This is a genomic window from Pantoea pleuroti (genome assembly GCF_014156615.1).
GTDB classification, from domain to species: domain Bacteria; phylum Pseudomonadota; class Gammaproteobacteria; order Enterobacterales; family Enterobacteriaceae; genus Pantoea; species Pantoea agglomerans.
Window position 1 is genome coordinate 52,093 of sequence record NZ_SBFD01000001.1, and the last position, 57,671, is coordinate 109,763.

Consider the following 57,671-nt stretch of genomic DNA (forward strand, 5'->3'; position numbering starts at 1 on the left):
CCGGTTGTTCCTCAGCGCTTCGGACGCCTCTCACAAACCCCCGCCTGTGATTTCTTTATGTTTTCTTTGGTGCAGAGTTGGCTGGTGACCCGAAAGCCAGCTCAATTCCGGAAGCTTACCGCAACAATCTCAATGACATGAAAACGAGATAACAGCGGGTGGGGTGAATAACATTCTGTCTGCTGAGCAAAAATTCAGAGGCAATCCCAAAAAACCACAGCGATAAAGTACCCGACATAACAATAAGAGATAACAGCGGGTGGGTTGAATAACATTCGGTCTGCTGAGCAAAAAGTCAGAGGCAATCCCAAACTCACAGCGACAGCGAACACAACATAAGAAGAAAAGATAACAGCGAGGGGGTGGGGAGGCCGTCAGAACCGCTGAGCGGATGAGGGATTTCAGGACGAGCGACAGGGATGTCGCGAAGAGGCGGGTTCGCGCCATGGATGGCGCGTCCCGCTGGTCCGTGAGAAATCCTGAAGAGGCGAAGGAACCGCGAAGCGGCGGTGAAGCAGGCCGGAGCCCGGGGTCAAGGGGGCGCGGCGACTGGCGCCCCCTTGTCGGTCGCCCGCAGAGGCGAATCTGAAACTGCCTGGCTTACCAGGCGAACGAAACCTTCTCATAGCCCGTTCGCGCAGCGAACAACTCCAGCTTCAGCGCTACCCTATGGTCATCAGGCTCGCATTACCGCCTGCCGCAGCGGTATTCACACTCAGCGAACGCTCAATCAGAAGACGCTCCAGCAGCAGATTGGTCTCGCCGCGGGCAAAGCCCTGCACCGAGACAATCGCGCCTTCACGTGCGGCAATCTGTTCACACAGGGTACGCAGCTGATCGGCATCACCGTGATAGATCACCGCATCAAACTCTGCCGCTAACGGATCACGCGCCAGCGTGATGCGCGCTTTCACTGCGTCCGGCAGCGAGGACAGCAGGGTGCGATGCAGCTCATCATCCTGCCACAGTGCTTTACTGCCGACGCTGGTCACCGCGGCCAGCTGGATTAACGCATCCTGCTCGTTATCAGCCAGACAGAGCACCTGATCACGCGGCAACAGCGAGAAGGTATTGCGCTCGCCTGTCGGGCCTGGCAGCAGACGGACAACGCCCGCCTGGGCCAGATCACCATAGTGCTGGCAGAGTTCAGCCAGTTCAGGCTTATCCTTAGCCCAGTTGCTGAGTGCCTGATGCGGTGCCAGCAGTGACTGACGCAGCGTGCTGTCCGCCGGGCGTTCTGCATCCTGACGATCAAAAGTCAGACGCAGCGCACTATCCGGACGATGTGCCAGCAAGCGGTAAAGATAAAGCGGACCGCCCGCTTTCGGACCGGTGCCGGATAAGCCCTCGCCACCAAACGGCTGTACGCCGACCACCGCGCCCACCATATTGCGGTTGACATAGAGATTGCCGACTCGGGCGTTCGCCGTAACCTGTGCAATCGTTTCGTCGATGCGGGTATGTACGCCCAGCGTCAGGCCATAGCCGGATGCATTGATCTGCTCAACCAGCTGCGGCAGGTTAGTACGGGTGAAACGCACCACATGCAGTACCGGCCCAAAGATCTCTTTATCCAGATCGCTGACCTGACCCAGCTCAATCAGTGTCGGTTTAACAAAAGTGCCGCTATTCCACTCTTTGCTGTCCTGCGGGTTATCCTGCAACGCCTGATAGACCGTGAAGCCTTTATTACGCATCGCCTGAATATGGCGATCGATATTGGCTTTCGCTTCGGCATCAATGACCGGGCCGATGTCGGTCGAGAAGCGTTCCGGATTGCCCATGCGGCACTCCGCCATCGCGCCACGCAGCATCTTCAGGGTATGGTCGGCGACATCCTCCTGAATGCAGAGCAGGCGCAGGGCAGAACAGCGCTGTCCGGCACTGTCGAAGGCAGAGGCGACGATATCGATCACCACCTGCTCAGTCAGCGCAGAAGAGTCGACGATCATCGCATTCATCCCGCCGGTCTCAGCAATCAGCGGTACAGGACGACCGTGCTGGTCAAGGCGACCCGCCAGATTACGCTGCAGCAGTGTCGCCACCGCAGTTGAACCGGTAAACATCACGCCACGTACCCGAACGTCACCGGTCAGCTGTGCACCAACGGTTTCACCCTGACCTGGCAGCAGTTGCAGCACGCCAGGCGGCACACCCGCATCCAGCAGGATCTGAACCGCCTGTGCGGCAATCAGCGGTGTCTGCTCGGCCGGTTTGGCCAGCACGCTGTTGCCCGCTGCCAGTGCAGCCGCAATCTGACCGGTAAAGATTGCCAGCGGGAAGTTCCATGGACTGATGCAGACCACCGGGCCCAGCGGACGATGGGTTTCGTTGTCGAAATCGTCACGCACCATTCCGGCGTAGTAATAGAGGAAATCAACCGCTTCGCGCACTTCCGCGATGGCGTTGTTGTAGGTTTTGCCCGCTTCACGCACCAGGATGCCGAGCAGCTGCTGCATCTGGCCTTCCATGATCTGTGCGGCGCGTTCCAGAATGGCGGCACGCTCCTGCGGCGGTGTTGCAAACCAAATCGGCCCACTGTTCACCGCGGCATCCAGCGCCAGAGAAACTTCCTGCTCTGTGGCTTCACGGACCTGACCTACACGGTCGCCAGGCGCTGCCGGGTTCAGAATGTCGCGCAACTCGCCAGCACCCGCTTCACCGTCGATCATCGGCTCGGCCAGGCAGGGCTGTACGGCGCTGCTCAGCAGGGCGCTGGAGAGTGAGGCAAGACGGTGTTCGTTGGCCATATCCAGACCCGCAGAGTTGACGCGGTTATCGCCATACAGATCGCGCGGCAGGGGGATTTTCGGATGTGGCAGACCAATGGCACCTTCGCTGGCACCCAGCTTCTCCACCGCGCTCACCGGATCGGCCACCAGTTCATCAATCGGCAGCGAGGTATCGGCAATGCGGTTAACAAAGGAGGTGTTGGCCCCGTTTTCTAACAGGCGGCGCACCAGATAGGCCAGCAGGGTTTCATGGGTACCGACCGGCGCATAGATACGGCAGGGGCGGTTAAGTTTGCCGTCCGCCACTTTGCCCACCACCTGCTCATAGAGCGGTTCGCCCATGCCGTGCAGGCACTGGAACTCATACTGACCGGGATAGTAGTTGTTGCCCGCCAGCTGATAAATCGCCGCCAGGGTGTGGGCGTTGTGGGTGGCGAACTGCGGATAGATCAGGCTTGGCACGGCCAGCAGTTTGCGGGCACAGGCCAGATAAGAGATATCGGTGTAAACCTTGCGGGTGTAGACCGGATAGCCTTCCAGACCTTCCATCTGGGCGCGCTTGATTTCGCTGTCCCAGTACGCGCCTTTCACCAGACGAATCATCAGGCGACGGCGGCTGCGCTGCGCCAGATCGATCAGCTCATCAATCACAAACGGACAGCGTTTCATGTAGGCCTGAATAACGAAACCGATGCCGTTCCAGCCTTCCAGCTCTGGCTCGAAACAGAGTTTCTCCAGTAAATCCAGCGACAGTTCCAGCCGGTCCGCCTCTTCTGCATCGATGTTGATGCCGATGTCATAGGAGCGGGCCAGCAGCGTCAGCGATTTCAGAATAGGGTAGAGCTCTTCCATCACGCGCTCATACTGCGCGCGGCTGTAGCGGGGATGCAGTGCTGAGAGCTTGATAGAGATGCCGGGACCTTCATAGATGCCGCGACCATTCGACGCTTTACCAATGGCATGGATCGCCTGCTGATAAGAGAGCAGATAGGCTTTGGCATCGCCTGCCGTCAGGGCCGCTTCGCCCAGCATGTCATAGGAGTAGCGGAAGCCTTTCTCTTCCAGCTTGCGGGCGTTAGCCAGCGCTTCGGCAATGGTTTCACCGGTGACGAACTGCTCGCCCATCAGACGCATCGCCATATCCACGCCTTTGCGGATCAGCGGTTCGCCACCCTTGCCGATAATGCGGTTAAGCGAGCTTGAGAGATTCGACTCGTTGTGGGTCGAGACCAGACGGCCGGTAAACAGCAGGCCCCAGGTCGCCGCGTTGACAAACAGTGACGGGCTGCGTCCCAGATGTGACTGCCAGTTGCCGTTGCTGATCTTGTCGCGGATCAGCGCATCGCGCGTTGGCTTATCGGGAATACGCAGTAGCGCTTCAGCCAGACACATCAGCGCCACACCTTCATGGGAGGAGAGAGAGAACTCCTGCAGCAGGCTCTGCACCATGCCAGCGCGTCCGGTTGCCCCTTTCTGGTGCCGCAGCTTGTCGGCGAGCTGGTAAGCCAGCTGATGGGTTTTCTCTGCCAGTGCCGCCGGTAAACGTGCCTGTTCCAGCATCATTGGTACCGCATCGGTCTCCGGACGACGCCATGCGGCGGTCACCGCTGAACGAGTCACGGACTGAGGTAAAATCTGCTCTGCAAAATCAAGGAATGGCTGGTGCGTCTCCTCTGGCTGGGTGTCGTCGGACTCCGCGGCCGCCTGGGTAGAAAGCGGGATCTCCGGCACGGTATCGCCGGTTTCCAGCTGGCCCAGATAGTTAAAGATCGCCTGTTTAATCAGCCAGTGTGGCGTGCGATCGATGCGCTGCGCAGCCAGTTTGATGCGCTCGCGTGTTGCGTCATCCAGTTTTACACCCATGGTGGTTGTAGCCATGACTCCAGAGCTCCTTGATAGTGGTTCGATACGGCGTTGGCTGCACTATCACTTAAGTTGCAACTTTGTGCAACCGTGTTAAATGTGAGCCAGTTAACACCCTTTTAACGTCGACGATTGTTAAATCCCGCAATGCGGCACGGATATTGCTGCAAGATCCTCGCCAGTCTGGCAGACCCGATGAAAAGCGGGTTTCAGGCAGGTAATACGATGGTGCAACCGGATAACTGTGAGCGAGTGCAACCTATGAGCACGTTTTCACAAACGGTTAGTGAAATCACTGTAACGCCTGTGTTAAATCCATTGTGCGCACAACGCCTTTCCGGCAGGATACCGCGCCGCTGGGAAATGAGTGACGCCCTGACGAAGAAAATCGGCCCGCTTTGCCCCGTTCCGGCAGGCGGGTAGCTGGCGATTTCTCTGGGATATCAAATAATAAGTGGAGAGACAGATGAGTGTAAGTACACCTTTGCTGGTGACCTTTTTGGTTTATATTCTTGGGATGGTATTAATCGGGTTTGTGGCTTATCGCTCAACCAAAAACTTTGATGATTATATCCTCGGTGGCCGCAGTCTGGGTAGCGTGGTTACGGCACTCTCTGCCGGTGCATCCGATATGAGCGGCTGGCTGCTGATGGGCTTACCGGGTGCGATCTTCATCTCCGGTATCTCTGAAAGCTGGATTGCGATTGGCCTGATTATTGGTGCCTGGCTCAACTGGAAAATTGTGGCAGGACGTCTGCGGGTTCAGACCGAGCATCACAACAACGCGCTGACGCTGCCGGACTTCTTCACCAGCCGTTTTGAAGATCACAGTAAAATCCTGCGCGTGATCTCCGCCATTGTCATCCTTGTGTTCTTTACCATCTATTGCGCCTCGGGCGTGGTGGCCGGTGCGCGTCTGTTTGAAAGCACCTTTGGTATGAGTTACCAGACCGCTCTGTGGGCGGGCGCAGCGGCGACCATTCTCTATACGCTGGTGGGTGGTTTCCTGGCGGTGAGCTGGACCGATACCGTTCAGGCGAGCCTGATGTTTTTTGCGCTGATTCTGACGCCGGTGTTTGTGATTATCGCGGTCGGCGGCTGGTCTGATTCGCTGGCGGTGATTGAAGCGAAGAGCCTGGAAAACCTCGACATGCTGAAGGGACTGAACTTTGTCGCGGTGATCTCCCTGCTCGGCTGGGGCCTGGGCTACTTCGGGCAGCCCCATATTCTGGCGCGCTTTATGGCGGCAGATTCGCATCGTTCAATCCGTACCGCTCGCCGTATCGGTATGACCTGGATGGTGCTCTGTCTGGCCGGTGCCGTGGCGGTGGGCTTCTTCGGTATCGCCTACTTCCAGAACAACCCGACGCTGGCGGTTGGCGTTAACGCCAATGCGGAGCGGGTCTTTATTGAGCTGGCGCGTATCCTGTTCAACCCATGGATTGCCGGTATTCTGCTGTCAGCGATCCTGGCAGCCGTGATGTCAACGCTGAGCTGTCAGCTACTGGTCTGCTCCAGCGCCCTGACCGAAGATCTCTACAAAGGCTTACTGCGCAAAAATGCCAGCCAGAAAGAGCTGGTATGGGTAGGGCGTCTGATGGTGCTGCTGGTGGCGCTGATTGCCATCGCGCTGGCGGCTAACCCGGAAAACCGCGTGCTGGGCCTCGTGAGCTACGCCTGGGCGGGCTTCGGTGCGGCGTTTGGTCCGGTGGTACTGTTTGGTGTCTGCTGGAAGCGGATGAACCGCAACGGTGCGCTGGCGGGCATGATCGTCGGTGCGCTGACCGTGCTGGTGTGGAAACAGTATGGCTGGCTGGGACTGTATGAAATCATCCCGGGCTTCATTTTCGCAAGCATCGCCATTGTGGTTTTCACGCTGATGGGACGTGAGCCTTCAGCGGAAGCGCAGCAGCGCTTTGCCGCTGCAGAGGCGGAGTTCCAGACAAAATAAGCGAGGCGTTAATCGCCTGGCCCGTCCCGAAAGGGGCGGGCTTTTTTGTTACAAAGATAAACCACTCAAAGATGAAATTATCTCCACCGGCAACTTGTTTTTTTCTCAGCGATAATGATAATCGGTATCGTTTACACTTTACCTGATTTTACTGTTTATTGACGCTGCTTAACATTCAAGAGGTTGGCGATGTTTGTTCCTTTTCTCATCATGCTGCGCGAAGGGCTTGAAGCCGCGCTGATAGTCAGCCTGATAGCCAGCTATCTCAAACGCACCCAGCGCACCCAATGGTTTCCCGCGATGTGGGCAGGCGTGTTTATTGCCGCCGGGCTCTGTCTGGGCCTGGGTCTGTTCATCAATGCCACCACCGGTGAGTTTCCGCAGAAAGAGCAGGAGCTGTTTGAGGGCATCGTGGCGCTGATTGCGGTGGTGATCCTCACCTCAATGGTCTTCTGGATGCGCAAAGTCGCCCGCAACATCAGGGTCGAGCTTGAACAGGCGGTCGATCAGGCGCTGCAACGCTCAGGTCGTGGCGGTCTGGCGCTGGTGCTGATGGTGTTTCTTGCCGTGGCGCGCGAAGGGCTGGAGTCGGTGTTCTTCCTGCTGGCGGCGTTTACCCAGGATGTCGGTTATGCGCCGCCGATTGGCGCGATGCTGGGTCTGGCAACCGCGGTCGTGCTGGGCATGCTGCTCTACTGGGGCGGAATCCGTCTTAACATGGCCCATTTCTTCCGCTGGACCAGCGTATTCATCCTGTTTGTCGCCGCGGGTCTGGCAGCGGGCGCTATCCGCGCCTTCCACGAAGCGGGTTTGTGGAATCGCTTTCAGGACGTTGCCTTCGATCTCAGCAATACCTTATCGACCCACTCGCTGTTCGGCACCCTGCTGGAAGGGGTGCTGGGTTATCAGGAGACCCCAAGCGTCAGTGAAGTGACCGTTTACTTCGCCTACCTGATCCCGGCGCTGATTCTGTTCTTTATGCCTGCGCGTTCTGCTGCGTCGGCCACTGTGTAATTTGACATTTAACGGGCGCATCTTACGCCTGCAACATGATAGGGAAAGAGAGATGACAATGCGTTTCCGCCGCAAGGCACTGCTGCTTCCTCTGCTGGCGATCTCCGCAACGGCGGCCGCGGCGGTTCCTCAGGTTACCGTAAGCGTCACCGACAAGCAGTGCGAGCCGATGAGCTTAACGGTCAAGGCCGGTAAGACCCAGTTCCTGATTAAAAACAACAGCCAGAAAGCGCTGGAGTGGGAGATCCTCAAAGGGGTGCTGGTGGTTGAGGAGCGTGAGAATATCGCGCCGGGCTTTAGTCAGAAACTGACCGCCAATCTGGAGGCGGGCGAATATGAGATGACCTGTGGCCTGCTGAGCAATCCAAAAGGCAAGCTGATCGTGCAGGCCGGTGAGGGCGCAGAGAAAAGTGGCACCTCAGCACGCCTGCAGCTGGAAGGCCCGATCACCGAATATAAAGCCTATGTGACCGACCAGGTGAAACAGCTGGTGAGCAACACCCAGGCCTTTACTGATGCCGTCAAAGCGGGTGATGTTGAAAAAGCCAAAGCGCTGTTTGCTCCGACCCGTCAGTATTATGAGCGCATTGAGCCGATTGCGGAGCTCTTCTCCGATCTCGACGGCAGCATTGACGCCCGTGAAGATGACTATGAGAAGAAAGCGGCCGATCCTAAGTTCACCGGTTTCCACCGTCTGGAGAAAGCGCTGTTTGCTGATAACAGCACGAAAGGCATGGCGGACTACGCTGAGCAGCTGAATAAAGATGTGCAAGATTTGCAGGTGCGCATCAGCGAACTGGCCTTCCCGCCAGCCAAAGTGGTCGGCGGCGCAGCCGGTCTGATTGAAGAGGTCGCTTCCAGCAAAATTTCCGGTGAAGAAGATCGCTACAGCCGGACTGACCTGTGGGACTTCCAGGCGAACATTGATGGCGCGCAGAAAATCGTTGAGCTGCTGCGACCCATGGTAAGCAAAGCAAATCCGCAGTTGCTGGCTAAAGTTGACGCCAACTTCAAAAAAGTGGATGCGATCCTGAGTAAATACCGCACCAAAACCGGTTTTGAATCCTATGAGAAACTGACCAGCGCCGACCGTAACGCGCTGAAAGGACCGATCACCGCACTGGCGGAAGATCTTTCATTACTTCGTGGCACCCTGGGTCTGGATTAATCATGAGTCGTAAGGAAGATGGCGCGCAGCCTGCGCGTCGTCGTTTACTAAAAGGGCTGGGGCTGCTGGGTGGCGCGGCAGCGCTGGGCGGCGGCTGTCCGTTCCATGCCGCCGCCGCCGACAGCTTTTCGCCGGGGACGGTTACGCCGCAGGCCCGACAGCAGCTGCAGCCGTTTTATGGTCAGCATCAGGCGGGTATCACGACGCCACAGCAGGCATCGATGATGCTGGTGGCGTTTGATCTGCTCAGCAGCGATAAAGCGGAGCTGGTGCGTCTGTTCCGGTTGCTGACCCAGCGTATCGCCTTCCTGACCACGGGCGGTCCGGCACCGGTAGTTACCAATCCGCAGCTGCCGCCAATGGATTCCGGCATTCTTGGGGCAACTATCGCGCCTGATAACCTGACGATTACCGTGTCGGTCGGCAATTCACTGTTTGATGAACGCTTTGGTCTGGCGCCGCACAAACCGAAAAAATTGCAGCCGATGACTCGCTTTCCCAATGATTCGCTGGATGCCAGTCAGTGTCATGGCGATCTGCTGTTGCAGCTCTGTGCCAACACTCAGGATACGGTGATTCATGCCCTGCGGGATATCATCAAGCATACGCCTGACCTGCTTGGCGTACGCTGGCGGCGTGAAGGCTTTATCTCCGATCACGCCGCGCGCAGTCAGGGGCAGGAGACCCCGATCAACCTGCTGGGTTTCAAAGATGGCACCGCCAATCCCGATACCCACAATCCTGCTCTGATGAATCAGCTGCTGTGGGTGACAGACGATCAGGACGAACCGGTCTGGGCGCGCAATGGCAGCTATCAGGCTGTACGGTTAATCCGCTTTCACGTCGAAATGTGGGATCGCACGCCGCTGGGCGAGCAACAGACTATCTTTGGTCGCGAGAAATTAAGTGGCGCGCCGCTGGGGATGCAGCATGAACGCGACGTTCCGGATTACGCCCGTGATCCGGACGGGGAAGTGATTGCGCTGGATGCGCATATACGTCTTGCCAATCCCCGCACACCAGAGACGGCAAGCAGCCTGATGCTGCGGCGCGGCTACAGTTACTCCGCGGGTATCTCTGCATCGGGACAGCTGGAGATGGGATTGCTGTTCGTCTGCTATCAGCACGATCTGGAACGCGGCTTTCTTACGGTGCAGCGGCGCCTGAACGGCGAAGCACTGGAAGAATATATCCGGCCTTTTGGCGGCGGTTACTTTTTTGTTTTGCCCGGTGTGCCAGACGCCAGCCATTATTTAGGGCAGTCGTTGCTGGAGGCCTGATTAAAATTCAACCATTGTGGGCGAATCTGTTCTGGTCGCCCACGTTTTACGGTTTTCGTGCTTTGCTGGCTGAGGTTAAACTGAGTTTTAGCGGTTGTCTGGCATATATAAAATAAGCTAATCCGCTGTAATTAAACGCTTTTACATTTTGCCTTAAAAGAAATACATACACGTGATTAGCAATTCTTTTGCCAGCAGGTAAAATTACTATTGCAAAGGCCCAACAAAATGGTGCACTTTATTAAACAGGCGTAATCGGATGTGTTGATGTATCACACTGGAGTTCGCGCATGGGTCGAGTCTTTAATGGAAAGTCACTGTCAGTAAATAGATTGCGCCTGACCGCGAGGGCAATTCTGCCTCGTTATTTCTTCCTTCCTTCAACCATCTCTTTTGTCTTATCGCATCCTGTTTTATCCGGTGTTCAGCTACGCTATTGCGCTGCTGCATACCCACTATCCTGTCCTGTCATGGCTCAAAAGGAAGCCAACTGAAACCTCTAAAGCGTTCACGTTATCGCAACGGGCCACCGGCCTGACGCAGGAAATGAAACCAACTGAAAGGTGCCACTATGGGAAGACAGAAAGCAGTGATCAAAGCGCGTCGTGAAGCAAGAAGAGTGCTTCGTAGTGACTCAAGAAGTCATCGTCAGCGTGAAGAAGAGTCGGTCACTTCGCTGGTGCATATGAGTGGACTGGATGCCATTGGCATGGCGCGCGATACGCGTGACCGGTTGCCGATTGAAGCCCGTAATGAAGCTCAGGCGCACTATCTTAACGCCATAGAGAGAAAACAGCTGATCTTCGCAACCGGTGAAGCCGGGTGCGGTAAAACCTGGATCAGTGCCGCAAAAGCGGCTGAGGCCCTGATTAATAAGGATATCGACAGGATTATCGTTACGCGCCCGGTACTGCAGGCAGATGAGGATCTGGGATTCCTTCCCGGCGATATTTCTGAGAAATTCGCGCCTTATTTCCGCCCGGTTTATGACATTCTGGTTAAACGTCTTGGCGCATCCTTTATGCAATATTGTCTGCGTCCTGAAATTGCCAAGGTAGAGATTGCACCGTTCGCCTATATGCGTGGTCGCACCTTCGAAAATGCTGTGGTAATTCTGGACGAGGCGCAGAACGTCACCGCCGCGCAGATGAAAATGTTCCTGACCCGACTGGGCGAAAACGTCACGGTCATTGTTAACGGCGATATTACCCAGTGCGACTTGCCCGCTGGGGTGCCTTCTGGTCTCGCTGACGCGCTGGCGCGTTTCGAAGAGGACGAGATGGTTGGCATTGTACGCTTCGGCAAAGAAGATTGTGTGCGTTCTGCGCTGTGTCAGCGCACCCTGCACGCGTATAGCTAGCGTTTGATTGAGTAGAAGTGTAGCGCCCAAACCCGGCTCCGGCCGGGTTTTCTTATTGTGGGGCAGGGCTGCGCCCGTGGTCGTTCCCCGGCGGGGGTTATCACACCCTCTCAGAGTGCAATATGCAAAAAAAAAAGAGCCTGAACAAAAGTTCAGGCTCTTTTTTGAAGATGGCGGTGAGAGAGGGGTTCGAACCCTCGATACGTTGCCGTATACACACTTTCCAGGCGTGCTCCTTCAGCCACTCGGACACCTCACCAGATTTACTTCGCTGACCGCGATGGGTCAACGGGGCGGTACTATAGGGAGTCGGTTGAAAACGGTCAAGTACTATTTTTCTCTTTTGATCTATTCGCTTAAGCTCTGAACGAATCGATTTACTGCGGCATAAAACCCGCCGTTTTACCGGCCACATCCCGCCATATTGATGAGCCCGGTCAGGTGAGTTTTATGGCAGCAAATAAACCGGGGCGGCGTTCTCAACCTTGTTACTGGTCAGACGCTGCCCCGACTGATGCCGGAATCAGCTCTTCACTCTGTTAGCGAAACTTTTCCGCAGCTTCTGCAGTTTCGGTGGAATGACCGCCATGCAGTAGCCGTTGCGCTGGCCCGCGCCTTCCCAGTAATCCTGATGATAAGCTTCAGCGGGATACCACTCTTTCAGCGGCTCAATGGTGGTCACCACCGGCACATCATGGTCAGCCTGAGCGCGGGCAATGGCGGCGCGTGCCTCCGCTTCCTGCTCTGTATTGGCCGGGAAAATGGCGGAACGATACTGGGTGCCAATATCATTACCCTGACGGTTAAGCTGGGTCGGATCATGCGTCACAAAGCTGATATCCAGCAGATCGCCAAAGCTGACTTTCTCCGGGTCGAAGCCAATGCGGATCGCTTCTGCATGACCGGTCGCACCGCTGCAGACCTGCTCATAAGTCGGATTAGGACGGGCACCACCGGTATAACCGCTTTCCACCGACTCAACGCCGATCACATCCTTAAATACCGCTTCGGTACACCAGAAACAGCCGCCAGCGATAACTGCGTATTCGATTGCCATAATAATTTACTCCTGTCAGGTCGAAAGAGGTGAATGGGGGCGCGGCAGACCGCTTTCAACTAGATCAGCATCTCCGGTTTAAAATCGCCGCTCTTATCCAGTATTTTGTCGCTCATCACGCTGAACCGGCCTTCGCCAGTGTAGTGCAGGGTAGTGGGATATTCCGGCTGCTCGGCAACGTGCGCTTTAACAATCTCAAAAATAAACAGGTTGTAGTTGGCGACCATCGAATCGTCATAAAGCTGACACTCAAAGCTGGCAAAACATTCGGCAATCATCGGCGCGCCAACCACCTGAGCGGGTTCCGGCGTCAGGCCAAATGCCTCAAACTTATCAATGCTGTCGCCGTGGCTGTTGCCGATTGCCACAACTTCATCAATCAGCGAGGCAGAAGGAATGTTCAGCACGCACTGACCGCTGTTGCGGATCAGCTCATGGCTGTGGTTCATACCGGCAATCATACAGCCGACCAGTGACGGAGAAAACTCCAGCACCGTGTGCCAGCCGAGCGTCATGATGTCATGTTGATCTCCGTACTGCGAACTGAGCAGCAGCACCGGTCCGGGTTCAAGATATTTGCGGGCTTTGCTGACCGGAAAAGCATATTTGTGCATGCGTTGGCTCATGGCGTAACTCCTGTAACGGAACGTAGCCATTAAGTGTAGAGCACCGGGCGGATGCAGCAGGGGTGTCAGCGGGCAGAAACGCGAGGTTGATGGCGGCGTGCGGCAGCGCAGACATTTTTAGCGGCAGTATCGCGAGCTTAAGGTTTCCTTAATATGCAATCGCGATACTGCCTGCTTTAACTGAGGATGATGCTATGAAAACTGCTCCTGTTGCTCTGCCTGTGACTGCTCCGCGTCCGATGAGTGAATATGCTGCACTGCTGATTGCCGCAGCCACGGTCGTTCTGTTCCTCTCCGCCTGGTTCAGCGCTTAAAACTTCACCACGGCACGACAACCGCTTCGGTCGCGGCGGTTCTCTAGGAAAAACTGAAACCGGTGTAACTGGACGATGCGGCTGACGATGCTCAGCCCGAGTCCGATACCGCCGTAGCGGCTGTCCATACGGATAAACGCTTTACTCAGCTCGCCACTTTTACTCTCATCAATTCCCGGACCCTGATCTTCCACCACCAGCATCGGCTGAGGAGCTAACACCAGCTGCACACTGATGGTGCTGTTATCCGGACTGTAGCGATGGGCGTTCTCAACCAGGTTACGCAGCAACATCTTCAGCAGCGTGGCATCACCGCGCACAAACTGCTCCTGCGGCAGATCGAGGATCAGCTTCTGTTGATGCGCCTCCAGCATGATACTCAGCTCCGACTCCATTGGCAGGATCACATCTTCAATCAGCCCCACGTTCTGATAGGTGCCAGAGGTAAAGGACTGTCCGGCGCGCGCCAGATTCAGCAGCTGCGACACACTGTGCGTCATCTGATCCAGGCGCTGCACCAGCGGCTGAACTTTGACATCGCTGTTACGTTCGATTAATTCCAGATGCAGCCGCAATCCCGCCAGCGGCGTGCGCAGCTCATGTGCCACGTCGGCGGTGAACAACCGTTCACGCTCCAGACTGCTGTTCAGACGCGCGACCAGCTGGTTTATCGCCTGCGTCACCGCATCGATCTCCTGAACCTGACTGTGGCAGGCGACGGGATCAAGATTCTCTTCGCTGCGACTCTCCAGTTCACGCTGCAGCTGATAAAGCGGCCGGGTAATCCATTTCACCGCCTGATAGCAGAGCAGCAGCGTCAGGGTAATCATCACCAGACTTGGCACCGCCAGGCTGGCTACCGCTTCATGCACTTCACGCTTAACGTGACTGTCCATGTTGCGCTTCTGCAACTGCGCTTCCACCAGAAACTGAATCTGCTCTTTGCTCTCATGCCAAAGCCAGACCACGCTGATCACCTGGAAAACCAGCAGGATCAGACCGATGGTCAGGATGAGGCGAAAGCGCATACTGCGATGATCGAAACGTCTTATCATGTTGCCTCACGAACGCCATCCTGCGTCACCAGCGCATAGCCAAAACCGCGCACGGTGCGGATAGCGCTTTTGCCGATTTTGTCGCGCAGATTATGGATATGCACTTCCAGGGTATTAGTAGAAGGCTCGGTCTCCCAGTTATAGATATCCTGGTAGAGAATTTCACGGTGAACCGGATTCCCGGCCTTGAGCATCAGCCGTGACAGAATCGCAAACTCTTTAGGTGTCAGATCCAGCAGTACGTCGCTGAGCGTAATCTGGCGATGGGTCATATCCAGCGCCAGCGCACCCACTCTGACATGACTGTCGCCCTGATTGACGTGGCGGCGGATCAGCGCGCGGATCCGCGCCAGCAACTCATCCAGCGAGAACGGTTTGATCAGATAGTCGTCCGCGCCTGCGTCGAGTCCGGCAATGCGTTCGCTGATGGTGTCGCGTGCGGTCAGGATCAGCACGGGTGTCATCTTCTTCTGCCGCCGCAGTCGTATCAGAAAATGCAGTCCATCTTCATCCGGCAGGCCAAGATCCAGCACCACCAGACTATAAAGGCCGCTGGCGAAATGCGCTTCAGCATCCCGCACTCGCGTAACGCCATCACAGACGTAGCCTTCACCTTCCAGCGCCAGCATCAGCCCCTGCAGCAGCAGGGCGTCATCTTCAACAATCAGTATCTTCATTAAGGTTGGCTCCGACACGACGTCAAAATATCATCCGCAGGCACATATTCGTGGGTCGCGGTGCCGGTTAATCCCAGCATGGTTGAAAACAGATTATCCTGTGAAAAATCGTCTGTCGCCGCCAGTTTATTCAGGCAGCCGCGATTAACCGCATAACGTTTCTGATAATCATCGGAAAGCCAGATCAGCAACGGCACATGTTTCTGGGTGTCTGGCGCGATAGCATAGGGCAGGCCATGCAGGTAAGCACCATTTTCACCCAGCGATTCGCCATGGTCAGACAGATAGACCAGGCTGGTGGTGAAGTGGTCCTGATGCGCACGCAGTACGTTAATGGCTTTATCGACGATGTGATCCACATTGACCAGCGTGTTGTCATAGGTGTTGATCAACTGTTGTTGCGAACAGTCCTGGATCTGGTTGGTGTCGCAGGTCGGTTCAAACTGACGAAACTGTGGCGGATAGCGATGGCTGTAAGTCGGGCCATGACTGCCAATGGTGTGCAACACAATCACCGCGTTGCCTTTTAACTGGCTGATGTAATCATCCAGACCGTGGAACAGCACGTCGTCGTAACACTCACCATCAATACACATGCCGGGCAGGTTCAGGCTGGTCATGTCCTGATGCGGAACGCGATCGCAGGCCCCTTTACAGCCCCCATCGTTCTCATTCCACAACACGCTGATCCCGGCGCGCTGAATAATATCCAGCAATCCCTCCTGATGGGCAGCCAGCACATCATCATAGTGGGCGCGCGGCATGTTGGAGAACATGCAGGGCACGGAGACCGCCGTCGCCGTTCCGCATGAGGTGGTGTGCGGGAAATAGATCACATTATCTTTCGCCAGTAAGGGGTTGGTCAGGCGACCGTAACCGCCCAGCGAGAAATTTTGCGCGCGTGAGGTTTCGCCCAGCACCAGAATCGTCAGATTTGGCTTGCCACTGCTGCGGCTGGGCTGCAGGTGCGCATCTTCACCGATACGAATCAGCGGCGCGTTCTGTAACTGCTCATGCTTATACCAGGAGAGCGTCGCCGCGATGCTGTTAGAGGGGCTCAGCGCTTTTACCAGTTCGCGGTTGTTACGGAACAGCGAAGCGTAATCTTTATAGAAGAGCAGGGCGATCAGCACAATCAGCGCCGCTGACAGCAATACGCTGAGCAGTCGCGCCAGCACGCCGCGCCACTGCTGCTTTTTGATTCGCGGCCAGAACAGCAGCAACGCCATCAGTACGCCGGAAGTGAGCAGGGTTACGAGCAACTGTGGCGTAATCAGCGCAAAGGATTCCGAGGCGGTGGTATCCATCATGTTGGTGATCATTGAGCGATCGACCACGATGTTATAGGTGTGAATAAAAAACTGTGCCGAGGCGGAGAGCAGAATAAACAGCGCGGCCAGCAGCCGATCCAGCCAGATAAACGAGGCCAGCGTAATCACGATATTGATCACGCTAAAGGCGACTAGCGGCATCGATAAAAAGACCAGCGTGGTGTGCAGGTCGTTCAGTGGCATCACTGCCAGCACCTGACGGTAATAGGCAACGTTAAGGAAAACCGCGATGTAAATCGCAGCCAGAATCAGCAACGTAAGGCGGCTAATCAGCGGCCTCTTCAGGTTAAACGCCATGTGAGCAGGAACCAGAGTAATAAAAGTGTCACGAGAATGCGCTTTCAATATTAGGAATACCTTAAGAAGCTTAAGCTTTGGGGAGTGCCGACTCTGCCGGGTGGAATACGTGTGTGACTCCAGTCAGCAGTGGATCGCGTCCGGCCCGATCATCGGAAGCGCAGCAGAATGGGATGGTGCTTTTATGCTGACTTAACCGCAGCGGCTGGCATGAAACCTGCATCTTTCTGGCATAACCCCTGTTAATGACTACACTTACTGTGAAGATGTTCTCAGTTAGCCAGTATTGTCAGCAATGCGCTTGCAAGTTTGAGGAGAGTGACCTATCCAGTTACCGCGTTTTATCCCTCAATCACCGCTTTATCAGAATTTCCCGCTTGCTGACCTGACTGCGTCAGGACATTCTTGTTTTAACTCAATGTTTTATTAAAATTCGATTTTCAGGAGAAGTAACGTGACCCAAGCGGCAGACACCCATGCCAGGTACCCGACATTAAGCGGCGGGCAGTACGCCTTCTTTTTTGATGTCGACGGCACGCTGGCAGCGATTCAGTCCCGTCCCGAAGCGGTATTTATTCCTGAGCAGGTCATCGCGCAACTGCAGCAGCTCTCTGCACTCTCGCAGGGCGCGCTGGCGCTGGTCTCCGGCAGACCCATAGAACAACTCGATGCGCTGGCCGCTCCCTGGTACGGTCCGGCTGCGGGCGTACATGGTGCTGAGCGCCGTGATGCAGAGGGTAATCTGCAACGCATCAGCCTGCCGGTCGAGGTGGAGCAATCGCTCAGGGCGGAATTGCAGGATGCCATGGCATCCTGGCCTGGCACCCAGCTGGAGGTAAAAGGCATGGCTTTCGCACTTCACTACCGCCAGGCGATGCAGCATGAGCAGGATGTGATGCGACTGGCTGAACAGTCAGTAAAACGTTTTCCCGGACTGGCGCTTCAGCCGGGGAAATGTGTGGTAGAGATTAAACCGGCAGGTATCGATAAAGGCGCCGCAATCAGCGACTTTATGCAGCAGCCCCCTTTTGCCGGACGTACGCCGGTCTTTATTGGCGACGATCTGACGGATGAGAAGGGCTTTCTGGCCGTGAACGCACGGCAGGGCGTCTCGATCAAAGTCGGAGAAGGTTCCACCCAGGCCCATTATCGGCTTCATGATGTCGATGCGGTTTACGGCTGGCTGGAAAGAACATTATTACTATCAGATCAAGACAACGTCGGTAAGGAGTTTAGGTTATGAGTCGTTTAGTGGTTGTATCTAACCGTGTCGCCATGCCCGATGGGTCAAAAACCAGCGCTGGCGGTTTGGCCGTCGGTATTCTCGATGCACTGAAAAGCACCGGTGGACTGTGGTTTGGCTGGAACGGTGAAATCAGCGAGTACACAGGCGAAGAGGTAGAAGAAGTCACGGTTCAGGAACATGAGGGTATTGAGTATGCCTCGTTCCCGCTGAGCCAGAACGATTACGATCTCTACTATTGCCAGTTCTCAAACACTGTCATCTGGCCCGCATTCCATTATCGCCTTGACCTGGTGCAGTTCCAGCGGGAAGCCTGGGAAGGGTATTGCGACGTTAACGATGCGGTGGCACAGCGTTTAAAACCGCTGATCAAGCCGGATGATATTGTCTGGATCCACGATTATCACTTTTTACCGTTTGCAGCCGCGCTGCGTCGGGCGGGCATTAATAACCGCATCGGCTTCTTCCTGCATATTCCTTTCCCGACGCCTGAAATATTTAATGCGCTGCCGCCGCACAAAGAGCTTCTGGAAATGCTGTGCGAATATGACCTGCTGGGTTTCCAGACCGAATCGGATCGGGTGGCCTTCCTCGACAGCGTCAGCCAGCTCACTCAGCTGCAGAATAAGGGCGACAAAAAACATCGCGCCTTTGGCAACACCTTTATGACTGAGGTTTATCCCATCGGGATTGAGCCAGACAGTATTAAAGAGATGGCCGAAGGGCCGCTGCCACCAAAAATGGCCGCCATGAAGAAAGAGCTGGGCGATGCACGCAATATTATTGCCTGCGAACGTCTCGACTATTCCAAAGGTCTGCCTGAGCGTTTTCTTGCCTATGAAGCGCTGCTGGAGAACTTCCCGCAGCATCGCGGCAAAATTCGCTACTCGCAGATTGCACCGACCTCGCGCGGCGATGTGCAGGCGTATCAGGATATCCGTCATCAGCTGGAGACCGAAGCAGGGCGCATCAACGGTAAATACGGTACGCTGGGCTGGACCCCGCTCTACTACCTTAACCAGCATTTTGACCGTCGACTGCTGATGAAAATCTTCCGTCTGACCGATGTCGGTCTGGTTACGCCGCTGCGTGACGGTATGAACCTGGTGGCGAAAGAGTACGTGGCTGCGCAGGACCCGGATGATCCCGGTGTACTGGTGCTGTCGCGCTTTGCGGGTGCGGCCAACGAGCTCACCTCTGCGCTGATTGTAAATCCGTATGACCGTGATGAAGTGGCCGCCGCGCTGGATAAGGCGATTACTATGCCGCGTACCGAAAGGATTTCACGCTACAACGACATGATGGCGGTATTGCGTAAAAATGATATTACCGCCTGGCGTGAAGGCTTCCTGAAAGACCTGGAGCGCATTGAACCGCGCAGCGTTGACCACAACACGGTTAACAAGGTCGCGACCTTCCCAAAACTCGCCTGATATCTGTTCTGACTCAGGTTATGAAAGCAGCGGCGCCTCTACGGCGTCGCTGCTTTTTTTTCGGTCCAGATCACAGAAAACTCGCCTGCTATCTGTTAATGGCCGTTTGTTACGATTCTACGCTGATAACGTCAGTGGCTGCCCGGAGTGGCCCGATAAATGCAGGTAAGCCCGGAAATCCCCGTCCTGTCAGCCCCTGCCGCTTTCTTTACCTTCTTTACTCAAGTTTCTCTTCAGGCTGCCGATAGTGATAGTGCCAACGCATAACCCTTCGTTAATTCATTCGATTTTCTTATATAACCCCTTGTTACAGTGGGAATCAGAGTCTGTACACCCCGCCACCACTGTTAACGTCAGGTTGCCAGAAATCTGACCTGCTGCCGTATAAACCTTAACGATTTCATTACTCACCCTCTGCGATACTCCCCTTAAGTAACTAATTTAAAAGCAGATACCTGAAGGTCGCGGCAGCATAATATGCTGATAACCTTTCTTTGGGTGGTTCTAAATAGGGTGTTAAAACGATTAACACCCGATATTCATTCCGGACTGCGCAAAGCGTCGAATAGCGATGCTTTTACCCCCTATTAAACCTTTCTCAGGACCAATTGGACTTAAAATCGGGCTTTTTTGCTCAAAAAATGACCAGTCGGTAAGTAATGGTAAAGGGTTGCTGAAGAAATTTGCGTTAAAAGTGTGATCTGCGTCACACTTTATCTAAAATTTCATACCACTGTCGTTGTATGTCGAAATCAGACGATATAGATTTGCGTTGTTTTCGGAATAGTCCTAAAAAATGTAAGAAGACGTCACGGAAGATGTCCAGAACTCGAAAATAAAATGGCATGGATTTTCGACCTTCGGTGGGTCTGAAACCCACACAAAAATGGAAGGCGAAAACGGTGACATTAACGTTACGTAAAGTTTTTTTTGCCATCTTTTGATTTAACAAACAGCAGCTCGAACCGCAGATTTATTCTGCGATACAGTTACGTCGCATCTCTCAGGATGGAAAAATAATGGGCACCTCTGAAGTACTGAAACATATTTACGATCTCAACTTGTCTTATTTACTGCTTGCGCAGCGTTTAATTAACCAGGATAAAGCTTCTGCAATGTTTCGCCTCGGAATTGACGAGAAAATGGCGAACGCATTATCTGAATTAACATTGCCTGAGATGGTAAAAATGGCGGAAACCAATCAACTGGTTTGCCAGTTTCGTTTTACCGATAGCAGCACCATTAATCGCCTGACGCAGGAATCACGCGTGGATGATTTACAACAAATCCACACCGGCATTTTATTATCGAGCCGTTTACTGCGTAATGCGTCTAAAGATGATGCACCTGCTAAAAAGAGAGCAATGTCATGAGTGAGAAAAGTATTGTTCAGGAAGCACGTGATATTCATCTCGCGATGGAGCTCATCACATTAGGTGCCCGCTTACAGATGCTTGAGAGCGAAACCCAACTGAGCCGCGGTCGTCTGATCAAGCTCTATAAAGAATTACGTGGCAGTCCGCCACCGAAAGGCATGCTGCCGTTCTCTACGGACTGGTTTATGACGTGGGAGCAGAACATTCATGCTTCTATGTTCTGTAACGCCTGGAAGTTTTTACTGAAAACCGGGTTGTGCAGCGGCGTCGATGCCGTGATTAAAGCTTACCGCCTGTATCTTGAACAGTGTCCTCAATCGGACGAGGGCCCGCTGTTGGCGCTGACTCGTGCCTGGACCCTGGTCCGATTCGTTGATAGCGGTATGCTGGAACTGGCAGATTGTAAAAGCTGCAACGGCAGCTTTATTAATCATGCGCATCAGCCGGTTGGCAGCTTTACCTGCAGCCTGTGCCAGCCACCATCACGGGCAGTAAAAAGACGTAAACTTTCTGCAGAACCTGCCGATATGTTTCCACAACTGCTGGATGAACAGGTTAAACACGCCGTTTAAGTTTGTTCGCACTGTGGAAGCCATCCAGCAGCGGTTAATACCGCTGCTTTTTTTTTGCTTGCGGTTCAGGAATAACATCTGCGGCTCTCTGGCTTAACTTCCACCAACACGTTACGGACGTAAGGATTTTTTTGTGCTGATAATTATAGGTTACCTGATTGTTTTAGGCTCCGTGTTGGGCGGATATGCGCTGGTAGGTGGCCATCTGGGCGCGCTTTATCAGCCAGCCGAATTATTAATGATCGGCGGTGCCGGTGCCGGTGCTTTTTTAGTCGGCAACAACGGTAAATCGATTAAAAAAACGCTTAAGGCGCTGCCTAAGTTATTTCGCGGCTCCAAATACAATAAAGCCATTTACATGGATTTAATGGCGCTGCTTTATCGCCTGATGGCGAAGTCGCGTCAGCAGGGCATGTTATCGCTGGAAAGCGATATTGAAGATCCGAGCCAGAGTGAAATTTTTGCTAATTATCCCCGCATTCTTGCCGATAAACAGTTAGTGGATTTTATTACTGACTATTTGCGCCTGATGGTGAGCGGCAACATGAACGCCTTTGAAATCGAAGCGTTGATGGATGAAGAGATTGAGACCTACGAACACGAGTGTGACGTACCAGCGCAAAGTATTGCTGCAGTGGGTGATGGTCTTCCGGCATTCGGTATCGTCGCCGCGGTAATGGGCGTGGTCCATGCACTGGCTTCGGCCGATCGTCCGGCCGCTGAACTCGGTGCGCTGGTCGCACATGCGATGGTGGGCACCTTCCTGGGCATCTTGCTGGCGTACGGATTTGTCTCTCCACTCTCGTCAGTACTGCGTCAGAAGTGTGCGGAAACCACCAAGATGATGCAGTGCATTAAGGTGACATTGCTGTCGAGCCTGAATGGTTACGCGCCGCAGATTGCGGTGGAATTTGGTCGTAAGACGCTCTATTCCGCCGAGCGTCCGTCGTTCAGCGAACTGGAAGAGCACGTACGTAACGCCAAGAACCCGGCTAAACAGACTTCAGACGAGGCTTCATGAAACACGGCAATCGCCCAATTGTGCTGATCAAAAAGCGCAAACATAAAGGCCATGAAGGCAGCCACGGATCGTGGAAGATTGCCTACGCCGACTTTATGACGGCGATGATGGCCTTTTTTATGGTGATGTGGCTGCTCTCAATCGCCAACCCGCAGGAGCTGGTGCAGATAGCAGACTACTTCAAAACACCGCTGAAGGTAGCAATTACCGGCGGGGCGCGCAGCAGCGACAGCGAGAGCCCGATCCCCGGCGGTGGTGATGATCCAACGAAAAAAATTGGCGAAGTCAATAAAGTCGTCGATATGGATGCCCAGAAACGCAAGCTGGATGAGATTCGCCTTAACCGTTTGCGTGAAAAGCTCGACCAGCTGATTGAAGCGGATCCGCGCCTGAAAGCGCTGCGCCCGCATCTGATCATCAACATGGTGGAAGAGGGGCTGCGTATTCAGATTATCGACAGCCAGAATCGCCCGATGTTTAAGACCGGTCGGGCCGAGGTCGAGCCCTATATGCGCGATATTCTGCGTGCAATAGCGCCAATCCTTAACGACATTCCGAACCGCATGAGCCTGGCCGGACATACCGATGATTTTCAGTATGCCAGCGGTGATAAAGGCTACAGCAACTGGGAACTGTCGACAGACCGTGCTAACGCCTCACGCCGTGAACTGGTGATGGGCGGCTTAGACAGCGGCAAAATTTTACGGGTGTTAGGTATGGCCGACACCATGCGCCTGAAAAATCGTGGCGGTAATGACGCCGTTAACCGCCGCATCAGCCTGCTGGTGTTGAACCACGACACGGAAGCGGCAATAGAAAAAGAGAACGCAGAAAGTGATGCCGTCCAGATCAGCGATCCGGCGGCCATTGAACAGATTACCGCACCTGCAACACCAGGCGGCGCGGTGAATACAGCAGCCCCCTCACAGCCGAGGTGATTCCCGTGAGTATGGACATCAGCGATTTTTACCAGACGTTTTTTGATGAAGCCGATGAGCTATTAGCGGATATGGAACAACACCTGTTGGGTTTAGACCCGCAGGAGCCAGATTCGGAACAGCTTAACGCCATCTTCCGTGCCGCTCACTCCATTAAGGGTGGGGCCGGAACCTTTGGTTTTACGGTATTACAGGAAACGACTCATATCCTGGAAAACATTCTGGATGGTGCTCGTCGCGGCGAGATGCAGCTCAGCACCGACATCATCAACCTGTTTTTGGAAACCAAAGATATTATGCAGGAACAGCTCGATGCTTATAAAACCGCGCAGGAGCCTAACGCGGAGAGCTTCAAATATATCTGTGAAGCGCTGCGCCAGCTGGCGCTAGAGGCCAAAGGTCTGCCGGTTGATGTTCCGGCCAGCGTTGCCACTGCCAGCGCAGAATCGGCCAGCACCAGCGGCCTGCGTGTACAGCTGATCGATCTCAAAGAGAAAGAGGTCGATCTGATGCTGGAAGAGATGAGTAATCTCGGCACCCTGACCAACGTACAGAAAGGCAGCACCACGCTGGATGTCTGCATTGATGGCGTCGGTAAAGATGACATCGTGGCGGTGCTCTGCTTCGTCATCGATGAAGCACAGATCCGCTTCCCGGCAGCTGACGAAGCCGTTGTCGCGCCAGCTGCTGTTGCAGCCGAGGCCGCACCGGTGGTGGAAGAAGTTCACACCGCCACCGTCACCGAACTGCCGGTGGCCGCAGTGAAGCGTGAAAGTAAGCGCGTCGCGGCACCGGCCAAATCGAGCGAATCCACCAGCATCCGTGTTGCGGTGGAGAAAGTCGATCAGCTGATCAACCTGGTTGGCGAACTGGTCATTACCCAGTCAATGCTCGCTCAGCGTTCCGGCGAACTCGATCCGGTCGCGCACGGCGACCTGCTGAACAGCATGGGTCAGCTGGAGCGTAACGCCCGCGATCTGCAGGAATCGGTGATGTCGATTCGTATGATGCCAATGGAATATGTCTTCAGCCGCTTCCCGCGTCTGGTGCGTGACCTGGCCAGCAAACTCGGCAAAGAGGTCGAACTGACGCTGCTGGGCAGCTCAACCGAACTTGATAAGAGCCTGATTGAACGCATCATCGATCCCTTAACGCACCTGGTGCGTAACAGCCTTGACCACGGTATCGAAACGCCAGAGAAACGTCTGGTGGCCGGTAAAGTGGCAACCGGTAACCTGACGCTTTCAGCAGAACATCAGGGCGGCAACATCTGCATCGAAGTGTCTGATGATGGTGCCGGTCTGAACCGTGAACGTATTCTGGCTAAAGCCCTCTCATCGGGCCTGCCGGTTCACGAGAACATGAGCGACGAAGAGGTCGGCATGCTGATCTTCGCGCCAGGCTTCTCCACTGCAGAGCAGGTGACGGATGTTTCAGGACGTGGCGTCGGTATGGACGTAGTGAAACGAAATATTCAGGAGATGGGCGGCCACGTCGAAATCGCCTCGAAGCAGGGCAAAGGCACCACCATTCGTATCCTGCTGCCGCTGACCCTGGCCATCCTTGATGGAATGTCCGTTCGTGTGGCCGATGAAGTCTTTATTCTGCCGCTGAATGCGGTGATGGAGTCGCTGCAACCGCGCGCCGAAGAGCTGAAACCGCTGGCCGGTGGCGAGTGCGTGCTGGAAGTGCGTGGCGAATATCTGCCACTGGTCGAGCTGTGGAACGTCTTTGATGTGCAGGATGCCAAAACCGAGGCCACTCAGGGCATCGTGGTGATCCTGCAAAGCGCGGGCAAACGTTACGCGCTACTGGTCGATCAGCTGATTGGCCAGCATCAGGTGGTGGTGAAGAACCTGGAAAGTAACTATCGCAAAGTGCCGGGCATCTCCGCCGCCACCATTCTTGGCGATGGTAGCGTGGCGCTGATTGTTGATGTTTCAGCACTGCAATCACTTAACCGTGAAAAACGTGTGGCTGGCGCTGCCGCCTGATTGATAACGAAAGGGTAAATAACATGAATGGAATGGCAACCGTGACAAAAATCGCTGGCGAAACCGTGGGTCAGGAGTTTCTGGTCTTCACGCTGGGTGACGAAGAGTACGGCATCGATATCCTCAAAGTTCAGGAAATTCGCGGTTACGATCAGGTAACGCGTATCGCAAATACCCCTGAATTTATTCGCGGCGTCACTAACCTGCGCGGCGTTATCGTGCCGATTATCGATCTGCGCGTGAAGTTTGCGCAGCCCGATGTTGAGTACAATGAAAACACCGTGGTTATCGTGCTGAATCTGGAAAATCGCGTGGTCGGTATTGTGGTTGACGGCGTCTCTGATGTGCTGTCGCTGACCCAGGATCAGATCCGTCCTTCACCAGAGTTCGCTGTGACCATGTCCACCGAGTACCTGACCGGTCTGGGTGCGCTGGGCGATCGCATGCTGATTCTGGTCGACATTGAGAAGCTGCTGAGCAGCGACGAGATGGCGCTGGTGGATAACCTGCGTAGCGCGTAATTGAATCATCACGGGCTGGTTATGGCTGGCCCGTGATAGTTTCACTGAGCGATAATTCCTTTCTATTCATAGAATAAAGCCGCATTGCACTCTAATTTCCCGCTGTCACCTGCCGATAATCCCTCAGTCACTTTAATTACCTACTTTCTTCAGGGTTACTCATGTTAACGAAAATCCGTGTTGTCACCAGCCTGTTACTGGTATTGCTGGTGTTTGGGCTGTTACAGGCCTTCTCCGGTTCTGTTTTCTACTCCGCATTAAGCCACGATAAGCAAAGCTTCGCTGTGGCGCAGCTGGCGACCCGGAATATCCAGGCGCTTAACGACGCTTATCTGAGCCTTAACCAGAGCCGTGTGCTGCTGACCCGTATTCAGCTGCGTCTCGCCAACAGCAAACTGGAGGGCAAAACGGCGGATGTCGCTGGCCTGTTTGATGAGAGCAAAGATTTCCAGCAGGCGGCTGCGCAGTTTTATCAAACGTTCAGACAGATCCCTGACACACCCGGTCTGAATAAGCCGTTAAACGATCGGCTTGAACAGTTGTATGATGCCTATGCGCTGGCGCTAAACGAGCTGCAAACCGCATTGCGGGCAAACGACGCCACTGCTGCCGGCAAGGCGCCGGTCGCCCCCAGCCAGAGTGCGTTTCTTAGCGTCTATGAAGAATGGCGTGCCGATCAGAACCGGCTGACCAATCTTGGCGTTCAGGAAAACAGTTCTGCTTACAGCCGTATGATGTGGATCCTCTCCACCATCATGGCCATCGTAGTCGCCGTGATCGTGCTCTGCTGGTTTGGCCTGCGCAAAATCGTGATGACACCCCTTAACAGCAGCATTAATCACATCCAGCATATCGCCCAGGGCGATTTAACCCAGCCGATCGTGGTGGAAGGGCGCAACGAGATGACTCAGCTCGCGGCCAGTCTGCATGACATGCAGCAGTCGCTGGTGCGCACGGTGACCAATGTGCGTGACGGATCGGATGCGATTTTCACTGGTGCCAGCGAGATCTCTGCCGGAAACAATGATCTTTCTGCCCGCACAGAACAGCAGGCGGCGTCACTGGAGCAGACGGCGGCCAGCATGGAGCAGCTCACTGCCACGGTGAAACAGAACGCCGAAAACGCCCGTCAGGCGTCACAGCTGGCACTCAGCGCCTCAGAAACCGCAGAAAAAGGCGGCAACGTGGTGGCGGGTGTCGTGAAAACCATGAGCGAAATCGCCGGCAGCTCGAAGAAGATTGCCGATATCACCAGCGTGATTGATGGCATTGCTTTCCAGACTAATATTCTGGCGCTTAACGCCGCCGTTGAAGCGGCGCGTGCCGGCGAGCAGGGGCGCGGTTTTGCCGTGGTCGCGGGCGAGGTGCGTAATCTGGCACAGCGCAGCGCCCAGGCGGCAAAAGAGATCAAAGGGTTGATCGATGATTCAGTGAACCGGGTTAATGTTGGTTCGCAACTGGTCGGTACCGCCGGGGAAACCATGAGCGATATCGTCAGTGCGGTCACGCGCGTCACTGACATCATGGGCGAAATTGCCTCGGCGTCGGACGAGCAGAGTCGCGGTATCGATCAGGTCGGGCAGGCGGTCACCGAGATGGATCGCGTTACCCAGCAGAATGCCTCGCTGGTGGAAGAGTCCGCTGCGGCAGCCGCCTCGCTGGAAGATCAGGCCAGCCGGTTAAGTCAGTCAGTGTCGGTCTTCAAAATTCAACGCGGCGCCTTGCAGCAGACGCTGACAAAGCATCTGCCGATTGCCGCACCCGCCACGGCGGCGCTGGCACCACGCAAAGCCCTGACGGCACCGGTCAGTGATACTCACTGGGAAACCTTCTGATGTCACGCTGCGCATCCTGCGGGATGCGCAGCAATTCCCACGATTCCTCTGCGTAAAGCCAAACTCAGCAGCTCATGCTGATAAAAATAATTACAAAAGCCACTTCTCTCCTGAAAGCGCTGAATAGCGTTAATTAATCCTGCTACATCGCCGATATAGCCGCTGCACCTAAATTAACCTGCAGGGGAATAAGATGTTAAAAAAAATAAAAGTGGTGACCAGTTTAATCGCAGTCCTGGTCATCTTTGGCGCGCTCCAGTTAGTCGCTGGCAGCCTTTTCTGGTCAGCCCTCAACAAAGACAAAGAGTCCTTTGCGCTGTCGCAGGTCTCTAATCGCAATGTCACCGAGATGACTGACGCCTATATTTCACTGAACAACAGTCGTACCACGCTGAACCGCGGCATGCTGCGCTTACAGACCAGCATGGCCTCGCAGATGAACGGCGGTCAGCTTGATGAGCTTATCAACAAAGCCAATAAGCAGTTAGCGGAAGCCGAGCGCCACTTTAAAATCTATTACCATCTGCCAACCACGGCAGGTCTTGACGAAACGATGGGCGACACGCTTGAAGCCGATTACGCTAACTACGAAAACGGCCTGAAGGCGATGGTAAAAAGCCTGCAGGCGCGTGACCTGGAAGGGATGTTCAAACAGAACATTGAGCAGAAACAGGTCGCGATGCAGGAGAGTTACAACAAATGGCGTGCGCGTCAGACCGAGCTTTCCGATCAGGGAATGGCGCAGAACCAGAAAGCCTTTAAACAGATGATGTGGCTGCTGGCCGCGATTGGTGTTGCGGTGCTTGCGGTGATTATTACCTGCTGGTTTGGCCTGCGTCAGGTGCTGATTCAGCCGCTGCAACAACTGCTGGCACAGATTCGCGCTATTGCCTCCGGCGATTTGACCCAGCCGATTGTGGTTGAGGGGCGTAATGAGATGAGCCAGCTGGCAGCAGGCATCCATGAGATGCAGCAGTCGTTGGTGATGACGGTGGGAAATGTGCGTGACGGCTCAGATGCCATCTTTACCGGTGCCAGCGAAATCGCCGCCGGAAACAACGACCTGTCGGCACGCACCGAAGAGCAGGCCGCTTCGCTGGAGCAGACCGCCGCCAGCATGGAGCAGCTTACCGCCACGGTGAAGCAGAATGCTGACAACGCCCGTCAGGCATCCCTGCTGGCGCTGACCGCCTCCGAAACCGCGCAGCAGGGCGGTAAAGTGGTGAATGGCGTGGTCACAACCATGAAAGAGATCGCCGGCAGCTCGAAGAAGATCGCGGACATTATCAGCGTGATCGACGGCATCGCCTTCCAGACTAATATCCTGGCGCTGAATGCGGCGGTTGAAGCGGCACGTGCCGGTGAACAGGGTCGCGGTTTTGCGGTAGTGGCCGGTGAAGTGCGCAGTCTGGCCCAGCGCAGCGCGCAGGCCGCGAAAGAGATTAAAGGTCTGATTGAAGATTCGGTGTCACGCGTCAACAGCGGTTCACTGCAGGTTGAAAGCGCCGGCAGCACCATGAATGAGATTGTGGGTGCCGTGACCCGCGTTACCGACATCATGGGTGAGATCGCCTCGGCTTCCGATGAGCAGAGCCGTGGTATTGAGCAGGTCGGTCTGGCCGTCACTGAAATGGATCGCGTGACCCAGCAGAACGCCTCGCTGGTTGAGGAGTCTGCCGCCGCTGCGGCCGCACTGGAGCAGCAGGCCAGCGTCCTGACCCAGGCCGTCTCCGTTTTCAAAATTTCCCGCGCCTGATTTTTCCCTCTTTCAACATGGCGGCGGCGCAAAGCCGTTGCCATGCATAAAGTTCCCCCCGTCTCCGCCGATAAATACACACGAATCGCCAACCAATGAGGTGTTTATGTTTAGTCGAGTACGAGTCGTTTCCGGCCTGCTGTGTGTGCTGGCGCTGTTTGCGCTGCTGCAGCTGTTTTCCGGCGGAATGTTTTTCAAAACTGTCAGTTCAGATAAAGAGAATTTTGCCTACAACCAACGCCTGAATACTCTGCAACAGGCGATGGGCACCTCATGGGTTTCGCTGGTTCAGGCGCGTAACACCCTTAACCGCGCCGGTATCCGTTTTCTGCAGGATGCACAGATGTCGGGGTCGGGTGCCAGCGTGAAAGAGCTGGTCGCCCTGGCGGGTGAGGAGCTGAAGCAGGCTGAAGCCAGCTATCAGATATTCAACGATAACCTGTCAGAACAAGGCAAAACGGCCGAAAACGTCCGGGCGTTACAGGCGAACTACACGGCCTATCATGATGCGCTGGCGGAACTGATGGTCTTCTTCACCGCCGGCAACTTCAAAGGTTTTGTGGATCAGCCGACCCAGAGCTATCAGGACAAGTTTCAGAAAGATTACAGCGAGTGGCTTGAGCACAATAAAGCGCTGTCTCAGCAGGGTGTGGAAGCTAACCAGCACGCGTATACCCGCTCCATCACTATCGTTATCGCCACGCTGGCAGTGACCTTGCTGATGATTATCCTGGTGTGGAACGTGATGCGCTCGGTGCTGATCCGTCCGCTGCGTCAGAGCATTGAGCATATCCAGCACATCGCACGGGGCGATCTGACCCAGACGGTTGAGATTAGCGTGCGTAACGAAATCGGGGAGTTACTGACTTCGCTGCAGCACATGCAGCAGGAGCTGGTCCGTACCGTGCGTACCGTACGAGACGGCTCTGATGCCATCTATACCGGTGCGAGCGAAATCTCCATCGGCAATAACGATCTCTCTTCGCGTACCGAACAGCAGGCCGCTTCGCTGGAGCAGACCGCTGCCAGCATGGAGCAGCTCACCGCGACCGTTAAGCAGAATGCCGAAAACGCCCGTCAGGCGTCCAAGCTGGCGCTGACCGCCTCTGAAACCGCGCAGCAGGGCGGTAAAGTGGTGGATGGCGTGGTCACCACCATGAAAGAAATTGCCGGCAGTTCCAAGAAGATTGCCGATATCACCAGTGTGATTGATGGCATCGCCTTCCAGACCAACATCCTGGCGCTGAATGCCGCCGTTGAAGCGGCGCGTGCCGGTGAACAGGGTCGCGGCTTTGCGGTCGTTGCCGGTGAAGTGCGCAGCCTGGCGCAGCGCAGCGCCCAGGCCGCCAAAGAGATTAAAGGTCTGATTGAAGATTCGGTTAGCCGCGTTAATACCGGCTCGGTGCTGGTAGAGAGCGCCGGTGACACCATGAGCAACATCGTCAGCGCGGTCACCCGCGTCACCGACATCATGGGTGAGATCGCCTCAGCGTCAGACGAGCAGAGCCGTGGCATTGACCAGGTGGGCCTTGCCGTGACCGAGATGGATCGCGTCACCCAGCAGAACGCCTCACTGGTCGAAGAGTCAGCGGCAGCGGCTGCAGCGCTCGAAGATCAGGCAAGTCACTTAAAACAAGCGGTATCAGTGTTCAATATTGGTAAAGAATTTGTCGCTCAGGCCGTTAACAAGACAACGGCGATGAAAACTCTCCAGTCAGATGCACCGTTAGCCGTTGGTCGTTCGCCTGCTACACGCAGTGATGACAACTGGGAAACCTTTTAAAACGCCCGTGGCCCGGCCGCCATTGAGCCGCCGGGCATCGCAGCAGACAAATAATGTATTGAGTTCGGGCCAGGTGCAGAGATGAAAAAATCGACAATTTTAGATCAAAATGAGACGACAACGCTGCTGTCGCAGATGGTGCAGCGTTTACCGCTCTCCGATACGCATTTTCGTCGTATCAGCCAGCTGATCTATCAGCGTGCCGGTATCGTACTGGCCGATCACAAGCGTGAGATGGTTTACAACCGTCTGGTTCGTCGCCTGCGTACGCTGAACATCGATGATTTCGGTCGCTACCTGGCGCTGCTGGAATCCGATCCGAACAGTGCCGAGTGGCAGGCGTTTATCAATGCCCTGACCACTAACCTGACCGCGTTCTTCCGCGAAGCGCATCACTTCCCGATTCTGGCGGAGCATGCACGTAAGCGACAGGGCAACTTCAGCGTCTGGAGTACCGCAGCGTCAACCGGCGAAGAGCCTTATTCCATCGCCATGACGCTGGCGGAAGCGCTGGGCACCGGACCGGGCAAGTTCCAGGTTCATGCCAGCGATATCGACACCCAGGTGCTGGAAAAAGCGGTGGCGGGTGTTTATCGCCAGGAGGAGCTGCGCACGCTGTCACCCGCGCAAATGCAGCGCTACTTCCTGCGCGGCACCGGTCCTCATGCCGGTATGGTGCGGGCGCGTCCCGAGCTGACCAATATGGTCACTTACGCGCAGCTTAACCTGCTGGCCAATGACTGGGCACTGCCGGGTCAGTTCGACGCTATTTTCTGTCGCAACGTGATGATCTATTTCGATAAAGAGACGCAGGAGAAGATTCTGCGTCGGTTTGTCCCGCTTCTGAAGCCGGGCGGCATTCTGTTCGCCGGTCACTCAGAAAACTTCAGTCAGATCAGTAAAGAGTTCTGGCTGCGCGGGCAAACCGTCTATGGACTGACGAAGGAAAGATGATGAGCAAAATCACCGTGATGTGCGTAGATGACTCTGCGCTGATGCGGCAGTTGATGACTGAAATCATCAACAGCCATCCGGATATGGAGATGGTCGCTACGGCGCCCGATCCGCTGGTCGCCCGCGATTTGATTAAGCAGTTCAATCCGCAGGTGCTGACGCTGGATGTGGAAATGCCGCGCATGGATGGCCTCGATTTCCTGGAAAAACTGATGCGGTTACGGCCAATGCCGGTGGTGATGGTTTCATCGCTGACCGGGAAAGGCTCTGAAATTACCCTGCGCGCGCTGGAGCTGGGAGCGGTGGATTTCGTTACCAAACCACAGCTCGGTATCCGTGAAGGGATGCTGTCTTACAGCCAGATGATTGGCGACAAAATTCGTGCAGCCTCCCGTGCCCGACTGCACAACCGTGCAGCGATGCCGGTGCCGGCGACGCTGAAAGCGGGTCCGCTGCTGAGTAGTGAGAAGCTGATTGCGATTGGCTCCTCAACCGGCGGCACCGAGGCGATTCGTCATGTGCTGCAGCCGTTACCGGCGACCAGCCCGGCACTGCTGATTACCCAGCATATGCCGCCAGGCTTTACCCGCTCTTTTGCCGAGCGTCTGAACAAGCTGTGTCAGATCACGGTGAAGGAAGCTGAAGATGGTGAGCGTATTCTGCCGGGCCATGCCTACATCGCGCCAGGCGCAATGCACATGGAGCTGGCCCGAAGTGGCGCCAACTATGTGGTGAAACTGAATGAAGGGCCACCGGTTAACCGGCACAAACCCTCCGTGGATGTGCTGTTTAAATCGGTGGCAACTTACGCCGGACGAAATGCGGTGGGGGTCATCCTCACCGGCATGGGCAACGACGGTGCCGCCGGGATGCTGGAAATGCATCGGGCAGGCGCCTGGACTATCGCCCAGAACGAAGCCAGCTGTGTGGTATTTGGCATGCCGCGTGAGGCCATTGCCACAGGCGGCGTGAGCGAAGTCGTGGATTTAAGCAACATCAGCCAGCATATGCTGGCGAAAATTAGCGCCGGACAGGCATTGCGTATTTAACAGGCCCGTCCCGCCGGGCGAGACAACTCAGGAGTAGATATGGCTGATAAAAACATGCGCTTTTTGGTAGTAGACGACTTCAATACGATGCGTCGTATTGTGCGTAACCTGCTGAAAGAGCTGGGCTTCAATAACGTAGAAGAAGCGGAAGATGGTGTGGATGCCCTCGGCAAACTGAAAGCGGGTGGTTTCGACTTCGTGATTTCCGACTGGAACATGCCAAACATGGATGGCCTGCAGCTGCTGCAGACCATTCGTGCCGACGCGGCAATGAGTTCGCTGCCGGTGTTGATGGTGACCGCGGAAGCGAAGAAAGAGAACATTATCGCCGCCGCCCAGGCCGGTGCCAGCGGATATGTCGTGAAGCCATTCACTGCGGCAACCCTGGAAGAAAAGCTGGGTAAAATTTTCGAAAAACTGGGCATGTAAGGGGATGTGATGAGCGACTTTCCGAAACCAACTGAGGATGCCGCGGCACACGACATCATTTCACGTATTGGCTCTCTGACGCGCATGCTGCGCGACAGCCTGCGCGAGCTGGGGCTGGATAAAGCCATAGCCGATGCGGCTGAAGCCATTCCTGATGCCCGCGACCGTCTGGATTATGTTGTGCAGATGACGGCGCAGGCCGCCGACCGTGCGTTGAACTGTGTTGAAGCAGCACAACCCCATCAGGATAAGATGGAAGCCGGAGCAACCCAGCTGAAAGGGCGTTGGGATGAGTGGTTTGAGAACCCGATTGAACTGGGTGATGCGCGGGAGTTGGTGACGGATACGCGCGCATTCCTCACCGCCGTGCCAGAGCATACCGCCTTTACCAACAAGCAGCTGCTTGAAATCATGATGGCGCAGGATTTCCAGGACCTGACCGGTCAGGTGATCAAGCGCATGATGGATGTGATCCAGGAAATTGAGCGCCAGCTGTTAATGGTGCTGCTGGAGAATATGCCAGAAGTCAGCGCTGAGAAGCGTCAGGAAGGCACCAGCCTGCTGAACGGGCCGCAGATTCACGCCGATGCACCGGGCGTAGTCGCGAACCAGGATCAGGTTGATGACCTGCTGGACAGCTTAGGGTTCTAGGTTTCGTCCGCCTGCGGGCGGGCAAAACAGCTGCAGGTTATAATAAACAGGGTCACCTTCGGGTGGCCCCGTTCCGCATTGTCAGACCCATCCCCGAAAGAACGCCTGTTTTCTCCATCTTATCTCCGCTTTAACTTAAGCCAGATTTGGCATCCTATGCTCAGAATTCCTGCCAACCGAGGTTTGTCGTGGCTGAAGATAGCGACGAAGACAAAACAGAATCGCCCACGGCCCACCGACTTGAGAAAGCGCGTGAAGAGGGCCAGATTCCGCGTTCGCGCGAACTCACATCCGTACTGATGCTGCTGGCCGGCATCATGATCCTGTGGATGGGCGGCAACATGATGGCGCACCGGCTGGCGGCGATGGTCGCCACCGGACTCCGTTTTGATCACGGCATGGTCAGAGATGACAAAATTATCGTCAGCCACATCGGCAGCCTGATCACGCAGGCACTGATGGCGCTGCTGCCATTGATGGGCGGTCTGGTGCTGGTGGCAATCGCCGCGCCCATGCTGCTGGGCGGTATCGTTTTCAGCGGTAAATCGATCAAGTTCGACCTGAAGAAGATGAGCCCGATGGCTGGGTTCAAGCGAATGTTTGCGGCGCAGGCCTGGACCGAACTGTTTAAAGGCATCCTCAAGACCATCTTAGTAGGATCGGTGGGCTGGTGGTACATCTGGAGCCACTGGCCCGAGATGCTGCGGTTGATCAGCGAAGCGCCCGTCACCGCGCTGATTCACGGCATGGAGATGATCGCGGTCTGCTGTTCACTGGTGATGCTGGGGCTGATCCCGATGGTCGGGTATGACGTCTTCTGGCAGCTACACAGCCACTTTAAAAAGCTGAAGATGTCGATGCAGGAGATCCGCGACGAGCATAAGCAGCAGGAAGGTGACCCGCACGTTAAAGGGCGCATCCGCCAGCAGATGCGTGCCGCAGCACGACGCCGAATGATGGCGGATGTGCCGAAAGCCGATGTCATCGTCACCAACCCGACGCACTACTCGGTGGCACTGCAGTACAACGAGAAGAAGATGAGTGCGCCGAAAGTCGTGGCGAAAGGCGCAGGGGAGATCGCCCTGAGAATTCGTGAACTGGCTGCTGAACACCGCATCCCGGTTCTGGAAGCACCGCCGCTGGCGCGTGCGTTATACCGACATACTGAAATTGGTCAGCACATTCCCGGCGCGCTCTATGCCGCCGTGGCCGAGGTGCTGGCGTGGGTCTGGCAGTCGCGTCGCTGGAAGCGCGAAGGCGGCCTGATCCCAACCAAACCAAAAGACCTGCCGGTTCCGGCAGAGATGGACTTTGCAGGAGAGAGCAAAAACGATGGCTAATAACCTGGCCGCAAAACTACGTTTACCGGGCAACTTTAAAGATATGCAGTGGCAGGTGCTGGCCGGGCCGGTACTGATCCTGATGATCCTGTCGATGATGGTTCTGCCATTACCGCCGTTCATCCTTGATCTGCTGTTCACCTTTAACATTGCGCTGTCAATCATGGTCCTGCTGGTGGCAATGTTCACCCAGCGAACCCTGGAGTTTGCGGCGTTCCCGACCATTCTGCTGTTCTCTACCTTGCTGCGTCTGGCGCTGAACGTGGCCTCAACCCGTATCATCCTGATGGAAGGGCATACGGGTGCCGCCGCGGCAGGACAGGTGGTTGAAGCGTTCGGTCACTTCCTGGTGGGCGGTAACTTCGCCATCGGTATCGTGGTGTTTATCATCCTCGTTATCATCAACTTTATGGTTATCACCAAAGGTGCCGGCCGTATCGCCGAAGTGGGTGCGCGCTTTGTGCTGGACGGGATGCCCGGTAAGCAGATGGCGATCGATGCCGACCTCAACGCCGGTCTGATCGGTGAAGATGACGCCAAACGCCGCCGTGCCGAAGTGACCCAGGAAGCGGACTTCTACGGTTCGATGGACGGTGCCAGTAAGTTCGTTCGTGGTGATGCCGTCGCCGGTATTATGATCATGGTGATCAACGTCATCGGCGGCCTGCTGGTGGGCGTGGTGCAGCACGGTATGGATGTGGGTCATGCCGCAGAGACCTATACGCTGCTGACCATCGGTGATGGTCTGGTCGCGCAGATCCCGGCCCTGGTTATCTCTACCGCAGCCGGTGTTATCGTGACGCGCGTTGCCACCGATCAGGATGTCGGCGAGCAGATGGTCACCCAGCTGTTCAAAGATCCGCGCGTGCTGATGCTGAGCGCCGGCGTAATTGGTCTGCTCGGTCTGGTGCCTGGCATGCCGAACTTCGTCTTCCTGCTGTTCACCGCCGCCTTACTGGGTCTGGCCTGGTGGCTGCGCGGCCGCGAAATGCAGCCGAAGAAGAAAGTGGAAGTCACGGGCGGCATCGCCAAAACGGCGGACACGCCAGCCGCCACCGAAGCGTCGTGGACCGATGTGCAGCTGGAAGATACGCTGGGCATGGAAGTGGGCTATCGCCTGATTCCGATGGTCGATCATCAGCAAAACGGTGAGCTGCTGGGACGTATCCGCAGTATCCGTAAGAAAGTCGCCCAGGATGTCGGTTTCCTGCCGCCAGTAGTGCATATCCGCGACAACATGGAGCTGCCACCGGCACGCTATCGCATCCTGATGAAAGGAGTGGAGATTGGCAGCGGTGATGCCTATCCTGGCCGCTGGATGGCGATTAACCCGGGCACGGCTGCCGGAAGTCTGCCAGGCGAAGCGACCGTTGATCCCGCCTTTGGACTGGCGGCGGTCTGGATTGATAGCGCGCTGAAAGAGCAGGCGCAGATTCAGGGCTTTACCGTAGTTGAAGCCAGTACCGTAGTGGCAACCCACCTGAACCATCTGATTGGCCAGTTCGCCAGCGAGCTGTTTGGCCGTCAGGAAGCGCAGCAGCTGCTGGATCGTGTGACTCAGGAGATGCCGAAGCTGACCGAAGATCTGGTGCCGGGTGTGATCTCGCTGACCACCCTGCACAAGGTACTGCAGAACCTGCTGGTGGAGCGGGTGTCGATTCGCGATATGCGCACCATTATCGAAACGCTGGCGGAACATGCGCCGGTGCAGAGCGATCCGCAGGAGCTGACCAGCGTGGTGCGTGTGGCGCTGGGCCGTGCGATTACTCAGCAGTGGTTCCCCGGTAATGACGAAGTGCAGGTTATCGGGCTCGATTCCACGCTGGAGCGCCTGCTGTTACAGGCGTTGCAGGGCGGTGGCGGACTGGAGCCAGGTCTGGCCGATCGGCTGTTAAGTCAGGCACAGGCGGCATTGCAACGTCAGGAGATGCTGGGCGCGCCGCCGGTGCTGCTGGTCAATCATCCGCTGCGTGCGCTGCTGGCGCGCTTCCTGCGCCGCAATCTGCCACAGCTGGTGGTGCTTTCTAATCTGGAGCTGAGCGACAACCGTCAGATCCGCATGACTGCCACCATCGGAGGCAAATAATGCGCTGGCTGGTGATGGCATTCGTGATGCTGCCACTGATGGCGCAGGCGGCAGGTGGTGCCTGGAGTGCTTCGGCCAATGGGCCGCTGCTGGCTAACCGCGGCAGCTGGCAACGGGCGCAGCCGCTGACGCCGCCCGCCGACATTGGCGGGGAGGTCAGCGTCGTTAACTGGCGTTATCAGCTGAGCAGACCGGCCCCGTCCGGCCTGCAGGTGCGGCTGTGCGGCGAACAGCGCTGCACTTCCCTGGAGGGGGCCAGCGGCACCACGCGCGGGCTGGCACATCTGAGCGCCGGTGAGACTTTGCACATGGTGTTTGGTTTTGCCGGAAGCGGGGCGCTGCCACCCGGTTTACGGGTGGTGAGCAGTGAAGTGATGGTCAATTACGAGTAAGGATATTGTTGCTGAATTGACTAGCGCACCAACGCACAGTGCGCAAGTGCATAGTTTGTGTTCAGGCGTTAACCCCCTTCATTCCTTCCTCAGAGTAGCGACCGCCTTTAACCTCAATCTGCTGATGTACAGCGTTCAGCAACCTGATATCTTCCTCTTCCAGCTCGATATCCGCGGCCTGCGCGTTTTCAGTAAGGTAAGCGATCTGTTTGGTGCCTGGTATCGGCACAATTTTTTCATACTGTGCCAGTAACCAGGCCAGCGCAATCTGCCCGGTGGTGGCGTGATATTTCTCAGCCAGTGGTGTCACCGCGTTAAGAAGCTGGAGATTGTGATCGATATTTTCCTGCTGGAAACGGTCATTATTTTTGCGGAAATCACCCTCGGCAAAATCGCTGTTTTTACGGTATTTACCCGTCAGGAATCCTCTGCCCAGCGGCGAATAGGGCACCAGTCCGATACCGAGCTTTTTCACCATAGGGAGAATCTCCTCTTCGATGTCACGCGTCCAGAGTGAATACTCCGTCTGCAGCGCGGCCAGCGGATGGATCGCCTGCGCCCGATTCAGCGTCGAAGCCGACGCTTCACACAGCCCAATCCGGGCGATCTTTCCCTCCTGCACCATACGGCTGAGACACTGCATACTCTCCTCAATCGGTGTCGCCGGACTGATCCGGTGCAGATAAAAGAGATCGATACGCTCAACGCCCAGCCGTTTCAGTGATTCATGGCAGCAGCGGGTAATGTAGTCCGGCTGATTGTTGATGGTGCGGGCATAGGCCGCATCCGCCGGACGTTCAATGCCACATTTGGTGGCAACGGTGAACTTCAGCCGTTCGGCCCGATTGAGCCCGGCAAGAAACTGACCTATCAACTGCTCGTTGTGACCGCGACCGTAAAGATCGGCGGTATCGATAAAGGTGATATCCAGATCGCGCAGCTGGCTGAGCAGTTGCAGGGAATGACGGTCATCGGTCTGACCATAAAATTCGCTGAGCCCCATCGCACCATAGCCGATTGCGCTGACGTCCAGACCCTGAGTTAACGTTCGTTTTTTCATTGTCGCTCCTCGTATGTGAGACGCGATTGTTTCACTCCGCGTGAAAGCAATGAATTGCTCTTTCCGTCATGCAAAAAAGGTATCAGGCGAATGAAAGGGCTTCAGACATACATCCGGCATGCCGACTCAGTAAGCTCTCAGCAACAGGCTGAGCGGGGATTAACAAGTAAGAAGAGGGGGATGCTTCACTGCGTTTCAGCGATGCAGCATCATGCGGACTTTATCGCATCCCCGGGATCAGAGAGTTCTCTCAGCGCATTGAGAACCGCCTCATTTTTTTCATCGGCGCGAATCGCCGCGTAAACATCTATCGCCAGCGGCTGTGCCGCATCTTCTGTCAGCGGGCGATAACAGAGACCTGCCTGATTAAAGGTGCATTTTGACTGCGGCATCAGGGCGAACCCTTTTCCTCTGGCGATGTGCGACAGCATCAGCAGGGAATCGTCCGGCTCTCTCACCCGGTTCAGCGTGACGCTGAGTGTGGCGAAGTAGCGCTCGCATTTATCGTAAAACAGCGGATTGGCGCTGCGCGCAAACCAGAACAGCGGCAGATCGGCCAGCGCTTCCAGCGAGACCTGCTCCGCCACACTGGCAGGATGCGCCGACGGTATGGCAATCAGCAGCGGCTCACGGTAAACCCAGGCGTACTGAACGGTATCTTCCGCATCCGACCCCTTTTCTCCGGTGAGTATTAAATCCAGACTGTTTTTGGCCAGGCTTTGCAAAAGCTGAGGGGAGGTCAGCCGGGGCATTTCCATTTCATCGCTGGCATGAAAAGCGGCGAGCTGCCGATTAAGTGGCGAAATCAGTTCAAAGTTCAGCGTGCGGGTCAGCCCGATGCGTAGCCGGGCCGCGGCGGGCTGCGCATCCTGCTTCAGGGCACTCAGCGCAGTCAGGATCGCTTCCGCCTTCGCGACCAGCGCACGGCCAGAATTGGTGAGCGTTACCTCATGGGTCGTGCGGCTGAACAGCGAGTGGCCCAGCAGCTCTTCCAGACTCTGAATCTGACGGGTAAGCGGCGGTTGCGTCATGCTGAGACGTTCTGCGGCCCGGCGAAAATTAAGCTCGTGCGCAACAGCCAGAAAGCACTGTAACTGTTTTATCGTGGGAAGGTGGCTGCTGATGAGGTGCGCGGCTACAGACATAACACCATCCTGCTGCGAAGATTTGGGGGATCAGAGCGGATATACGAATTCAGCAACGGAGAGGGAAACCCCTCTCCGTTTCAGAGATTACATGCGCTCGACGGTGTCGATGCCCAGCGTATCCAGGCCCTGCTTCAGCGTCTTCGCGGTCAGCGCGGCCAGCTGCAGTCGGCTCAGACGGGTTGTGTCTGATTCTGCTGTGAGAATCGGGCAGTGCTCGTAGAATCCGGAGAACAGACCGGCCAGATCGTAGAGATAGGCACACATCACGTGTGGCGTGCCGTCACGAGCGACCTGCGTAATAACCTCTTCGAACTGCAGCAGACGGGTGGCCAGCTGAGCTTCACGCTCTTCGCTGATCACAATCTCCGCATCCAGCGAATCGGCATCAATGCCCGCCTTGCGGAACACGGAGAGTACGCGGGTGTAGGCATACTGCATGTAAGGCGCGGTGTTGCCTTCGAACGCCAGCATGTTGTCCCAGTCGAAAATGTAATCGGTGGTACGGCTTTTTGACAGATCGGCGTATTTTACCGCGCTGATGCCAACCACTTCCGCCAGCGTTTTCACTTCCGCTTCGCTCATCTCCGGGTTCTTCTCACGCACCAGCGTGTAGGCACGCTGATAGGCTTCATCCAGCAGATCGGAAAGCTTGATGGTGCCGCCGCTGCGGGTTTTGAACGGACGGCCATCTTTGCCCAGCATCATGCCGAACGCATGGTGCTCCAGCGGCACTGATTCCGGCACATAACCCGCTTTACGGACGATAGTCCAGGCCTGAACCAGATGCTGATGCTGACGTGAGTCGATGTAATAGAGCACACGATCGGCTTTCAGCGTTTCGTAACGATATTTCGCACAGGCGATATCGGTGGTGGTGTAGAGGTAGCCGCCATCCTTTTTCTGGATGATGACGCCCATTGGTTCACCCTCTTTGTTCTGGAATTCATCCAGGAACACCACGGTCGCACCTTCACTCTCTACCGCTAAGCCTTTCTGTTTCAGATCGGAGACGATGCCAGGCAGCATATCGTTATAGAGACTTTCACCCATAACATCGTTGCGCGTCAGGGTGACGTTCATGCGGTCATAGATTTTCTGGTTCTGACTCATGGTGATGTCGACCAGCTTCTTCCACATCTGGCGGCAATAGTCATCGCCGCCCTGTAGTTTCACCACATAACTGCGCGCGCGCTCGGCAAACTCAGGATCTTCATCATAGGTGCGTTTGGCTTCACGGTAGAAGCCTTCGAGATCGGCCAGCGCCATCTCAGCATGATCTTCATTCTGCTGCTTTTCCAGGAACGCGATCAGCATACCGAACTGCGTTCCCCAGTCGCCAACGTGGTTCGCACGGATCACTTTATGGCCGAGAAACTCCAGCGTACGTACCGCCGCATCACCAATGATGGTGGAGCGGACATGGCCCACATGCATCTCTTTCGCAACGTTAGGCGCAGAGTAGTCGACAACGATAGTCTGGGGTTCGGCCAGCTGCACGCCAAGGCGCGGCAGACGCAGCGCTTCCCGGGCATGGCTGGCCAGCCAGTTGTGGTCAAGGAAGATATTGATGAAGCCCGGCCCGGCAATTTCGACTTTGCTGGCGATGCCGGTCAGGTCGAGGTGCTGAATCACCGTTTCCGCTAATTGTCGCGGTGCCTGTCCCAGCTTTTTCGCCACGGCCATAATGCCGTTGGCCTGATAGTCTCCAAACTGAACCCGGGCGGATTGACGAACCTGGGGTTCGCAATCGGCGGGTGCGCCGGCTAAAACCATTGCCTGACTGACTTTTGCGGAAAGAAGTGCCTGAATATTCACCGAGTTACCTTCATGTGCTGAGCAACGCCCGGACCAGAAAGCCGGGCTGTCATCATCTTGCCTGAGCGCATCGCGTCACGGAGAGGCAGAAACGGATGGGGCAGACAAAACGGAAAAAAATGAGGGGAAAAGTATACGTGAAATGTCAGTGGGCGTCAGCAGTTGGATGAAGCGGGGAAACAGAGCTGAATAAGATGTTTCCCTGAGGCATTAACGACGTCGCAGATGACGGCGTGGGTTCTTTACGCTTTTATCTTCACGCACCTTCCAATGGCGGGAGATTGCAAATCCCATCAGTGCGATCAGGACAGCGACAACGATGAGCATAGACATAGAGCCATTCCTTTTGGTTGTGTTAGGTCAAATTTATAGGAAGGCGGGGTGGGCTGCAATTGTTTGCCAGGTAAATGAGAGTTATCTTATTGTATTAAAGAAGTTGATAATAATCATGTAGTTAACATGCTTTCATCAAGGAACTCATGGACCTAAACAGGAGATAAATCCGAAATGAAAGATGTTATTATAAGGATTAGCGTTAAATTTCGGGCCAAATAAGATGAATCTTATCATTATGTGATGCTCAGCACGCGGCGCGCCAAAAGCCAGGCGGGTTATAAATGCTAAACAAATTGAGAGGAACTGGGGTAGTGAAGAGATCTTTTCCGGCAGAATTGGATGATTTAAAGACAGATTTAGAACGTTTTGAAGAATCGTTGCAAAGTTTTGCGCAGCGGCTCGGTTTGCGTCTTACCGATCTGGAAGTGGACCATATCGCGGTGCGTTGCCATCAGGACACGACAGCGATGCGCTGGCAGCAAGGTTTGCAGCAGATTGGCACGCAGTTTTCGGCGGCGATGATCAACGGCAGGCAGATTTGCCTGTTTAAACTCCATGACCCGCTGTTTGTCGCAGGCAGGCAGATTGATGTGGTTGAACTGCCATGGCCGGGTGAAAAGCGTTATCGCCATGAAGGCTGGGAGCATATTGAGGTGGTGTTACGGGGCGACCATCAGACGCTGGGCGTGCGCGCGATGGCCTTGCTGTCAGATGAAGCGCTGACGCAGCCGGGTATTTCATTTAAAACCAGTTCACCGCAGGGGGAGAATGAGCGCCTGCCCAATCCGACCCTGGCGGTAACGGATGGGCAGACGACAATCAAGTTCCATCCGTGGCGACTGGAGGAGATTGTCGCCAGCGAACAGAACTAAAGGCGGGCGGCTAACGCACGCTTCAGGCGCGCAACGGCTTCGTCGAGCAGCGCGCGGGTACAGCCGAAATTGAGCCGGACAAACTGGTCATTGCCGAACTCACGTCCGGCGGTTAAGCCCAGCCCGTGCTTTTCAAAATAGAGGGCCGGGCTGGCCACACCCAGCGCGCTGGCGTCGATCCAGGCCAGGTAGGTCGCTTCCGGCGAGGCGAGTGACAGGCCGGTCATCTTATTGACCTGCGACACCAGCCAGTCACGGTTACTGCGCAGATAGGCATTCTGCGCATTCAGCCACGGCTCACCCTCGCGCCATGCTGCTGCTGCTGCCGTGAGTGCCAGAATATCAACATCCGGCACAATGCCGCGTCGTACCCGGTTAAAGCGCGCGCGCAGCCCGGCGTTGGGAATGATGGCGATGGAAGCTCCCAGACCGGCAATATTAAAGGACTTTGAAGGCGACATCAGCGTCACGCTACGCTGGGCTGCATCTTCGCTCAGTGAAGCAAAGGGTATGTGCTTAACGCCGGGTTCCAGCAGCAGATCGCTGTGGATCTCGTCGGAACAGACAATCAAATCGTGCTTCTGCGCAAATGCCAGCTGCGCCTGCAGTTCCTCGCGGCGATAGACGGTGCCGCCCGGATTCTGCGGGTTGCACAGCATTAACAGCCGCGCTTTATCGTCCAGCTGACCTTCCGGCGCATCCAGATCCAGCAGCCAGCGTCCCTCTTGCAGCGTCAGTGGCAGCGTGATCTGACCGCGCTCTGCCAGTTTTGCGGCACCGCGAAACGGCGGATAGATGGGTGTTGGCGTAATCGTCAGCTCGTCAGGCGCGGTGAAAGCGCGTACTGCCAGATTCAGACCGCTCACGACACCCGGCAAAACCACAATCCATTCCGGATTAACGTGCCACTGATAGCGTAAGGCGAGCCAGGCTATCGCGCTATCGATAAATTCAACAGGCGTGTCGCCATAGCCAAAAATCCCATGTTCGGCACGGGTTTTAATCGCATTGATGACGCAGTCAGGCGATCGGAAATCGGTGTCTGCCACCCACAACGGCAGAATGTCCTGGTCCGCATATTTGTTCCATTTAAGGCTATCGCTGTGACGACGGTCTATCCGTTGGTCGAAATTGAATGCCATAGTTAACTTTCCCGGTAAACTCATTCCAGCAGCCAGACTAACTGATGAATCTGCCTTGAACCAGAGTCATGTAAAGGAGAAGAGAATGACCACACTGGAAATTTGCTGCTATGGCGTGGATTGCGCTGTGACCGCACAACAGGCGGGCGCCGATCGGGTTGAACTCTGTGCCGCACCGCGTGAAGGCGGCCTGACCCCATCAGCGGGGATGCTGAATGCCGCCCGGCAAGAAGTTTCGATTCCGGTTCATCCTATTGTCCGGCCACGTGGTGGCGATTTTTGTTACACCGCACGCGAATTTGAAGCGATGAAATCGGATGTGGCGTTAATCCGTGAACTTGGTTTTCCTGGTCTGGTGATTGGGATGCTGGATGAAGATGCTCACATTCATCATGGTCAGATGCGGCAGATTATGGCGCTGTGTGACGGCCTGGCCGTAACCTTTCATCGCGCCTTCGATCTCTGTCACAGCCCAAAGCGTGCGCTGGAAGAGCTGACGGATTTGGGAGTGGCGCGTATTCTGACATCCGGTCAGCAGCAGAGCGCTGAAAACGGAATTGCATTACTCAGGGAACTAAATGAGGCCAGCACCGGTCCTATCATTATGGCGGGTGCCGGGGTACGTCTCAGCAACCTGCAAAAGTTTCTCGACATGGGGATTGATGAAGTTCACAGCTCGGCCAGCCGCCTTGTCGCGTCGCCGATGCGCTACCGCAAAGCGGGGGTCTCCATGTGTTCAGAAGCCGAGACTGACGAGTTCAGCCGCTACTGTGTAGACGGCGATGTGGTTGAGGCGATGAAAAGCGTGATGCAGATGAGCACCGTTCGGGTCGCCTGAACCACAACAGATTTTGCCGCGCAGCACGCCGATCATTGACGTGGTGTTTGCAAGTACCAAACCCCAGTATCCTTGCTGGGGTTCTTTTTGTGTAACGCACACTCCTTACCAGCTAAATTGTTTTGCGCTTCTCTGGCAAGCTATTGATGTCAGAGAGATCTGAAATCTGGCTGCAGCGAAGTTAGCACTCTTTCGCCTGGCTCGATAAAAATCACCTGCCCCATATTAATCATTACATGTCATCCAGGCCTTTCAGGCGCGGCAGCAACGTAATCACTCGCTTTATTCGTTATGCTGATGCCGTGTCGCCTCTTCGGTCCTAAAAGGCGATGCAGGCTGAAATCTTCACAGATTGCCGCTGTTCATCACCGTAGCGTTTACACTGAAAGCAACGTCGCCTGGAAAAGATCCTATGAAACCCAATCCGATTGCTGTCCTGACTCTGATCCTGACTGCTCTCTGCAGTGGCAGCGCTGCCGCCAGCGCATGCAGCCCGAACAACGTTGCTGTGGCTAACAGCAATAACCTGATTTTGCTGGGCGGGAATGCGAAAGGCGCGGTGAAGCAGGTGGTTGCGGGTGAGTTTGGCAAAGATGTGAACTCGCAAAAGCGGGTGCTGGGGCAGTTTGACGCCTGTGGCGATCTGACGGTTGCCGACGTCAGCTATGACAAAAGTGAGCGCAACGTTATTCTCAGCATGGAGCAACACATTGCCCGGGTGCAGGGCGGCTGGGTGGCGGAATATGCCTATATGGTAAAAGTGCTGAAAGAGGGCAAAGAGGTGGTGGTCGATAACCGACAGGGGACGATTAACTGGCAGAAAGGTCAGCATGGCAACATTACCAGCGCCTCAGACAGGTTTACCAGCATGGGTAAAAGCGGCTTTACCGACACGACTTATCGCTATGATCGGCAGTTCCGGCTGGAGAAGAGCGTGGCACGCGGCAGCGATCCTCTGACCAACGGTGAAAATCATTACCACTGGAACCCGCAGGGTCTGGTGACCCGCACCACATCGGCCCGCAGCACCGACAGTTATACCTACGATCCCCAATGGCGTGAAGTGCGGCTGAACGGCACGGCGACCACACCGCTGAGCACCATCCGGTCAGTAGATGAGTGTCAGTCCTGGGATCAGGTGGGTAACTGTACCCTGAGCTATCTTCACGAGACCGAAATCTTCACGCGCGGCACTATTGAGCGCCATCTCAGTTCCGCCTACAAATATGAGTACTGGGACCAGCCGGCGGCGGCGGAGTAAAAGGCGATCGGATGATCGCCTGTCGGGTGGTTATTTAACCGTCTGACTAAAGGCATCCAGCGCCAGCAGTGCGTTTGCAATATCTTCCGGTGAAAGGTTTGGATTAAGGTTTTTCAGCGTGTCGCCCTCACTGTTCGCCAGTGCACCCACTTTGACCAGATTCTCCCAGCTCTCATTTTCCAGATGCAACTCCCGGAGCGTGGTCGGCATGTTGATCGAGCGATAGAAGCGGATATAGCGCGCAATTTCCTCATCCGGACGCTTCTCAAGCACCATCTGCGTCAGTGTGCCGTAGGCGACTTTCTCGCCATGGGTCAGATGGTGGATATCACCATCAATCGCGGTGAACCCATTATGAATAGCATGCGCAGCTGCCAGCCCTCCGTTTTCAAAGCCCAGCCCCGATAACAGCGTATTCGCCTCAACCACCGCTTCCACTGCGGGCGTCACTCGTTTTTGGGTGACGGCAACATAGGCGCTGTAACCCCAGGTAAGCAGCGTTTCTTCGCAGGCACGGGCAATCGCCAGCCCGGCAATTGTCGGATCACCATTAACCATCGATTTTGAATGCGAACGCGCCACCGCCTGCGCTTCAACCCAGGTCGCCAGGCCATCTGCAATGCCGGAGGCAAAGAGTCGTGCTGGCGCACTGGCGCAGACGGCGGTGTCCACCAGCACCAAATCAGGGTTTTTGCTGTAGAAGCGATAGCTCTCAAATACGCCGCTATCAGAATAGATGACCGACAGGGCGCTACAGGGGGCGTCGGTGGAGGCGATCGTAGGCACGATGGCTACCGGCTGCTTCAGCTCATCCGCCACCGCTTTAACCGTATCCAGCGTTTTGCCGCCGCCCAGCCCGACAACCACGTTACAGCCCTGACTTTTCGCCAGCTGGCTCAGACGGGTAATTTCATTGCTCGACGCCTCGCCGTTGAACTGGTGCCAGTTGAAGGTAACGCCCGCCTTTTGCAGCGCCTGTTGGGCGCGTTCGCCGATCAATTTCCAGACGACATCATCCGCAACCAGGAAAGCGTTATCACCCAGTTCGGCGACATAGGGACCCAGCTCATCCAGCACGCCCGCGCCCTGCACATATTTACGGGGTGAAGAGAAGATAAATTTACTCATAATCACAGCTCCTTAATATGAAGTTAAACCGCCCTTAGCCTGGCACACGCTGACGAACAGGGAGAGTGTTCAGGGTGAGATAATTCGACGAGCCTGTTACGCTGGCAGGACACCCATACGCTGCTGACCGGCTGTTACCTCCAGGGAGAACGCCATGACCACCACGCTGTTTTCATTTCTGTTTGCCATCACCATACTGACGCTGACGCCGGGATTTGATACTGCGCTGGTACTGCGCTCAGCAGTCGCTCAGGGCGCAAAGCGCGCCAGCGTGACGGCACTGGGTATCACGCTCGGCTGTCTGGTCTGGGGTGTCGCGGTGGGATTCGGTTTAGGCGCGCTGCTGCTGGCCTCCGAAATGGCCTATAACCTGCTTAAGTGGCTGGGTGCCGCCTGGTTACTCTGGCTGGGGCTGAAATTGTTGCTGAAACCTCGCCAGACAGCAGTCGACACGCAACAACCGGCGCTGCAGCAGGGCTATCTTGCCTGCTTCAGCCGCGGGCTGCTGGGCAATCTGCTAAACCCCAAAGTGGGGATCTTCTATGTGAGTTTTTTGCCACAGTTTATCCCGGCGGGGGCGTCGGTGGCGCTCTGGTGTAGTCTGATGGCGCTGGCACACATGCTGCTGGGGCTGATCTGGAATGCAGTACTGATTGTCGGCAGCCACTATTTCGCCGGTCATTTGCGCAAACCGCGGGTGCTGAAGGTGATGGATCGCCTGACTGGCTGCGTCTTTATTGGATTTGCGGCGAAACTGGCGTTGTCTCGCCGCTAGGGCATTACGGTTTGGTGGCGACCAGTACGGCGCGCAGAGGCGCCGGATAGCCCTCGACCGTTTTGCTGGGGTCATCGGGATCGAGGAATTCAGACAGAGACTCGCTGGTCATCCAGTCAGTACGGCGTTGCTCTTCAGTGGTAGTGAGGGCGAAATCGACAATCCGTACATCGACAAAGCCGCTTTTTTCCAGCCAGCTTTTCAGCGCTTCAGCTGACGGAATAAAGAAGACATTGCGCATCTGCGCATATCGCTCACCGGGCACCAGCACCTGATTCACATCGCCCTCAATCACCAGCGTCTCCAGCACCAGTTCGCCACCGCTGACCAGCTGATTCTTAAGCTGTAACAGGTGATCCAGCGGCGAACGGCGATGATAGAGCACGCCCATCGAGAACACGGTATCGAACGCCTGCAATACCGGTAACTGCTCAATGCCCAGCGGCAGCATATGCGCCCGGCGATCGTCGTTCAGCAGTTTGCGCACCGCTTCGAACTGCACCAGGAATAGCTGCATTGGATCGATGCCGACCACCAGATGGGCACCCGCGCCAATCATCCGCCACATGTGATAGCCACTACCGCAGCCCACATCGAGCACTGTGCGGCCGGCCAGCGGAGAGATGTGCGGTAGTACGCGCTCCCACTTCCAGTCCGAACGCCATTCGGTGTTGATGTGGGTGCCATAAAGGAAATAGGGCCCCTTGCGCCACGGCATCAGGTTGCGCAGTAATTTCTCAATACCCTGACGATGGCGATCGCTGATGTCATCGCGGTCAGCGGTAACGCTGTGCAGCAGGTCAAGCTTTTGAGGCTCCAGCAGCGGCAGATACTCCAGCGACTTGTACCAGTCGCGGAAGTGCCCATGCAGGTTTTCACGCTGCCACTCGCTGATTTGCGCCGGTAACACTTCCAGCCACTTCGCCAGCGGTCCCACCGCAATTTGCTGATAAAAACGGCCAAAGTCGATCATTTCAACGCCACCAGAGATCCAAAATTAAAGCACTGGAACCAGAGTTCGGCGTGCGAGAAACCGGCCTGTTTCAGACGGGCTTTATGAGCTTCAACGCTGTCAGTCAGCATCACATTTTCCAGCATGCTGCGTTTCTGGCTGATTTCCAGTTCGCTGTAGCCGTTGGCGCGCTTGAAGTCGTGATGCATGTTAAACAGCAGCTCACCGACTTCGGCATCTTCAAAACTGAACTTCTCTGACAGTACCAGCGCACCGCCCGGTTTCAGTCCCTGCCAGATCTTTTCCAGCAGCGCCAGACGCGCAGGCGGTTCCAGAAACTGCAGCGTAAAGTTGAGCACCACCAGAGAGGCATTCTCAATCTCAATGTCGCGGATATCCGCTTCCAGCACCGTTACCGGTGTGTCCGCGCGAAACGCATCAAGATGGCGACGGCAGCGCTCTACCATCGCCGGGGAGTTATCCACTGCGATGATCTGGCAACCCGGCACCTGAATATTGCGGCGCACCGACAGGGTGGCCGCGCCCAGGGAGCAGCCCAGGTCATAAACCTTGCTGTCCGGGGTAACAAAACGTTCTGCCAGCATGCCAATCATCGAAATGATGTTGGAGTAGCCCGGCACCGAGCGCTGAATCATGTCAGGAAAGACTTCAGCTACACGCTCGTCAAAAGTCCAGTCGCCCAGTTTTGCAATGGGCGCTGAGAAGAGTTGATCGCGGTCAGACATATCGAAAATCCGAAGAGACGACGGAAAGGGCGCTATTCTCGCAGAAAGTGGGGCGGGCTGCACCCCTTAACCCAGGCCAGCTTAATGCAGCGTCAGCACCAGTTCCCACGGCATATAGATCAGGTTAAAAATCACCATGCCGCAGAGGGAAAACAGTGTCAGCAGCATGCCATATTTGCGGCCTGCCATTGCGCTGCTGCGCAAACCCCAGGCGTGCAGCAGGCGACTGATAAAGAACAGCAGACCCGTGAGATGCACCATCCAGATATCGGCGCCGTTCATCTCCATCATCACCAGCAGAAACAGCGCCAGCGGAATGGTTTCGATGGCGTTGCCGTGAATGCGAATCGCCATTTTCAGGTCGTGGTAGCCGCCATCACCATACGCCACGCGATAGAAACGGCGGTAGCGAACCACGTCCAGCGTGAATTTCATCACCAGTAATGCACCCATCACCACATATAACGCGCTAACCATTGCCACCCCTGCGACTGTCTATAATGCTTCTATTCTAACGGGCGCACAGCCCTCTGTCCTGGGCAGGAATCAAAACAGTGACGTCTGCTGCGGCCAGTCCGGTCCACTGCCAATAGCCGGATCGATCTGCTGCAGTTGCGGCCAGAGCGCCTGCACCAGCGGAAAGACCTGGCCCATATCGGGCGTGTGCAGAAACAGCATGGCGTCGCCCTGTTGCTGCCACTCCTTCAGTTTGTCACGCCAGATCTGAAACAGCGGCACGCTCTCTTCCACTCTGTCGCTGCCGATAAACCGCACCATCGGCTGCGAGCCGGTTCGCAATGCATGAGGCGGCACCCGGGGCTTCTGCGCGCGGGCCACCAGCGCGGCCGGACTTTGCGAGGTGGAGGCGTGAACCGGACGGCTGTCGAGCATCACGCGATTGATGCCGCGCGCCAGCAGGCCGCGATTCAGCGCCCGTTCAGCATCCCCTTTGGCGAAGAAAGCGGGATGGCGGACTTCGACGCCGTAGTGAAAACGGCGCGGCAGGCTGTCGAGAAAGCGCCACAGGTCGTCGAGCTGCGTCGGAGAGAAGCTGGCAGGCAGTTGCAGCCAGTACTGACCGATACGATCGGCCAGCGGCTCCATCAGCCGCAGGAAATCGGTCAGCAGGTCATCGCTGTGCTGCAGCGCCGCCTGATGGCTGATGGTATTGGGAAACTTAAAGCAGAAGCGAAACGCATCGTGCGTCATATCGCGCCAGCGCATCACGGTTTCCGGATTCGGCAGCGCATAAAGCGTGGTATTTCCCTCTACACAATGGAAATAGCGGGCATAGTCCGCCAGGCTTTCGATGCCCCAGCGTTTCCAGTGTGAATGCTGCCACTGGGGCAGGCCAATACGAAGTGTCACGCGCGCTCCTGGCTGCAGATTAAGATACCCCATTATCCGCTATGGTCAGGCTGGGGGGCAAATGCACACAGGAAATCGGCGCTTTGGCGCGGATCTGCTTATCCTGTCTGGCTTTTTCCATTATAATGACCGCCATTTTTGCGACAGCATCGCAACAGGTAACGCGGCCGGATGCTGTCAGATGCAGCGGCGAAGTTAAAAGGATAGTGTTATGCGTACAGAATATTGCGGACAGCTCAATCTGTCTCATGTGGGTCAGCAAGTCACGCTTTGCGGCTGGGTAAACCGCCGTCGCGATCTGGGCAGTTTGATTTTTATCGATATGCGCGACCGTGAAGGCATCGTGCAGGTGTTTTTTGATCCCGATCGCCAGGACGCATTTAAGCTGGCTTCTGAACTGCGTAACGAATTCTGTATCCAGATCACCGGTACCGTGCGTGCGCGTGATGAGAAGAACAAAAACAGCGACATGGCGACCGGCGAAGTGGAGGTGTTTGCCCAGGCACTGACCATCATTAACCGCTCTGAGCCACTGCCGCTGGACTCGAATCAGACCAACAGCGAAGAAGCGCGCCTGAAGTACCGCTATCTGGATCTGCGTCGCCCTGAGATGGTGACGCGTCTGAAAACCCGCGCAAAAATCACCAGCTTTGTTCGTCGCTTTATGGATGACGAAGGTTTCCTGGATATCGAAACCCCGATGCTGACCAAAGCGACGCCGGAAGGCGCGCGTGACTATCTGGTGCCAAGCCGGGTACATAAAGGCAAATTCTATGCGCTGCCGCAGTCACCTCAGCTGTTCAAACAGCTGCTGATGATGTCCGGTTTTGACCGCTACTATCAGATCGTTAAATGCTTCCGCGACGAAGATTTACGTGCCGATCGTCAGCCAGAATTTACCCAGATCGACGTGGAAACCTCCTTTATGACCGCGCCACAGGTGCGTGAAATCATGGAGCGTTTAATCCGCAATCTGTGGCAGGACGTGCAGGGCGTTGATCTCGGCGAGTTCCCGCAGATGACCTTTGCGGAAGCGATGCATCGCTACGGTTCTGATAAACCGGATCTGCGTAACCCGATGGAGCTGGTGGACGTCGGCGACCTGCTTAAAAACGTGGAGTTCCAGGTCTTCTCTGGCCCGGCTAACGATGAAAAGGGCCGTGTTGCCGCGCTGCGCGTGCCGACCGGCGCACAGCTGAGCCGTAAGCAGATTGATGAATATGGCAAGTTCGTGGAGATTTACGGTGCCAAAGGTCTGGCATGGATGAAGGTTAACGTCCGTGCTGAAGGCCTGGAAGGCGTGCAGAGCCCGGTTGCCAAATTCCTGAATGCAGAGATCGTGGAAGGCATTCTGAGCCGCACCGGCGCACAGGATGGCGACATTATCTTCTTTGGTGCCGATCGCGCCAAAGTAGTCGCTGATGCACTGGGTGCGCTGCGTCTGAAAGTGGGCCGCGAGCTGAACATCACTGATGAGAAAGCCTGGGCACCGCTGTGGGTGATCGACTTCCCGATGTTCGAAGAGGACGAGGAGGGCGGTCTGGCTGCGATGCACCATCCGTTCACGGCGCCAAAAGAGATGAGCGCAGAAGAGCTGGCCGCCGATCCAACCCGTGCCGTGGCGAATGCCTACGACATGGTGATCAACGGTTACGAAGTGGGCGGCGGTTCAGTGCGTATCCACAACGGCAAAATGCAGCAGACGGTGTTCAGCATTCTGGGTATCGAAGAGCATGAGCAGCGTGAGAAGTTTGGCTTCCTGCTGGATGCGCTGAAGTTCGGTACGCCACCGCATGCGGGCCTGGCCTTTGGTCTGGATCGTCTGACTATGCTGCTGACCGGCACCGATAACATTCGTGACGTTATTGCGTTCCCGAAAACCACGGCGGCCGCCTGCATGATGACCGAAGCGCCAAGCGAAGCCAATCCGGCTTCCCTGCTGGAGCTCGGTATTCAGGTCGTTAAAAAAGAAAAGCCTGAGAATAAATAATGGGCTATAAACACCCGGTTTCAGTGCTGGTCGTCATTTCGGCGCGCGATACTGGCCGGGTGTTGATGCTGCAGCGGCGTGACGATCCCACGTTCTGGCAGTCGGTCACCGGCAGCCTGGAGGCGGGAGAGTCACCGCTGGCGACCGCGTGTCGTGAAGTGAATGAGGAAATCGGCATCGACGTGCTGGCCGAGCGGCTGGAGGTGGAGGATTGTCAGCGTCAGATCGACTTTGAAATCTTTCCCCATTTCCGCCATCGCTACGCCCCTGATGTCACCCATAATCACGAGCACTGGTTTCGCCTGCAACTGCCGACGGAGCGCAATGTGATGCTCACCGAGCATCTGGCGTTTCGCTGGCTGGCACCCGCTGACGCTGCAGCATTAACCCGATCATGGAGTAACCGCCAGGCAATTGAAGAATTTATCTGAATGCTCGCCATCGCCCGGTATTCCGGCGGCGGATAGATTAAATTTTATGAATCTGGTGAGTTTTAACAGGACTTCACCAACATATTGAACAGTCAGGCGTAATCGGCACCGTGAGGTTGTTCACCGCCCGCGCGACGTCGTCAGCGTACGCTTGTACGTGAGGATGCTTCGCGAAGCTCGCCCTCGGGGCATTCAGGTTGTCAGTCACCTGTATGCGTACGGACGGTAAACAGGCTCGCAAGCAGGATAGCCTGCACCCTGTAAAAGATCGGAGAAAATTTAAAATGGCAGGACACAGTAAGTGGGCAAATACCAAACACCGTAAGGCGGCGCAGGATGCCAAGCGCGGCAAAATCTTCACCAAAATCATTCGTGAACTGGTGACAGCGGCCAAGCTGGGCGGCGGCGATCCGGGCTCAAACCCGCGCCTGCGTGCAGCGATGGATAAAGCGCTGGCGAACAATATGACGCGTGACACCATGGATCGCGCTATTGCGCGCGGTGTAGGCGGCGATGACAATGCCAACATGGAAACCATCATCTATGAAGGCTACGGTCCTGGCGGCTCGGCCATCATGATTGAATGCCTGAGTGACAACCGTAACCGTACCGTGGGCGAAGTGCGTCACGCCTTCACCAAAACCGGCGGAAATCTTGGCACCGACGGCTCCGTGGCTTACCTGTTCAACAAGAAAGGCGTGATCTCCTATGCGCCGGGTCAGGATGAAGATGCGGTGATGGAAGCGGCTCTGGAAGCGGGCGCAGAAGATGTGGTCAGCTATGACGACGGCGCGATTGATGTCTTCACCGCATGGGAAGAGATGGGCACGGTGCGTGATGCACTGGAAGCGCTCGGCCTGAAAGCGGACACTGCAGAAGTGGCAATGATCCCGACCACCAAAGCAGAGATGGATGCGGAAACCGCACCTAAACTGCTGCGTCTGATCGACATGCTGGAAGATTGCGACGATGTGCAGGAGGTCTATCACAACGGTGAAATCTCCGACGAGGTAGCGGAAACGCTGTAATGGCGTCTACCGTAATCACTTTAACCAAAGAGGCGTAATGTCGATTATCCTGGGTATCGATCCCGGCTCACGCATCACCGGTTATGGTGTTATTCGTCAGACTGGCCGCCAGCTCACATATCTGGGCAGCGGCTGTATCCGCACTAATACCACCGAGTTGCCCGCCCGTCTGAAACTGATTTACGCGGGCGTCTGTGAAATCATTACGCAGTTTTCACCCGACTTCTTCGCCATTGAACAGGTTTTTATGGCGAAGAATGCAGACTCCGCGCTGAAGCTCGGCCAGGCACGCGGTGCCGCGATTGTTGCCGCGGTTAACCACGATCTGCCGGTGTTTGAGTATGCCGCCCGTCAGGTAAAACAGACCGTCGTTGGCATCGGCAGCGCCGAGAAAAGTCAGGTGCAGCACATGGTGCGAACCCTGCTGAAGCTGCCGGCGAACCCACAGGCAGATGCCGCCGATGCGCTGGCGATTGCCATTACGCACTGTCATGTGGCTCAGAATGCGGCTCGCATGAGTGACAGCAAGCTGGTGCTGACGCGCGGACGGTTACGCTCAGGTTAGCCGTCATCGCTCAGGTCGCACTCACAGGCTGGATATTCATCCAGCCTTTTTTATGTTATAAATTCCGCCACATTCGATAGTTAAGGAAGCGTTCAGGTGATAGGTCGTTTACGGGGCAATATTCTGGAAAAGCAGCCGCCACTGGTGCTGCTTGAGGCACACGGCGTCGGCTATGAAATTTATATGCCCATGACCTGTTTTTATGAGTTGCCTGAACTTCAGCACGAAGCGGTGATTTTTACCCACTTTGTGGTGCGTGAAGATGCGCAACTGCTGTTTGGTTTTAACAGCAAGCAGGAGCGCGCGCTGTTTCGCGAACTGATTAAAGTGAATGGCGTCGGACCCAAGCTGGCGCTGGCGATCCTCTCCGGCATGTCGGCGCAGCAGTTTGTGACCGCTGTTGAGAAAGAGGAGATCGCGTCACTGGTGAAACTGCCAGGCGTGGGCAAAAAAACGGCTGAGCGTCTGGTGGTCGAAATGAAGGACCGCTTCAAAGGAATGCACGGCGACCTGTTTGGCGGCGATTCTGCCTTTACGCTGACCACGCCGAGCGCCGAGCCGGAAACCAATGATGCGGAAGCCGAAGCGGTTGCAGCGCTGGTATCACTGGGTTATAAACCGCAGGAAGCGAGCCGTATGATCAGTAAAGTCGGTCGACCGGATGCGGATTGCGAAACCCTGATCCGCGAAGCGCTACGCGCCGCCATTTGAGGTAATTCATGATAGAAGCCGACCGCCTGATCTCCGCTGCCAGTATCAGCGAAGAAGAGGTTATTGACCGCGCTATTCGCCCGAAGATGCTGACCGAGTATGTCGGTCAGCCACAGGTGCGAGAGCAGATGGAGATTTTCATCAAGGCAGCGCAACTGCGCGGCGATGCGCTCGATCATCTGCTGATCTTCGGTCCGCCGGGACTGGGTAAAACCACCCTGGCGAACATCGTGGCTAACGAGATGGGCGTTAATCTTCGCACTACCTCAGGTCCGGTGCTGGAAAAGGCGGGCGACCTGGCGGCGATGCTGACCAACCTTGAACCGCATGACGTCCTGTTTATCGATGAAATCCATCGCCTCTCACCGGTGGTGGAAGAGATACTCTACCCGGCGATGGAAGATTATCAGCTGGATATCATGATCGGCGAAGGCCCGGCTGCGCGCTCAATCAAGCTCGATCTGCCGCCGTTTACCCTGATTGGCGCCACCACGCGTGCTGGCTCGCTGACTTCGCCGCTGCGCGATCGTTTTGGCATTGTGCAGCGGCTTGAGTTCTACCAGGTTAAAGATTTGCAGCACATCGTAGGCCGCAGCGCCGCCTGTCTGGGTCTGGCGCTGAGTGACGAAGGGGCGTTAGAGATTGCCCGTCGCGCACGCGGCACACCGCGTATCGCCAACCGCCTGCTGCGCCGCGTTCGTGACTTCGCCGAAGTGCGGGCAAACGGTGATTTGAGCGGTGAAGTCTCCTGCAGCGCGCTGGATATGCTTAACGTAGACAGCGAAGGATTCGATTATATGGACCGTAAACTGCTGCTGGCAATCATCGACAAATTTATGGGTGGGCCGGTGGGGCTGGATAACCTGGCTGCGGCTATTGGTGAAGAGCGCGAAACCATCGAAGATGTGATTGAACCCTTCCTGATTCAGCAGGGCTTCATTCAGCGTACACCGCGTGGCCGGATGGCCACGCAGCACGCTTATCGTCACTTCGGCATTACGCGTGAAGAGTAACTAGACTGCTGGTTTCCGGACCATGCTGAAAATAAACAGGATAGCGGCGCAGAGCACTACTGACGGCCCGGCAGGGGTGTCGTAGAAGGCGGAGAAGGTCAGGCCGCCGGTTACGGCAATCACTCCGATGACCACGGCGACGGCCGCCATGCCTTCCGGTGAACGCACAAAGCGGCGAGCGGTCGCAGCGGGGATAATCAGCAGTGAGGTGATGATCAGCGCACCCACGAACTTCATCGCCACCCCAATCGTCAGGGCCGTGACCAGCATCAGAATCAGTCGGGTACGCTGGATATTGACGCCATCCACCTGTGCCAGTTCCGGGCTGATGGTCATCGACAGCAGCGACCGCCACTGCCACGCCATCACCAGCAGCACGATCACCACGCCACCA

General features: G+C 55.8%; 50 protein-coding genes and 1 tRNA gene (1 of these 51 running past the window's edge). 33 read left to right on the top strand and 18 right to left on the bottom strand.

Annotated elements, in window-relative coordinates; translation table 11 throughout:
* Positions 1–662 precede the first annotated feature (662 nt).
* Positions 663–4,610 carry a trifunctional transcriptional regulator/proline dehydrogenase/L-glutamate gamma-semialdehyde dehydrogenase gene (gene putA, locus EPG66_RS00330; RefSeq protein WP_182685612.1) on the bottom strand — a complete coding sequence of 1,316 codons (3,948 nt, stop codon included), beginning with the start codon at positions 4,608–4,610 and terminating at the stop codon, positions 663–665.
* 451 nt (positions 4,611–5,061) lie between these two features.
* Between putA and putP the strand changes: the two genes are divergently transcribed.
* From putP to phoH, 5 genes are all read left to right on the top strand, one after another.
* Positions 5,062–6,546: a sodium/proline symporter PutP gene (gene putP, locus EPG66_RS00335; protein WP_039391146.1), complete on the top strand. Its 1,485-nt coding sequence runs from the start codon at positions 5,062–5,064 to the stop codon at positions 6,544–6,546.
* 189 nt (positions 6,547–6,735) lie between these two features.
* Positions 6,736–7,560, top strand: a complete 825-nt coding sequence (efeU, locus tag EPG66_RS00340; RefSeq protein WP_182685614.1) for an iron uptake transporter permease EfeU — start codon at positions 6,736–6,738, stop codon at positions 7,558–7,560.
* 52 nt (positions 7,561–7,612) lie between these two features.
* The gene (gene efeO, locus EPG66_RS00345) at positions 7,613–8,728 is read left to right on the top strand and encodes an iron uptake system protein EfeO (protein ID WP_182685616.1); all 1,116 of its coding nucleotides are present in this window, start codon (positions 7,613–7,615) and stop codon (positions 8,726–8,728) included.
* Between the two features lie 2 nt (positions 8,729–8,730).
* On the top strand, positions 8,731–10,008 hold the full coding sequence (efeB, locus tag EPG66_RS00350; RefSeq protein WP_182685618.1) for an iron uptake transporter deferrochelatase/peroxidase subunit: 1,278 nt from the start codon (positions 8,731–8,733) through the stop codon (positions 10,006–10,008).
* A gap of 571 nt (positions 10,009–10,579) precedes the next feature.
* On the top strand, positions 10,580–11,368 hold the full coding sequence (gene phoH / locus EPG66_RS00355; RefSeq protein ID WP_010258505.1) for a phosphate starvation-inducible protein PhoH: 789 nt from the start codon (positions 10,580–10,582) through the stop codon (positions 11,366–11,368).
* A gap of 171 nt (positions 11,369–11,539) precedes the next feature.
* Here the strand turns inward: phoH and EPG66_RS00360 are convergent.
* From EPG66_RS00360 to eptA, 6 genes are all read right to left on the bottom strand, one after another.
* A tRNA-Ser gene (locus EPG66_RS00360) sits at positions 11,540–11,627 on the bottom strand.
* A gap of 264 nt (positions 11,628–11,891) precedes the next feature.
* The gene (gene msrA / locus EPG66_RS00365; protein ID WP_064705007.1) at positions 11,892–12,425 is read right to left on the bottom strand and encodes a peptide-methionine (S)-S-oxide reductase MsrA; all 534 of its coding nucleotides are present in this window, start codon (positions 12,423–12,425) and stop codon (positions 11,892–11,894) included.
* A 59-nt stretch (positions 12,426–12,484) separates the two neighbouring features.
* Positions 12,485–13,051, bottom strand: a complete 567-nt coding sequence (locus EPG66_RS00370; RefSeq protein WP_031594590.1) for a flavin reductase family protein — start codon at positions 13,049–13,051, stop codon at positions 12,485–12,487.
* A 310-nt stretch (positions 13,052–13,361) separates the two neighbouring features.
* Positions 13,362–14,420, bottom strand: a complete 1,059-nt coding sequence (gene pmrB / locus EPG66_RS00375) for a two-component system sensor histidine kinase PmrB (RefSeq protein WP_083067807.1) — start codon at positions 14,418–14,420, stop codon at positions 13,362–13,364.
* A complete protein-coding gene (gene pmrA, locus EPG66_RS00380) occupies positions 14,417–15,097 on the bottom strand; it encodes a two-component system response regulator PmrA (protein WP_010670822.1) in 681 nt (226 codons plus the stop codon). The genes pmrB and pmrA overlap by 4 nt, the downstream gene beginning before the upstream one ends.
* Complete coding sequence (gene eptA / locus EPG66_RS00385; protein WP_182686013.1) at positions 15,097–16,725, bottom strand: phosphoethanolamine transferase EptA; 1,629 nt, start codon at positions 16,723–16,725, stop codon at positions 15,097–15,099. The genes pmrA and eptA overlap by 1 nt, the downstream gene beginning before the upstream one ends.
* 454 nt (positions 16,726–17,179) lie before the next feature.
* Here eptA and otsB point away from each other — a divergent pair, with 454 nt between their 5' ends.
* The 18 genes from otsB to flhE all read left to right on the top strand — a co-directional run bounded on the left by otsB (position 17,180) and on the right by flhE (position 38,098).
* On the top strand, positions 17,180–17,968 hold the full coding sequence (otsB, locus tag EPG66_RS00390; RefSeq protein ID WP_022625498.1) for a trehalose-phosphatase: 789 nt from the start codon (positions 17,180–17,182) through the stop codon (positions 17,966–17,968).
* Complete coding sequence (otsA, locus tag EPG66_RS00395; RefSeq protein WP_010258527.1) at positions 17,965–19,401, top strand: alpha,alpha-trehalose-phosphate synthase; 1,437 nt, start codon at positions 17,965–17,967, stop codon at positions 19,399–19,401. The genes otsB and otsA overlap by 4 nt, the downstream gene beginning before the upstream one ends.
* Before the next feature lie 1,019 nt (positions 19,402–20,420).
* On the top strand, positions 20,421–20,774 hold the full coding sequence (gene flhD, locus EPG66_RS00400) for a flagellar transcriptional regulator FlhD (protein ID WP_010258528.1): 354 nt from the start codon (positions 20,421–20,423) through the stop codon (positions 20,772–20,774).
* The gene (gene flhC, locus EPG66_RS00405) at positions 20,771–21,349 is read left to right on the top strand and encodes a flagellar transcriptional regulator FlhC (RefSeq protein ID WP_010258532.1); all 579 of its coding nucleotides are present in this window, start codon (positions 20,771–20,773) and stop codon (positions 21,347–21,349) included. Before flhD ends, flhC begins: the two co-directional genes overlap by 4 nt.
* Before the next feature lie 133 nt (positions 21,350–21,482).
* Complete coding sequence (motA, locus tag EPG66_RS00410) at positions 21,483–22,370, top strand: flagellar motor stator protein MotA (protein ID WP_031591454.1); 888 nt, start codon at positions 21,483–21,485, stop codon at positions 22,368–22,370.
* The gene (gene motB, locus EPG66_RS00415; RefSeq protein ID WP_031591453.1) at positions 22,367–23,308 is read left to right on the top strand and encodes a flagellar motor protein MotB; all 942 of its coding nucleotides are present in this window, start codon (positions 22,367–22,369) and stop codon (positions 23,306–23,308) included. Before motA ends, motB begins: the two co-directional genes overlap by 4 nt.
* 11 nt (positions 23,309–23,319) lie before the next feature.
* Positions 23,320–25,302, top strand: coding sequence for a chemotaxis protein CheA (gene cheA, locus EPG66_RS00420; RefSeq protein ID WP_182686015.1), 1,983 nt, complete (start codon positions 23,320–23,322; stop codon positions 25,300–25,302).
* A gap of 23 nt (positions 25,303–25,325) precedes the next feature.
* On the top strand, positions 25,326–25,823 hold the full coding sequence (cheW, locus tag EPG66_RS00425; protein WP_010258541.1) for a chemotaxis protein CheW: 498 nt from the start codon (positions 25,326–25,328) through the stop codon (positions 25,821–25,823).
* Positions 25,824–25,984: 161 nt separating this feature from the next.
* On the top strand, positions 25,985–27,658 hold the full coding sequence (locus EPG66_RS00430; RefSeq protein WP_182685620.1) for a methyl-accepting chemotaxis protein: 1,674 nt from the start codon (positions 25,985–25,987) through the stop codon (positions 27,656–27,658).
* A 193-nt stretch (positions 27,659–27,851) separates the two neighbouring features.
* Positions 27,852–29,414, top strand: a complete 1,563-nt coding sequence (locus EPG66_RS00435) for a methyl-accepting chemotaxis protein (RefSeq protein ID WP_115758689.1) — start codon at positions 27,852–27,854, stop codon at positions 29,412–29,414.
* Between the two features lie 106 nt (positions 29,415–29,520).
* Positions 29,521–31,197 (top strand): methyl-accepting chemotaxis protein, encoded by a 1,677-nt coding sequence (locus EPG66_RS00440; protein ID WP_039391127.1) that lies wholly within the window; start codon positions 29,521–29,523, stop codon positions 31,195–31,197.
* An 81-nt stretch (positions 31,198–31,278) separates the two neighbouring features.
* A complete protein-coding gene (gene cheR / locus EPG66_RS00445; RefSeq protein ID WP_010258551.1) occupies positions 31,279–32,151 on the top strand; it encodes a protein-glutamate O-methyltransferase CheR in 873 nt (290 codons plus the stop codon).
* On the top strand, positions 32,151–33,200 hold the full coding sequence (locus EPG66_RS00450; RefSeq protein ID WP_010258555.1) for a protein-glutamate methylesterase/protein-glutamine glutaminase: 1,050 nt from the start codon (positions 32,151–32,153) through the stop codon (positions 33,198–33,200). The genes cheR and EPG66_RS00450 overlap by 1 nt, the downstream gene beginning before the upstream one ends.
* A gap of 39 nt (positions 33,201–33,239) precedes the next feature.
* Positions 33,240–33,629: a chemotaxis response regulator CheY gene (gene cheY / locus EPG66_RS00455; RefSeq protein WP_010258559.1), complete on the top strand. Its 390-nt coding sequence runs from the start codon at positions 33,240–33,242 to the stop codon at positions 33,627–33,629.
* A gap of 9 nt (positions 33,630–33,638) precedes the next feature.
* On the top strand, positions 33,639–34,280 hold the full coding sequence (gene cheZ / locus EPG66_RS00460) for a protein phosphatase CheZ (protein ID WP_003849160.1): 642 nt from the start codon (positions 33,639–33,641) through the stop codon (positions 34,278–34,280).
* 188 nt (positions 34,281–34,468) lie between these two features.
* Entirely contained in the window at positions 34,469–35,620 is a 1,152-nt protein-coding gene (gene flhB, locus EPG66_RS00465; protein ID WP_031591448.1) for a flagellar biosynthesis protein FlhB, read from the top strand.
* On the top strand, positions 35,613–37,706 hold the full coding sequence (gene flhA, locus EPG66_RS00470) for a flagellar biosynthesis protein FlhA (RefSeq protein WP_010670817.1): 2,094 nt from the start codon (positions 35,613–35,615) through the stop codon (positions 37,704–37,706). The genes flhB and flhA overlap by 8 nt, the downstream gene beginning before the upstream one ends.
* Positions 37,706–38,098 carry a flagellar protein FlhE gene (gene flhE, locus EPG66_RS00475; RefSeq protein ID WP_031591447.1) on the top strand — a complete coding sequence of 131 codons (393 nt, stop codon included), beginning with the start codon at positions 37,706–37,708 and terminating at the stop codon, positions 38,096–38,098. The genes flhA and flhE overlap by 1 nt, the downstream gene beginning before the upstream one ends.
* Positions 38,099–38,159: 61 nt before the next feature.
* Here flhE and EPG66_RS00480 read toward each other — a convergent pair whose 3' ends face one another.
* The 4 genes from EPG66_RS00480 to EPG66_RS23150 all read right to left on the bottom strand — a co-directional run bounded on the left by EPG66_RS00480 (position 38,160) and on the right by EPG66_RS23150 (position 42,454).
* Positions 38,160–39,158 carry an aldo/keto reductase gene (locus EPG66_RS00480; RefSeq protein WP_182685622.1) on the bottom strand — a complete coding sequence of 333 codons (999 nt, stop codon included), beginning with the start codon at positions 39,156–39,158 and terminating at the stop codon, positions 38,160–38,162.
* A gap of 209 nt (positions 39,159–39,367) precedes the next feature.
* Positions 39,368–40,303, bottom strand: a complete 936-nt coding sequence (locus tag EPG66_RS00485) for a LysR family transcriptional regulator (protein WP_182685624.1) — start codon at positions 40,301–40,303, stop codon at positions 39,368–39,370.
* Positions 40,304–40,390: 87 nt separating this feature from the next.
* Positions 40,391–42,121: an arginine--tRNA ligase gene (gene argS / locus EPG66_RS00490; protein WP_010258588.1), complete on the bottom strand. Its 1,731-nt coding sequence runs from the start codon at positions 42,119–42,121 to the stop codon at positions 40,391–40,393.
* A gap of 210 nt (positions 42,122–42,331) precedes the next feature.
* Positions 42,332–42,454, bottom strand: coding sequence for a hypothetical protein (locus tag EPG66_RS23150; protein WP_009089698.1), 123 nt, complete (start codon positions 42,452–42,454; stop codon positions 42,332–42,334).
* Positions 42,455–42,738: 284 nt separating this feature from the next.
* Between EPG66_RS23150 and EPG66_RS00495 the strand changes: the two genes are divergently transcribed.
* A complete protein-coding gene (locus EPG66_RS00495) occupies positions 42,739–43,329 on the top strand; it encodes a VOC family protein (protein WP_069026426.1) in 591 nt (196 codons plus the stop codon).
* On the opposite strand, the gene EPG66_RS00500 is transcribed toward EPG66_RS00495, so the two are convergent.
* Positions 43,326–44,471, bottom strand: a complete 1,146-nt coding sequence (locus tag EPG66_RS00500) for a MalY/PatB family protein (protein ID WP_182685627.1) — start codon at positions 44,469–44,471, stop codon at positions 43,326–43,328. The genes EPG66_RS00495 and EPG66_RS00500 overlap by 4 nt on opposite strands.
* Positions 44,472–44,556: 85 nt before the next feature.
* Here EPG66_RS00500 and cutC point away from each other — a divergent pair, with 85 nt between their 5' ends.
* Both cutC and EPG66_RS00510 read left to right on the top strand, forming a co-directional pair.
* Complete coding sequence (gene cutC, locus EPG66_RS00505) at positions 44,557–45,309, top strand: copper homeostasis protein CutC (RefSeq protein WP_010258601.1); 753 nt, start codon at positions 44,557–44,559, stop codon at positions 45,307–45,309.
* A gap of 412 nt (positions 45,310–45,721) precedes the next feature.
* Entirely contained in the window at positions 45,722–46,570 is an 849-nt protein-coding gene (locus EPG66_RS00510) for a hypothetical protein (protein WP_115387458.1), read from the top strand.
* Between the two features lie 30 nt (positions 46,571–46,600).
* Here the strand turns inward: EPG66_RS00510 and EPG66_RS00515 are convergent, their stop codons facing one another.
* Positions 46,601–47,698 (bottom strand): glycerol dehydrogenase, encoded by a 1,098-nt coding sequence (locus tag EPG66_RS00515; RefSeq protein ID WP_031591434.1) that lies wholly within the window; start codon positions 47,696–47,698, stop codon positions 46,601–46,603.
* A 154-nt stretch (positions 47,699–47,852) separates the two neighbouring features.
* Here EPG66_RS00515 and EPG66_RS00520 point away from each other — a divergent pair, with 154 nt between their 5' ends.
* Positions 47,853–48,473, top strand: coding sequence for a LysE family translocator (locus tag EPG66_RS00520; RefSeq protein WP_182685629.1), 621 nt, complete (start codon positions 47,853–47,855; stop codon positions 48,471–48,473).
* A gap of 4 nt (positions 48,474–48,477) precedes the next feature.
* On the opposite strand, the gene cmoB is transcribed toward EPG66_RS00520, so the two are convergent.
* The 4 genes from cmoB to EPG66_RS00540 all read right to left on the bottom strand — a co-directional run bounded on the left by cmoB (position 48,478) and on the right by EPG66_RS00540 (position 51,539).
* Complete coding sequence (gene cmoB, locus EPG66_RS00525) at positions 48,478–49,446, bottom strand: tRNA 5-methoxyuridine(34)/uridine 5-oxyacetic acid(34) synthase CmoB (RefSeq protein ID WP_182685631.1); 969 nt, start codon at positions 49,444–49,446, stop codon at positions 48,478–48,480.
* Positions 49,443–50,171 (bottom strand): carboxy-S-adenosyl-L-methionine synthase CmoA, encoded by a 729-nt coding sequence (gene cmoA / locus EPG66_RS00530; RefSeq protein WP_010258614.1) that lies wholly within the window; start codon positions 50,169–50,171, stop codon positions 49,443–49,445. Before cmoA ends, cmoB begins: the two co-directional genes overlap by 4 nt.
* 81 nt (positions 50,172–50,252) lie before the next feature.
* On the bottom strand, positions 50,253–50,648 hold the full coding sequence (locus tag EPG66_RS00535; RefSeq protein WP_010258617.1) for an MAPEG family protein: 396 nt from the start codon (positions 50,646–50,648) through the stop codon (positions 50,253–50,255).
* 69 nt (positions 50,649–50,717) lie between these two features.
* The gene (locus EPG66_RS00540) at positions 50,718–51,539 is read right to left on the bottom strand and encodes a DUF72 domain-containing protein (RefSeq protein WP_182685633.1); all 822 of its coding nucleotides are present in this window, start codon (positions 51,537–51,539) and stop codon (positions 50,718–50,720) included.
* Between the two features lie 211 nt (positions 51,540–51,750).
* Here EPG66_RS00540 and aspS point away from each other — a divergent pair, with 211 nt between their 5' ends.
* The 6 genes from aspS (at position 51,751) to ruvB (ending at position 57,277) form a co-directional block, all read left to right on the top strand.
* Entirely contained in the window at positions 51,751–53,529 is a 1,779-nt protein-coding gene (gene aspS / locus EPG66_RS00545) for an aspartate--tRNA ligase (protein WP_182685635.1), read from the top strand.
* Complete coding sequence (nudB, locus tag EPG66_RS00550) at positions 53,529–53,960, top strand: dihydroneopterin triphosphate diphosphatase (protein ID WP_031591430.1); 432 nt, start codon at positions 53,529–53,531, stop codon at positions 53,958–53,960. Before aspS ends, nudB begins: the two co-directional genes overlap by 1 nt.
* Positions 53,961–54,244: 284 nt before the next feature.
* Positions 54,245–54,988, top strand: a complete 744-nt coding sequence (locus tag EPG66_RS00555) for a YebC/PmpR family DNA-binding transcriptional regulator (protein ID WP_010258633.1) — start codon at positions 54,245–54,247, stop codon at positions 54,986–54,988.
* 37 nt (positions 54,989–55,025) lie between these two features.
* Positions 55,026–55,553 carry a crossover junction endodeoxyribonuclease RuvC gene (gene ruvC, locus EPG66_RS00560; RefSeq protein WP_003849205.1) on the top strand — a complete coding sequence of 176 codons (528 nt, stop codon included), beginning with the start codon at positions 55,026–55,028 and terminating at the stop codon, positions 55,551–55,553.
* A 96-nt stretch (positions 55,554–55,649) separates the two neighbouring features.
* Positions 55,650–56,264: a Holliday junction branch migration protein RuvA gene (ruvA, locus tag EPG66_RS00565; RefSeq protein WP_010670803.1), complete on the top strand. Its 615-nt coding sequence runs from the start codon at positions 55,650–55,652 to the stop codon at positions 56,262–56,264.
* An 8-nt stretch (positions 56,265–56,272) separates the two neighbouring features.
* Positions 56,273–57,277 (top strand): Holliday junction branch migration DNA helicase RuvB, encoded by a 1,005-nt coding sequence (gene ruvB, locus EPG66_RS00570; protein WP_010258640.1) that lies wholly within the window; start codon positions 56,273–56,275, stop codon positions 57,275–57,277.
* On the opposite strand, the gene znuB is transcribed toward ruvB, so the two are convergent.
* Positions 57,278–57,671, bottom strand: partial view of a zinc ABC transporter permease subunit ZnuB gene (gene znuB, locus EPG66_RS00575; RefSeq protein ID WP_010258643.1) — the 3' portion only. Its footprint extends 392 nt past the window's final position; the window shows 394 of its 786 coding nt (coding positions 393–786); its start codon lies off the right edge, out of view; it ends in the stop codon at positions 57,278–57,280.

What these genes read in the sequence shown, in the direction of transcription:
- putA (WP_182685612.1), bottom strand. Translation starts at nt 4,610, where the DNA reads ATGGCTACAACCACCATGGGTGTAAAACTGGATGACGCAACACGCGAG.
- putP (WP_039391146.1), top strand. Translation starts at nt 5,062, where the DNA reads ATGAGTGTAAGTACACCTTTGCTGGTGACCTTTTTGGTTTATATTCTT.
- efeU (WP_182685614.1), top strand. Translation starts at nt 6,736, where the DNA reads ATGTTTGTTCCTTTTCTCATCATGCTGCGCGAAGGGCTTGAAGCCGCG.
- efeO (WP_182685616.1), top strand. Translation starts at nt 7,613, where the DNA reads ATGACAATGCGTTTCCGCCGCAAGGCACTGCTGCTTCCTCTGCTGGCG.
- efeB (WP_182685618.1), top strand. Translation starts at nt 8,731, where the DNA reads ATGAGTCGTAAGGAAGATGGCGCGCAGCCTGCGCGTCGTCGTTTACTA.
- phoH (WP_010258505.1), top strand. Translation starts at nt 10,580, where the DNA reads ATGGGAAGACAGAAAGCAGTGATCAAAGCGCGTCGTGAAGCAAGAAGA.
- msrA (WP_064705007.1), bottom strand. Translation starts at nt 12,425, where the DNA reads ATGGCAATCGAATACGCAGTTATCGCTGGCGGCTGTTTCTGGTGTACC.
- EPG66_RS00370 (WP_031594590.1), bottom strand. Translation starts at nt 13,051, where the DNA reads ATGAGCCAACGCATGCACAAATATGCTTTTCCGGTCAGCAAAGCCCGC.
- pmrB (WP_083067807.1), bottom strand. Translation starts at nt 14,420, where the DNA reads ATGATAAGACGTTTCGATCATCGCAGTATGCGCTTTCGCCTCATCCTG.
- pmrA (WP_010670822.1), bottom strand. Translation starts at nt 15,097, where the DNA reads ATGAAGATACTGATTGTTGAAGATGACGCCCTGCTGCTGCAGGGGCTG.
- eptA (WP_182686013.1), bottom strand. Translation starts at nt 16,725, where the DNA reads ATGGCGTTTAACCTGAAGAGGCCGCTGATTAGCCGCCTTACGTTGCTG.
- otsA (WP_010258527.1), top strand. Translation starts at nt 17,965, where the DNA reads ATGAGTCGTTTAGTGGTTGTATCTAACCGTGTCGCCATGCCCGATGGG.
- flhD (WP_010258528.1), top strand. Translation starts at nt 20,421, where the DNA reads ATGGGCACCTCTGAAGTACTGAAACATATTTACGATCTCAACTTGTCT.
- flhC (WP_010258532.1), top strand. Translation starts at nt 20,771, where the DNA reads ATGAGTGAGAAAAGTATTGTTCAGGAAGCACGTGATATTCATCTCGCG.
- motB (WP_031591453.1), top strand. Translation starts at nt 22,367, where the DNA reads ATGAAACACGGCAATCGCCCAATTGTGCTGATCAAAAAGCGCAAACAT.
- cheA (WP_182686015.1), top strand. Translation starts at nt 23,320, where the DNA reads ATGGACATCAGCGATTTTTACCAGACGTTTTTTGATGAAGCCGATGAG.
- cheW (WP_010258541.1), top strand. Translation starts at nt 25,326, where the DNA reads ATGAATGGAATGGCAACCGTGACAAAAATCGCTGGCGAAACCGTGGGT.
- EPG66_RS00430 (WP_182685620.1), top strand. Translation starts at nt 25,985, where the DNA reads ATGTTAACGAAAATCCGTGTTGTCACCAGCCTGTTACTGGTATTGCTG.
- EPG66_RS00435 (WP_115758689.1), top strand. Translation starts at nt 27,852, where the DNA reads ATGTTAAAAAAAATAAAAGTGGTGACCAGTTTAATCGCAGTCCTGGTC.
- EPG66_RS00440 (WP_039391127.1), top strand. Translation starts at nt 29,521, where the DNA reads ATGTTTAGTCGAGTACGAGTCGTTTCCGGCCTGCTGTGTGTGCTGGCG.
- cheR (WP_010258551.1), top strand. Translation starts at nt 31,279, where the DNA reads ATGAAAAAATCGACAATTTTAGATCAAAATGAGACGACAACGCTGCTG.
- EPG66_RS00450 (WP_010258555.1), top strand. Translation starts at nt 32,151, where the DNA reads ATGAGCAAAATCACCGTGATGTGCGTAGATGACTCTGCGCTGATGCGG.
- cheY (WP_010258559.1), top strand. Translation starts at nt 33,240, where the DNA reads ATGGCTGATAAAAACATGCGCTTTTTGGTAGTAGACGACTTCAATACG.
- cheZ (WP_003849160.1), top strand. Translation starts at nt 33,639, where the DNA reads ATGAGCGACTTTCCGAAACCAACTGAGGATGCCGCGGCACACGACATC.
- flhA (WP_010670817.1), top strand. Translation starts at nt 35,613, where the DNA reads ATGGCTAATAACCTGGCCGCAAAACTACGTTTACCGGGCAACTTTAAA.
- flhE (WP_031591447.1), top strand. Translation starts at nt 37,706, where the DNA reads ATGCGCTGGCTGGTGATGGCATTCGTGATGCTGCCACTGATGGCGCAG.
- EPG66_RS00480 (WP_182685622.1), bottom strand. Translation starts at nt 39,158, where the DNA reads ATGAAAAAACGAACGTTAACTCAGGGTCTGGACGTCAGCGCAATCGGC.
- EPG66_RS00485 (WP_182685624.1), bottom strand. Translation starts at nt 40,303, where the DNA reads ATGTCTGTAGCCGCGCACCTCATCAGCAGCCACCTTCCCACGATAAAA.
- EPG66_RS23150 (WP_009089698.1), bottom strand. Translation starts at nt 42,454, where the DNA reads ATGTCTATGCTCATCGTTGTCGCTGTCCTGATCGCACTGATGGGATTT.
- EPG66_RS00495 (WP_069026426.1), top strand. Translation starts at nt 42,739, where the DNA reads ATGCTAAACAAATTGAGAGGAACTGGGGTAGTGAAGAGATCTTTTCCG.
- EPG66_RS00500 (WP_182685627.1), bottom strand. Translation starts at nt 44,471, where the DNA reads ATGGCATTCAATTTCGACCAACGGATAGACCGTCGTCACAGCGATAGC.
- cutC (WP_010258601.1), top strand. Translation starts at nt 44,557, where the DNA reads ATGACCACACTGGAAATTTGCTGCTATGGCGTGGATTGCGCTGTGACC.
- EPG66_RS00510 (WP_115387458.1), top strand. Translation starts at nt 45,722, where the DNA reads ATGAAACCCAATCCGATTGCTGTCCTGACTCTGATCCTGACTGCTCTC.
- EPG66_RS00515 (WP_031591434.1), bottom strand. Translation starts at nt 47,698, where the DNA reads ATGAGTAAATTTATCTTCTCTTCACCCCGTAAATATGTGCAGGGCGCG.
- EPG66_RS00520 (WP_182685629.1), top strand. Translation starts at nt 47,853, where the DNA reads ATGACCACCACGCTGTTTTCATTTCTGTTTGCCATCACCATACTGACG.
- cmoB (WP_182685631.1), bottom strand. Translation starts at nt 49,446, where the DNA reads ATGATCGACTTTGGCCGTTTTTATCAGCAAATTGCGGTGGGACCGCTG.
- cmoA (WP_010258614.1), bottom strand. Translation starts at nt 50,171, where the DNA reads ATGTCTGACCGCGATCAACTCTTCTCAGCGCCCATTGCAAAACTGGGC.
- EPG66_RS00535 (WP_010258617.1), bottom strand. Translation starts at nt 50,648, where the DNA reads ATGGTTAGCGCGTTATATGTGGTGATGGGTGCATTACTGGTGATGAAA.
- aspS (WP_182685635.1), top strand. Translation starts at nt 51,751, where the DNA reads ATGCGTACAGAATATTGCGGACAGCTCAATCTGTCTCATGTGGGTCAG.
- nudB (WP_031591430.1), top strand. Translation starts at nt 53,529, where the DNA reads ATGGGCTATAAACACCCGGTTTCAGTGCTGGTCGTCATTTCGGCGCGC.
- EPG66_RS00555 (WP_010258633.1), top strand. Translation starts at nt 54,245, where the DNA reads ATGGCAGGACACAGTAAGTGGGCAAATACCAAACACCGTAAGGCGGCG.
- ruvC (WP_003849205.1), top strand. Translation starts at nt 55,026, where the DNA reads ATGTCGATTATCCTGGGTATCGATCCCGGCTCACGCATCACCGGTTAT.
- ruvB (WP_010258640.1), top strand. Translation starts at nt 56,273, where the DNA reads ATGATAGAAGCCGACCGCCTGATCTCCGCTGCCAGTATCAGCGAAGAA.